At 42.1% G+C, this 57,319-nt stretch carries 57 protein-coding genes, 11 tRNA genes, 3 rRNA genes, 2 pseudogenes and 1 CRISPR repeat array (2 of these 74 running past the window's edge); of the genes and pseudogenes, 70 read left to right on the plus strand and 3 right to left on the minus strand.

Annotated features, from left to right (window positions below):
• The 42 genes and pseudogenes from rplC to NSU19_RS01010 all read left to right on the plus strand — a co-directional run.
• Positions 1-532: the 3' portion of a 50S ribosomal protein L3 gene (gene rplC, locus NSU19_RS00805; RefSeq protein WP_063387158.1), read on the plus strand. Its footprint begins 98 nt before the window's first position; the window shows 532 of its 630 coding nt (coding positions 99-630); the start codon falls outside the window, past its left edge; the stop codon is at positions 530-532.
• A 28-nt stretch (positions 533-560) separates the two neighbouring features.
• The gene (gene rplD, locus NSU19_RS00810) at positions 561-1,184 is read left to right on the plus strand and encodes a 50S ribosomal protein L4 (RefSeq protein ID WP_144597965.1); all 624 of its coding nucleotides are present in this window, start codon (positions 561-563) and stop codon (positions 1,182-1,184) included.
• The gene (gene rplW / locus NSU19_RS00815; RefSeq protein WP_063387160.1) at positions 1,184-1,471 is read left to right on the plus strand and encodes a 50S ribosomal protein L23; all 288 of its coding nucleotides are present in this window, start codon (positions 1,184-1,186) and stop codon (positions 1,469-1,471) included. Before rplD ends, rplW begins: the two co-directional genes overlap by 1 nt.
• 27 nt (positions 1,472-1,498) lie before the next feature.
• Positions 1,499-2,329 (plus strand): 50S ribosomal protein L2, encoded by an 831-nt coding sequence (gene rplB / locus NSU19_RS00820; protein ID WP_063387161.1) that lies wholly within the window; start codon positions 1,499-1,501, stop codon positions 2,327-2,329.
• A 57-nt stretch (positions 2,330-2,386) separates the two neighbouring features.
• Complete coding sequence (gene rpsS, locus NSU19_RS00825) at positions 2,387-2,665, plus strand: 30S ribosomal protein S19 (RefSeq protein ID WP_063387162.1); 279 nt, start codon at positions 2,387-2,389, stop codon at positions 2,663-2,665.
• Between the two features lie 20 nt (positions 2,666-2,685).
• Entirely contained in the window at positions 2,686-3,027 is a 342-nt protein-coding gene (gene rplV, locus NSU19_RS00830) for a 50S ribosomal protein L22 (protein ID WP_063387163.1), read from the plus strand.
• A gap of 3 nt (positions 3,028-3,030) precedes the next feature.
• Entirely contained in the window at positions 3,031-3,687 is a 657-nt protein-coding gene (rpsC, locus tag NSU19_RS00835) for a 30S ribosomal protein S3 (protein ID WP_063387164.1), read from the plus strand.
• Positions 3,688-3,689: 2 nt separating this feature from the next.
• Positions 3,690-4,124, plus strand: coding sequence for a 50S ribosomal protein L16 (gene rplP / locus NSU19_RS00840; protein WP_063387165.1), 435 nt, complete (start codon positions 3,690-3,692; stop codon positions 4,122-4,124).
• Entirely contained in the window at positions 4,114-4,314 is a 201-nt protein-coding gene (rpmC, locus tag NSU19_RS00845) for a 50S ribosomal protein L29 (RefSeq protein WP_063387166.1), read from the plus strand. The genes rplP and rpmC overlap by 11 nt, the downstream gene beginning before the upstream one ends.
• Positions 4,315-4,335: 21 nt before the next feature.
• Entirely contained in the window at positions 4,336-4,599 is a 264-nt protein-coding gene (rpsQ, locus tag NSU19_RS00850; protein ID WP_063387167.1) for a 30S ribosomal protein S17, read from the plus strand.
• Positions 4,600-4,640: 41 nt separating this feature from the next.
• Positions 4,641-5,009, plus strand: a complete 369-nt coding sequence (gene rplN, locus NSU19_RS00855) for a 50S ribosomal protein L14 (RefSeq protein WP_063387168.1) — start codon at positions 4,641-4,643, stop codon at positions 5,007-5,009.
• A gap of 35 nt (positions 5,010-5,044) precedes the next feature.
• Positions 5,045-5,356: a 50S ribosomal protein L24 gene (rplX, locus tag NSU19_RS00860; protein WP_339193834.1), complete on the plus strand. Its 312-nt coding sequence runs from the start codon at positions 5,045-5,047 to the stop codon at positions 5,354-5,356.
• 20 nt (positions 5,357-5,376) lie between these two features.
• Positions 5,377-5,922 (plus strand): 50S ribosomal protein L5, encoded by a 546-nt coding sequence (gene rplE, locus NSU19_RS00865; protein ID WP_063387170.1) that lies wholly within the window; start codon positions 5,377-5,379, stop codon positions 5,920-5,922.
• 20 nt (positions 5,923-5,942) lie between these two features.
• A complete protein-coding gene (locus NSU19_RS00870) occupies positions 5,943-6,128 on the plus strand; it encodes a type Z 30S ribosomal protein S14 (protein ID WP_063387171.1) in 186 nt (61 codons plus the stop codon).
• A 30-nt stretch (positions 6,129-6,158) separates the two neighbouring features.
• Positions 6,159-6,557, plus strand: a complete 399-nt coding sequence (gene rpsH / locus NSU19_RS00875; protein ID WP_063387172.1) for a 30S ribosomal protein S8 — start codon at positions 6,159-6,161, stop codon at positions 6,555-6,557.
• A gap of 29 nt (positions 6,558-6,586) precedes the next feature.
• Entirely contained in the window at positions 6,587-7,123 is a 537-nt protein-coding gene (rplF, locus tag NSU19_RS00880) for a 50S ribosomal protein L6 (RefSeq protein ID WP_063387173.1), read from the plus strand.
• A 31-nt stretch (positions 7,124-7,154) separates the two neighbouring features.
• Positions 7,155-7,517, plus strand: a complete 363-nt coding sequence (gene rplR, locus NSU19_RS00885; RefSeq protein ID WP_063387174.1) for a 50S ribosomal protein L18 — start codon at positions 7,155-7,157, stop codon at positions 7,515-7,517.
• 21 nt (positions 7,518-7,538) lie between these two features.
• Positions 7,539-8,039: a 30S ribosomal protein S5 gene (gene rpsE, locus NSU19_RS00890; protein WP_063387175.1), complete on the plus strand. Its 501-nt coding sequence runs from the start codon at positions 7,539-7,541 to the stop codon at positions 8,037-8,039.
• A gap of 13 nt (positions 8,040-8,052) precedes the next feature.
• Positions 8,053-8,235, plus strand: coding sequence for a 50S ribosomal protein L30 (rpmD, locus tag NSU19_RS00895; protein ID WP_063387176.1), 183 nt, complete (start codon positions 8,053-8,055; stop codon positions 8,233-8,235).
• A gap of 23 nt (positions 8,236-8,258) precedes the next feature.
• A complete protein-coding gene (rplO, locus tag NSU19_RS00900) occupies positions 8,259-8,699 on the plus strand; it encodes a 50S ribosomal protein L15 (RefSeq protein WP_063387177.1) in 441 nt (146 codons plus the stop codon).
• Positions 8,699-9,991, plus strand: coding sequence for a preprotein translocase subunit SecY (gene secY, locus NSU19_RS00905; RefSeq protein WP_063387178.1), 1,293 nt, complete (start codon positions 8,699-8,701; stop codon positions 9,989-9,991). The genes rplO and secY overlap by 1 nt, the downstream gene beginning before the upstream one ends.
• Before the next feature lie 58 nt (positions 9,992-10,049).
• Positions 10,050-10,703 (plus strand): adenylate kinase, encoded by a 654-nt coding sequence (locus NSU19_RS00910; RefSeq protein WP_063387179.1) that lies wholly within the window; start codon positions 10,050-10,052, stop codon positions 10,701-10,703.
• Entirely contained in the window at positions 10,700-11,446 is a 747-nt protein-coding gene (map, locus tag NSU19_RS00915; RefSeq protein ID WP_117017136.1) for a type I methionyl aminopeptidase, read from the plus strand. The genes NSU19_RS00910 and map overlap by 4 nt, the downstream gene beginning before the upstream one ends.
• A 15-nt stretch (positions 11,447-11,461) precedes the next feature.
• Positions 11,462-11,796, plus strand: a pseudogene (locus tag NSU19_RS00920) (KOW domain-containing RNA-binding protein).
• The gene (gene infA / locus NSU19_RS00925) at positions 11,774-11,992 is read left to right on the plus strand and encodes a translation initiation factor IF-1 (protein ID WP_003178377.1); all 219 of its coding nucleotides are present in this window, start codon (positions 11,774-11,776) and stop codon (positions 11,990-11,992) included. The pseudogene NSU19_RS00920 and the gene infA overlap by 23 nt, the downstream one beginning before the upstream one ends.
• Before the next feature lie 35 nt (positions 11,993-12,027).
• Entirely contained in the window at positions 12,028-12,141 is a 114-nt protein-coding gene (gene rpmJ, locus NSU19_RS00930) for a 50S ribosomal protein L36 (protein WP_003156543.1), read from the plus strand.
• Between the two features lie 23 nt (positions 12,142-12,164).
• On the plus strand, positions 12,165-12,530 hold the full coding sequence (rpsM, locus tag NSU19_RS00935; RefSeq protein ID WP_063387182.1) for a 30S ribosomal protein S13: 366 nt from the start codon (positions 12,165-12,167) through the stop codon (positions 12,528-12,530).
• A 20-nt stretch (positions 12,531-12,550) separates the two neighbouring features.
• Positions 12,551-12,940, plus strand: a complete 390-nt coding sequence (rpsK, locus tag NSU19_RS00940) for a 30S ribosomal protein S11 (RefSeq protein ID WP_063387183.1) — start codon at positions 12,551-12,553, stop codon at positions 12,938-12,940.
• A 183-nt stretch (positions 12,941-13,123) separates the two neighbouring features.
• Positions 13,124-14,068, plus strand: a complete 945-nt coding sequence (locus NSU19_RS00945; RefSeq protein ID WP_063387184.1) for a DNA-directed RNA polymerase subunit alpha — start codon at positions 13,124-13,126, stop codon at positions 14,066-14,068.
• Positions 14,069-14,121: 53 nt separating this feature from the next.
• Complete coding sequence (rplQ, locus tag NSU19_RS00950) at positions 14,122-14,517, plus strand: 50S ribosomal protein L17 (protein ID WP_063387185.1); 396 nt, start codon at positions 14,122-14,124, stop codon at positions 14,515-14,517.
• A gap of 183 nt (positions 14,518-14,700) precedes the next feature.
• Positions 14,701-15,543: an energy-coupling factor ABC transporter ATP-binding protein gene (locus tag NSU19_RS00955; RefSeq protein ID WP_094244885.1), complete on the plus strand. Its 843-nt coding sequence runs from the start codon at positions 14,701-14,703 to the stop codon at positions 15,541-15,543.
• Positions 15,519-16,394: an energy-coupling factor ABC transporter ATP-binding protein gene (locus tag NSU19_RS00960; RefSeq protein ID WP_117017135.1), complete on the plus strand. Its 876-nt coding sequence runs from the start codon at positions 15,519-15,521 to the stop codon at positions 16,392-16,394. The genes NSU19_RS00955 and NSU19_RS00960 overlap by 25 nt, the downstream gene beginning before the upstream one ends.
• Positions 16,384-17,181, plus strand: a complete 798-nt coding sequence (locus NSU19_RS00965; RefSeq protein WP_063387188.1) for an energy-coupling factor transporter transmembrane protein EcfT — start codon at positions 16,384-16,386, stop codon at positions 17,179-17,181. The genes NSU19_RS00960 and NSU19_RS00965 overlap by 11 nt, the downstream gene beginning before the upstream one ends.
• A gap of 11 nt (positions 17,182-17,192) precedes the next feature.
• Positions 17,193-17,933, plus strand: coding sequence for a tRNA pseudouridine(38-40) synthase TruA (gene truA, locus NSU19_RS00970; protein ID WP_327857013.1), 741 nt, complete (start codon positions 17,193-17,195; stop codon positions 17,931-17,933).
• 145 nt (positions 17,934-18,078) lie between these two features.
• Positions 18,079-18,516 (plus strand): 50S ribosomal protein L13, encoded by a 438-nt coding sequence (rplM, locus tag NSU19_RS00975; protein WP_063387190.1) that lies wholly within the window; start codon positions 18,079-18,081, stop codon positions 18,514-18,516.
• Positions 18,517-18,537: 21 nt separating this feature from the next.
• The gene (gene rpsI / locus NSU19_RS00980; RefSeq protein WP_339198311.1) at positions 18,538-18,930 is read left to right on the plus strand and encodes a 30S ribosomal protein S9; all 393 of its coding nucleotides are present in this window, start codon (positions 18,538-18,540) and stop codon (positions 18,928-18,930) included.
• 114 nt (positions 18,931-19,044) lie between these two features.
• Positions 19,045-19,482: a DUF2521 family protein gene (locus tag NSU19_RS00985; RefSeq protein ID WP_063387192.1), complete on the plus strand. Its 438-nt coding sequence runs from the start codon at positions 19,045-19,047 to the stop codon at positions 19,480-19,482.
• A 618-nt stretch (positions 19,483-20,100) separates the two neighbouring features.
• A complete protein-coding gene (locus NSU19_RS00990; RefSeq protein WP_339198314.1) occupies positions 20,101-22,191 on the plus strand; it encodes an Ig-like domain-containing protein in 2,091 nt (696 codons plus the stop codon).
• A 123-nt stretch (positions 22,192-22,314) separates the two neighbouring features.
• Positions 22,315-23,982 (plus strand): IS1634 family transposase, encoded by a 1,668-nt coding sequence (locus NSU19_RS00995; RefSeq protein WP_044899596.1) that lies wholly within the window; start codon positions 22,315-22,317, stop codon positions 23,980-23,982.
• Positions 23,983-24,085: 103 nt separating this feature from the next.
• Positions 24,086-25,105: an Ig-like domain-containing protein gene (locus NSU19_RS01000; RefSeq protein WP_339198317.1), complete on the plus strand. Its 1,020-nt coding sequence runs from the start codon at positions 24,086-24,088 to the stop codon at positions 25,103-25,105.
• 463 nt (positions 25,106-25,568) lie between these two features.
• The gene (cwlD, locus tag NSU19_RS01005) at positions 25,569-26,282 is read left to right on the plus strand and encodes an N-acetylmuramoyl-L-alanine amidase CwlD (protein ID WP_063387195.1); all 714 of its coding nucleotides are present in this window, start codon (positions 25,569-25,571) and stop codon (positions 26,280-26,282) included.
• A 99-nt stretch (positions 26,283-26,381) separates the two neighbouring features.
• Complete coding sequence (locus NSU19_RS01010) at positions 26,382-27,425, plus strand: Mrp/NBP35 family ATP-binding protein (protein WP_063387196.1); 1,044 nt, start codon at positions 26,382-26,384, stop codon at positions 27,423-27,425.
• A gap of 17 nt (positions 27,426-27,442) precedes the next feature.
• On the opposite strand, the gene gerD is transcribed toward NSU19_RS01010, so the two are convergent.
• Positions 27,443-28,045 carry a spore germination lipoprotein GerD gene (gene gerD / locus NSU19_RS01015; protein ID WP_327857015.1) on the minus strand — a complete coding sequence of 201 codons (603 nt, stop codon included), beginning with the start codon at positions 28,043-28,045 and terminating at the stop codon, positions 27,443-27,445.
• Between the two features lie 148 nt (positions 28,046-28,193).
• Between gerD and NSU19_RS01020 the strand changes: the two genes are divergently transcribed.
• A complete protein-coding gene (locus NSU19_RS01020; protein WP_063387198.1) occupies positions 28,194-28,811 on the plus strand; it encodes a KinB-signaling pathway activation protein in 618 nt (205 codons plus the stop codon).
• Positions 28,812-28,898: 87 nt separating this feature from the next.
• On the opposite strand, the gene pdaB is transcribed toward NSU19_RS01020, so the two are convergent.
• Complete coding sequence (pdaB, locus tag NSU19_RS01025) at positions 28,899-29,669, minus strand: polysaccharide deacetylase family sporulation protein PdaB (RefSeq protein WP_063387199.1); 771 nt, start codon at positions 29,667-29,669, stop codon at positions 28,899-28,901.
• Between the two features lie 346 nt (positions 29,670-30,015).
• Between pdaB and NSU19_RS01030 the strand changes: the two genes are divergently transcribed.
• The 15 genes from NSU19_RS01030 (at position 30,016) to NSU19_RS01100 (ending at position 37,388) form a co-directional block, all read left to right on the plus strand.
• A 16S ribosomal RNA gene (locus NSU19_RS01030) occupies positions 30,016-31,569 on the plus strand.
• 136 nt (positions 31,570-31,705) lie between these two features.
• Positions 31,706-31,782 (plus strand) — tRNA-Ile (locus tag NSU19_RS01035).
• A 16-nt stretch (positions 31,783-31,798) separates the two neighbouring features.
• Positions 31,799-31,874: transfer RNA gene (locus tag NSU19_RS01040), tRNA-Ala, on the plus strand.
• A gap of 175 nt (positions 31,875-32,049) precedes the next feature.
• Positions 32,050-34,983, plus strand: a 23S ribosomal RNA gene (locus NSU19_RS01045).
• A gap of 95 nt (positions 34,984-35,078) precedes the next feature.
• A 5S ribosomal RNA gene (rrf, locus tag NSU19_RS01050) occupies positions 35,079-35,194 on the plus strand.
• Together the 16S, 23S and 5S rRNA genes with 11 tRNA genes alongside form the textbook arrangement of a ribosomal RNA operon.
• Before the next feature lie 125 nt (positions 35,195-35,319).
• Positions 35,320-35,394: transfer RNA gene (locus NSU19_RS01055), tRNA-Asn, on the plus strand.
• Between the two features lies 1 nt (position 35,395).
• Positions 35,396-35,468 (plus strand) — tRNA-Thr (locus NSU19_RS01060).
• 88 nt (positions 35,469-35,556) lie between these two features.
• A tRNA-Glu gene (locus tag NSU19_RS01065) sits at positions 35,557-35,631 on the plus strand.
• A 1-nt stretch (position 35,632) separates the two neighbouring features.
• Positions 35,633-35,708 (plus strand) — tRNA-Val (locus NSU19_RS01070).
• A gap of 95 nt (positions 35,709-35,803) precedes the next feature.
• Positions 35,804-35,876: transfer RNA gene (locus NSU19_RS01075), tRNA-Thr, on the plus strand.
• A gap of 12 nt (positions 35,877-35,888) precedes the next feature.
• Positions 35,889-35,973: transfer RNA gene (locus NSU19_RS01080), tRNA-Tyr, on the plus strand.
• Positions 35,974-36,081: 108 nt separating this feature from the next.
• Positions 36,082-36,156 (plus strand) — tRNA-Gln (locus tag NSU19_RS01085).
• Positions 36,157-36,507: 351 nt separating this feature from the next.
• A tRNA-Lys gene (locus tag NSU19_RS01090) sits at positions 36,508-36,583 on the plus strand.
• A gap of 5 nt (positions 36,584-36,588) precedes the next feature.
• Positions 36,589-36,660, plus strand: a tRNA-Gly gene (locus NSU19_RS01095).
• 509 nt (positions 36,661-37,169) lie between these two features.
• Positions 37,170-37,388 (plus strand): 2-hydroxymuconate tautomerase family protein, encoded by a 219-nt coding sequence (locus NSU19_RS01100; protein WP_066251730.1) that lies wholly within the window; start codon positions 37,170-37,172, stop codon positions 37,386-37,388.
• Between the two features lie 77 nt (positions 37,389-37,465).
• On the opposite strand, the gene NSU19_RS01105 is transcribed toward NSU19_RS01100, so the two are convergent.
• Entirely contained in the window at positions 37,466-38,251 is a 786-nt protein-coding gene (locus NSU19_RS01105; protein ID WP_339198323.1) for a MerR family transcriptional regulator, read from the minus strand.
• 304 nt (positions 38,252-38,555) lie between these two features.
• On the opposite strand from NSU19_RS01105, the gene sigW reads away from it, so the two are divergent.
• The 12 genes and pseudogenes from sigW to NSU19_RS01165 all read left to right on the plus strand — a co-directional run.
• Entirely contained in the window at positions 38,556-39,119 is a 564-nt protein-coding gene (gene sigW / locus NSU19_RS01110; protein WP_063388712.1) for an RNA polymerase sigma factor SigW, read from the plus strand.
• A gap of 14 nt (positions 39,120-39,133) precedes the next feature.
• The gene (locus NSU19_RS01115) at positions 39,134-39,736 is read left to right on the plus strand and encodes an anti-sigma factor (protein WP_311066747.1); all 603 of its coding nucleotides are present in this window, start codon (positions 39,134-39,136) and stop codon (positions 39,734-39,736) included.
• A gap of 156 nt (positions 39,737-39,892) precedes the next feature.
• Entirely contained in the window at positions 39,893-40,711 is an 819-nt protein-coding gene (gene cdaA / locus NSU19_RS01120) for a diadenylate cyclase CdaA (RefSeq protein WP_063388714.1), read from the plus strand.
• Entirely contained in the window at positions 40,704-42,062 is a 1,359-nt protein-coding gene (locus NSU19_RS01125; protein WP_339198326.1) for a CdaR family protein, read from the plus strand. The genes cdaA and NSU19_RS01125 overlap by 8 nt, the downstream gene beginning before the upstream one ends.
• Positions 42,063-42,091: 29 nt before the next feature.
• Positions 42,092-43,438 (plus strand): phosphoglucosamine mutase, encoded by a 1,347-nt coding sequence (glmM, locus tag NSU19_RS01130; RefSeq protein ID WP_339198328.1) that lies wholly within the window; start codon positions 42,092-42,094, stop codon positions 43,436-43,438.
• A 629-nt stretch (positions 43,439-44,067) separates the two neighbouring features.
• Positions 44,068-45,327, plus strand: coding sequence for a group II intron reverse transcriptase/maturase (gene ltrA, locus NSU19_RS01135; RefSeq protein WP_094245397.1), 1,260 nt, complete (start codon positions 44,068-44,070; stop codon positions 45,325-45,327).
• 1,876 nt (positions 45,328-47,203) lie between these two features.
• Positions 47,204-49,006, plus strand: coding sequence for a glutamine--fructose-6-phosphate transaminase (isomerizing) (glmS, locus tag NSU19_RS01140; protein ID WP_130158663.1), 1,803 nt, complete (start codon positions 47,204-47,206; stop codon positions 49,004-49,006).
• A 204-nt stretch (positions 49,007-49,210) separates the two neighbouring features.
• Entirely contained in the window at positions 49,211-50,989 is a 1,779-nt protein-coding gene (locus tag NSU19_RS01145; RefSeq protein ID WP_339198330.1) for an IS1182 family transposase, read from the plus strand.
• Positions 50,990-51,521: 532 nt separating this feature from the next.
• On the plus strand, positions 51,522-52,781 hold the full coding sequence (gene ltrA / locus NSU19_RS01150; RefSeq protein ID WP_094245397.1) for a group II intron reverse transcriptase/maturase: 1,260 nt from the start codon (positions 51,522-51,524) through the stop codon (positions 52,779-52,781).
• A 1,179-nt stretch (positions 52,782-53,960) separates the two neighbouring features.
• A CRISPR array of direct repeats spans positions 53,961-54,508; the repeat unit is 30 nt; unit sequence GTTTCAATTCCTCATAGTTAAGATAAAAAC.
• A 452-nt stretch (positions 54,509-54,960) separates the two neighbouring features.
• Positions 54,961-56,580, plus strand: coding sequence for a hypothetical protein (locus NSU19_RS01155; RefSeq protein WP_339198333.1), 1,620 nt, complete (start codon positions 54,961-54,963; stop codon positions 56,578-56,580).
• Positions 56,581-56,589: 9 nt separating this feature from the next.
• Positions 56,590-57,078, plus strand: coding sequence for an SMI1/KNR4 family protein (locus NSU19_RS01160; protein WP_144598439.1), 489 nt, complete (start codon positions 56,590-56,592; stop codon positions 57,076-57,078).
• A 158-nt stretch (positions 57,079-57,236) separates the two neighbouring features.
• Positions 57,237-57,319 (plus strand): annotated as a pseudogene (locus NSU19_RS01165) (transposase) (its annotated part continues 373 nt past the right edge of the window); the annotation flags it as partial.

The raw sequence follows: 57,319 nt of genomic DNA on the forward strand, positions 1-57,319 counted from the left end.
CGTCGTTCTTCAAAAGAAGACTGTTGAAACAGACGGCTACGATGCGATTCAACTAGGTTTTGAAGACAAGCGTGAAAAGCTTGCAAACAAGCCGGAAAAAGGTCACGCTGCAAAAGCAAATACTGCTCCTAAGCGCTTCATTCGTGAAGTTAGAGGTGCTAATGTAGACGAGTATGAAATTGGTCAAGAGGTTAAAGTAGACATTTTTTCTGCTGGGGAACTTGTTGATGTGACAGGTATTTCTAAAGGGAAAGGATTTCAAGGTGCGATTAAACGTCACGGACAATCACGTGGCCCAATGTCTCACGGTTCACGGTACCACCGTCGTCCTGGTTCAATGGGAGCCATTGCACCAAACCGTGTTTTTAAATCAAAAGAACTTCCTGGAAGAATGGGCGGTGAACGCGTAACCGTTCAAAATCTTGAAGTTGTAAAAGTAGATGCTGAACGCAATCTTCTTTTAATCAAAGGGAATGTTCCGGGACCGAAAAAATCATTAGTTATTATTAAATCTGCAGTAAAAGCGAAGTAATTTCAACAGGAAAGGAGGAAACGGAAAAATGCCGAAAGTTACGTTATATAACCAAAACGGATCAGCAGTTGGCGAAATCGAATTAAATGATTCTGTTTTTGGTATTGAGCCGAATAAACACGTATTATTTGAAGCTGTCATTATGCAAAGAGCTTCTCAAAGACAAGGCACTCATAAAGTAAAAAACCGTTCTGAAGTTAGTGGCGGTGGCCGTAAGCCATGGCGTCAAAAAGGTACAGGACGCGCACGTCAGGGATCCATCCGTTCACCTCAATGGCGCGGAGGTGGGACAGTATTTGGACCAACACCTCGCACATATGCATACAAATTACCGAAAAAAGTCCGCCGCTTAGCAATCAAATCAGCTTTATCTTCTAAAGTTCAAGAGAACAATATTGTTGTATTAGAAGATTTAGTGTTGGAAGCTCCAAAAACGAAAGAAATGGCTGGAATTCTCAAAGGGCTTTCCGTTGACAGAAAAGCGCTGATTGTAACAGGAGACGAAAACGAAAATGTAATCCTGTCTGCACGCAATATTCCAGGTGTAACAGTTGTTACGGCTAATGGAATCAACGTGTTGGATGTGTTGAACCATGATAAACTTGTTATTACAAAAGCAGCGGTGGAAAAAGTAGAGGAGGTGCTTGGATAATGAAGGATCCTCGAGATATTATTAAGCGCCCCATCATCACTGAACGTTCAATGGATCTAGTAGCTGACAAAAAATATACATTTGAAGTAGATGTGAAAGCAAACAAAACAGAAGTGAAGGACGCTATTGAAAAAATTTTCGATGTCAAAGTTGAAAAAGTCAACATTATGAATTACAAAGGAAAACTTAAACGTGTTGGCCGGTTCAGCGGTTTGACAAATCGCCGTAAAAAAGCAATCGTGAAATTAACGGCAGACAGCAAAGAAATCGAATTGTTCGAAGCATAATTTTGAAAGTGAAGGAGGGAAACTGAGATGGCGATTAAAAAATATAAACCAACCTCTAACGGTCGCCGCGGCATGACAGTATCTGATTTTGCTGAAATCACTACTGACAAGCCGGAAAAGTCGTTGCTTGCTCCGCTTCATAAAAAAGCAGGACGCAACAACCAAGGTAAGCTAACTGTTCGTCATCAAGGCGGAGGCCATAAACGTCAATATCGTATTATTGATTTTAAGCGCGATAAAGATGGAATACCAGGACGCGTTGCTACTATTGAGTACGATCCAAACCGCTCCGCAAACATTGCATTAATTAACTATGTTGACGGAGAAAAACGCTATATTCTGGCTCCTAAAAACTTAAAAGTAGGAATGGAAGTAATGTCAGGACCTACAGCTGATATTAAAGTTGGAAACGCACTTCCTCTTCAAAATATCCCAGTAGGTACTGTCATTCATAACATCGAATTAAAACCAGGAAAAGGCGGACAATTGGTTCGTTCTGCAGGTACTTCAGCTCAAGTGCTTGGTAAAGAAGGAAAATATGTATTAGTTCGTTTAGCTTCTGGTGAGGTCCGCATGATTTTGGCAACTTGCCGTGCCACTGTCGGCCAAGTAGGGAATGAGCAGCATGAATTAATTAATATTGGTAAAGCAGGACGTTCCCGCTGGTTAGGCAAACGTCCAACAGTTCGCGGATCTGTTATGAACCCTAGCGATCACCCGCACGGTGGGGGAGAAGGAAAAGCACCTATTGGTCGTAAATCTCCTATGACGCCTTGGGGTAAACCGACTCTTGGGTTTAAAACTCGCAAAAAGAAAAACAAATCCGATAAATTTATCGTTCGCCGTCGTAAAAAATAACGGGGTTGTTCTACGGTTCATCAGAACCGTAGCGCAATCACGAAGGGAGGTAACATTATGGGTCGTAGCTTAAAAAAAGGACCATTCTGCGATGATCATTTAATGAAAAAAATCGAAAAATTAAATGAAACTGGAAGCAAACAAGTCATCAAAACTTGGTCTCGCCGTTCAACTATTTTCCCATCTTTCATCGGTCATACCATTGCGGTCTATGATGGAAGAAAACATGTTCCGGTATACATTACTGAAGACATGGTAGGACATAAGCTTGGAGAGTTTGCTCCAACTCGTACTTACAGAGGCCATGCCGGCGATGACAAGAAGACAAAACGCTAATATGAGAGGAGGATTTTAGGATGCAGGCTAAAGCTGTTGCGAGAACAGTACGAATTGCTCCTCGTAAAGCTCGTTTAGTTATTGACTTGATCCGAGGAAAGCAAGTTGGTGAGGCAATTGCCATTCTTCGCCATACACCTAAAGCTGCTTCACCAATTATTGAAAAAGTGTTAAAATCGGCTGTTGCAAATGCAGAGCATAACTATGACATGGACGGAAACAATTTATATATTGAAAAGGCTTATGTTGATGAAGGACCAACTTTGAAACGCTTTAGACCACGTGCACAAGGTAGAGCGAGCCAAATCAACAAACGCACAAGCCATATTACGATCATTGTTTCGGAAAAAAAGGAGGGATAATTAGTGGGTCAAAAGGTAAATCCAGTCGGTCTTCGAATTGGCATCATTCGTGATTGGGAATCGAAATGGTATGCAGAAAAAGATTATGCAGACCTGTTACATGAAGACCTCAAAATTCGTGAATACATTAATAAACGTTTAAGCGATGCATCCGTTTCCCGCATTGAAATTGAACGTGCGGCAAACCGTTTAAATATCACTATCCACACAGCTAAGCCAGGAATGGTTATCGGTAAAGGTGGTACAGAGGTCGAAGCTTTAAGAAAGGCTTTGAACCAACTAACTGGCAAACGTGTGCACATTAATATTTTAGAAATTAAAAAAGCTGATTTAGATGCAAAACTTGTTGCGGAAAATATTGCACGTCAGCTAGAAAACCGCGCTTCGTTCCGTCGTGTTCAAAAACAAGCGATCCAACGTGCAATGCGCGCAGGTGCATTAGGTATTAAAACAATGGTATCCGGCCGTCTTGGTGGTGCAGATATCGCACGTTCTGAACATTACAGTGAAGGAACGGTACCGCTTCATACTCTTCGTGCAGACATCGATTACGGAACTGCAGAAGCGGATACAACGTACGGAAAATTGGGCGTAAAAGTTTGGATTTATCGTGGAGAAGTTCTTCCAGCAAAAAAGAACAATGAGGAAGGAGGCAAATAATTATGTTAATGCCTAAACGCGTAAAATATCGTAGAGAACATCGCGGGAAAATGCGCGGACGTGCAAAAGGCGGCACTGAAGTTCATTTCGGTGAATATGGCATTCAAGCTCTTGAGCCTGCTTGGATCACCAACAGACAAATTGAAGCAGCACGTATCGCGATGACGCGTTATATGAGACGTGGCGGAAAAGTTTGGATTAAAATTTTCCCGTCTAAACCATACACGGCTAAACCTTTAGAAGTACGGATGGGTTCCGGTAAAGGGGCACCTGAAGGCTGGGTTGCCGTAGTGAAGCCGGGTAAAGTATTGTTCGAGGTTGCGGGTGTTTCTGAAGAAGTTGCACGTGAAGCACTGCGTCTTGCATCTCATAAATTACCGATCAAAACAAAATTTGTAAAACGTGAAGAAATTGGTGGTGAATCAAATGAAAGCTAAAGAAATTCGTGATCTAACCACTGCCGAAATTGAACAAAAAGTGAAATCTTTAAAAGAAGAATTGTTTAACTTGCGCTTCCAGCTTGCGACTGGTCAGCTTGAAAATACTGCCCGCATCCGTGAAGTACGCAAAACGATTGCTAGAATGAAAACTATTATTCGCGAAAGAGAAATTGCTGCAAACAAATAATCGTGAGAGGAGGTTTGCCAAATGAGTGAACGCAACAAGCGCAAAGTTTATACTGGACGCGTCGTGTCGGATAAAATGGATAAGACCATCACTGTTCTTGTTGAAACTTATAAAAAACACCCGCTTTACGGAAAACGCGTGAAATATTCTAAAAAGTTCAAAGCTCATGATGAGCAAAACAAAGCGAAAGTCGGCGATATCGTTCGCATTATGGAAACTCGCCCGCTATCTGCAACAAAACGTTTCCGTTTAGTTGAAATTGTAGAAGAAGCAGTTATTATTTAATTTGGTTCGGATGAAAAAAATTCCGAAGGGAGGTCACGAACATGATTCAACAAGAATCTCGTTTAAAAGTTGCTGATAACTCTGGTGCACGTGAATTGTTAACAATTAAAGTTCTTGGCGGATCTGGTCGTAAAACAGCAAATATCGGTGATATTATTGTCGGTACGGTTAAACAAGCAACACCAGGAGGCGTTGTTAAAAAAGGTGATGTAGTAAAAGCTGTTGTTGTGCGTACAAAACGTGGTGTGCGCCGTCCTGACGGTTCGTACATTCGTTTTGACGAAAACGCATGCGTCATCATCCGCGAAGACAAAAGCCCGAGAGGTACTCGTATTTTTGGACCGGTTGCGCGTGAACTTCGCGATAAAAACTTTATGAAAATCGTTTCTCTTGCTCCAGAAGTACTTTAATTATGAGTTTGGCTTACCAAGGAGGTGTGTAATCGATGCATGTTAAGAAGGGTGACAAAGTAATGGTGATCGCCGGAAAAGATAAAGGAAAACAAGGCGTGATCCTTGCAGCATATCCGAAAAAGAACCGCGTGCTTGTGGAAGGCGTGAACATCGTGAAAAAACATGCGAAGCCTTCTCAAGATAATACACAAGGCGGAATTATCAGTAAAGAAGCGCCTATTCATGTATCAAATGTAATGCCATTAGATCCAAAAACAGGTGAACCGACTCGTGTCGGTTATAAAATTGTGGACGGCAAAAAGGTGCGTGTAGCAAAAAAATCAGGTGAAATTTTAGATAAATAATTTGGAAGGGAGGTCTATTTATGAACCGCCTTAAAGAAAAATACGTAAAAGAAATCATACCTGCACTAATGAACAAGTTTAACTATAAATCTGTTATGCAAGTTCCTAAAATCGAAAAAATTGTCATCAATATGGGCGTCGGTGATGCAGTCCAAAATGCGAAAGCGCTGGACAGTGCTGTTGAAGAATTAACTCTCATTTCTGGTCAAAAACCTGTAGTGACTCGTGCGAAAAAATCCATTGCCGGCTTCCGGCTTCGTGAAGGAATGCCGATCGGCTGCAAAGTTACGCTTCGTGGAGAGCGTATGTACGATTTCTTTGACAAATTGATTTCCGTTTCTTTACCACGTGTGCGCGACTTCCGTGGTGTATCTAAAAAATCATTTGATGGCCGCGGCAATTATACGCTTGGTATTAGAGAACAACTTATTTTCCCAGAAATTGATTACGATAAAGTAAATAAAGTAAGAGGTATGGATATCGTAATCGTTACAACAGCAAAAACCGATGAAGAGGCTCGCGAGCTATTAACTCTGTTCGGCATGCCGTTCCAAAATAATCGCTAATTTAGATTGGAGGCGAAAATGTGGCTAAAAAGTCAATGATTGCGAAACAAAAACGCAAGCAAAAATTTAAAGTGCGTGAATACACACGCTGTGAACGCTGCGGCCGTCCGCATGCAGTCATCCGCAAATTTAAGCTTTGCCGTATTTGTTTCCGTGAACTTGCTTACAAAGGTCAGATCCCTGGCGTGAAAAAAGCTAGTTGGTAGTATCGATAAATGGGAAGGAGGTTATTTATAATGGTGATGACAGATCCTATTGCAGATATGCTTACTCGCATTCGCAATGCGAACATGGTTCGTCATGAAAAACTGGAAGTTCCTGCTTCCAAAATTAAACGGGAAATTGCTGAAATTTTAAAGCGTGAAGGGTTTATTCGCGATTATGAATATATTGAAGATAATAAACAAGGTATTTTGCGCATTTTCTTAAAGTACGGGCCTAACAACGAACGTGTTATAACTGGCCTTAAACGAATCAGCAAACCAGGCTTGCGCGTTTATGCAAAAGCTAATGAAGTGCCACGTGTGTTGAATGGATTAGGAATAGCAATCGTTTCGACTTCTCAAGGCGTTTTAACTGATAAAGAAGCGCGCGCGAAGCAAACAGGCGGAGAAGTGCTCGCATACGTTTGGTAATTTTTTAACACGAAATGGAGGTGTCATTCATGTCACGTGTAGGGAAAAAACCGCTTGAAATTCCTTCAGGTGTCACTGTTACGATTAATGGAAATACAGTAACAGTAAAAGGACCAAAAGGAGAATTAACCCGTACATTTCATCCAGATATGGATATAAAAGTTGAAGATCAAGTATTAACTGTTACTCGTCCATCTGACAATAAAGAGCACCGTGCTCTTCACGGGACGACTCGCAGCCTTCTTGCCAATATGGTTGAAGGTGTTTCCAAAGGCTTTGAAAAAAGTTTAGAACTGATCGGGGTCGGATACCGTGCATCAAAATCAGGAAAGAAACTAGTATTGAATGTCGGATACTCTCATCCAGTCGAATATGAACCTGAACAAGGCATTGAAATCGACGTTCCTTCTCAAACAAAAATCGTCGTTAAAGGTACAGATAAAGAGCGTGTTGGCGCAGTCGCTGCAAATATTCGTGCGGTTCGTCCGCCTGAACCATATAAAGGAAAAGGCATCCGCTATGAAGGAGAATATGTGCGCCGCAAAGAAGGTAAGACTGCTAAGTAATGCCGCATAAAGAAAGAAAGGAGTGACGTAGATGATTACAAAACCTAGTAAAAATGCGGTTCGCAAAACTAGACATGCACGCGTGCGTTCAAAGGTTTCCGGTACAGCCGCTCGCCCGCGTTTAAATGTATACCGCTCCAACAAGCACATTTATGCTCAAGTGATTGATGATACAAATCACCAAACGCTTGTGAGTGCTTCTACTTTGGATAAAGAGCTTAACTTGGAATCAACTGGGAATGTAGAAGCTGCTCAAAAGGTCGGCGAACTTGTTGCAAAACGTGCGCTTGAAAAAGGTATTAAATCTGTTGTGTTTGACCGTGGTGGATATTTATATCATGGACGTGTGAAGGCTTTAGCTGATGCAGCTCGCGAAGTTGGCCTTGAATTTTAATCGACAAAGGAGGGAAAAGTGATGCGTCGTATTGATCCAAGCAAACTTGAACTTGAAGAACGTGTTGTTACCGTAAACCGTGTTGCAAAAGTAGTAAAAGGTGGCCGTCGTTTCCGTTTTGCTGCTCTTGTTGTTGTCGGAGACAAAAACGGTCATGTAGGTTTCGGAACTGGTAAAGCGCAAGAAGTTCCTGATGCTATCCGCAAAGCAATTGAAGATGCAAAGAAAAACTTAATTGAAGTACCAATTGTAGGTACGTCCATTCCACACGAAGTAATCGGTAAATTCGGTGCAGGAAAGATTCTCTTGAAACCTGCTGTTGAAGGTACGGGGGTTATCGCTGGAGGACCTGTCCGTGCAGTACTTGAATTAGCAGGTGTTCACGATATCTTATCTAAATCTTTAGGCTCCAATACACCGATTAATATGGTTCGGGCAACAGTTGACGGGTTAAAGCAGCTGAAGCGTGTAGAAGATGTTGCTAAACTTCGTGGAAAAACGGTTGAAGAACTGTTAGGATAAGGAGGGAAAGACAATGGCAAAAAAATTGGCGATTACCCTCAAAAAGAGTGTAATTGGTCGTCCTGAAGACCAAAGAATAACCGTTAAAACATTAGGCTTGCGGAAATTGCATCAAACAGTTGTTCATAATGACAATCCGGCAATTCGCGGAATGATCAATAAAGTGTCACATCTCGTGAAAGTGGAAGAACAATAATCAAATAAGGAGGTGCCAAGGTTATGAAGCTTCATGAATTAAAACCGGCAGAAGGTTCTCGTAAAGAGCGGAATCGTGTTGGTCGCGGTATTGGTTCAGGTAATGGAAAAACTGCTGGACGTGGTCAAAAAGGACAAAATGCCCGATCTGGCGGTGGAGTTCGGCCTGGATTTGAAGGCGGTCAAACTCCTCTATTCCGTCGTTTGCCAAAACGTGGGTTTACAAACATTAACCGCAAAGAATATCAAGTTGTGAACTTGGACAAATTGAATCGTTTTGAAGACGGTACGGAAATTACTCCAGAGCTTCTTTTGGAAACAGGTGTTGTAAGCAAACTGAAAGCAGGTATTAAAGTGCTTGGAGACGGTAAATTAGAGAAAAAATTAACGGTTAAAGCACACAAATTTTCTGCTTCAGCAAAAGAGGCAATTGAAGCCGCCGGCGGTTCTGCTGAGGTGATTTAATGTTCAAGGCAATCTCCAATTTTATGCGCGTGGGTGACATTCGCAATCGAATCTTGTTCACCCTTCTTATGCTGGTAATTTTCCGGATCGGCACTTTTATCCCTGTCCCGGGTGTGAACGCAGACGTACTAAAAGCACAAGACCAATTGAACGTATTTGGCGTTTTGAACATTTTTGGAGGCGGGGCATTGCAAAACTTCTCCATTTTAGCAATGGGGATTATGCCTTACATTACTGCTTCAATCATTGTTCAGCTTCTGCAAATGGACGTTGTACCGAAATTTACAGAGTGGTCGAAGCAGGGTGAAGTAGGCCGCAGAAAGCTTGCCCAATTCACGCGTTATTTAACAATTATTTTAGGATTTATTCAAGCGCTGGCAATGTCATATGGCTTTAATAATATGGCCGGCGGTCTGTTAATCATAAACCCTGGCATTGGAAACTATTTGTTGATCGCACTTGTTTTAACTGCGGGAACAGCCTTTTTAATGTGGCTTGGTGAGCAAATTACCGCAAAAGGCGTTGGGAACGGTATTTCTATTATTATCTTTGCTGGGATTGCTGCCGGCATTCCAACGGCAGTAAACCAAATTTATGCTCAACAATTTGCGGATGTTGGCGATCAGCTATTTTTAAGAATTGTAACTGTCGTTTTGCTTGTTCTTGCCGTTTTATTAGTAGTTGTAGCTGTTATTTTCGTTCAACAAGCATTCCGAAAAATTCCGATTCAGTATGCAAAGCGGCTTGCAGGTAGAAGTCCGGTTGGGGGACATTCAACGCATCTCCCATTGAAGGTTAACTCTGCTGGAGTCATTCCAGTCATTTTTGCAGTATCGTTTATTGTTACCCCCACTACGATTGCATCGTTCTTTGGACCAAATGATGTAACAAGATGGATTCAAAAAACATTTGATTACACACAACCTATCGGGATGATCATCTACGTTGCATTAATTATCGCTTTCGCTTATTTCTATACATTTGTTCAAGTGAACCCGGAGCAAATGGCTGAAAATTTGCAGAAGCAAGGCGGCTATATACCGGGTATAAGACCAGGAAAAAGTACACAAGAGTACGTAACGAAAATTTTATACCGTTTAACATTTGTCGGTTCTATTTTTCTAGCAGTTGTCTCAATACTTCCTGTCTTTTTTATAAAATTTGCTGACTTGCCTTCTTCAGCACAAATAGGTGGAACAAGTCTCTTGATCGTTGTCGGTGTCGCTTTGGAAACTATGAAGCAGCTTGAGAGCCAGCTTGTCAAACGTCATTACAAAGGTTTTATGAAATAAGAGGTTGTGGGGCGATGAATGTCCCATTCCCTCGAAAAGCGTTTGAGGGGGAGAGTCCATGAATTTAGTATTAATGGGGCTGCCTGGGGCAGGAAAAGGAACACAGGCTGAAAAAATTGTTGAAAAATACAACATCCCGCATATCTCAACAGGAGATATGTTCAGAGCAGCTATAAAAGATGGAACCGAGTTAGGGTTACAAGCGAAGTCTTATATGGATAAAGGCGAATTAGTGCCGGATGAAGTTACGATTGGTATTGTTCGGGAAAGATTAGGCAAGAATGATACTGATAAAGGCTTTTTATTGGATGGTTTTCCGCGCACCGTTGCTCAAGCGGAGGCTTTGGAGCAAATTTTAAAAGAGCTTAATAAAGAAATTGATTATGTTATCAACATTCATGTTGACCAAGAAATTTTAATGGAACGGCTAACAGGACGAAGAATTTGCAAAAATTGCGGTGCAACGTACCATCTTGTATTCAATCCGCCAAAAGAAGAAGGAATTTGTGATAAGTGCGGAGGAAATTTATATCAACGAGCTGATGATAACGCTGAAACCGTTGGAAACCGTTTGGAAGTGAATTTGAAGCAGACGAAACCGCTGCTTGATTTCTATAAATCTAAAGGCTATTTGAAAAATATTGACGGTCAGCAAGAGATTAACAAAGTATTTGAAGATATTTGCAACTTGCTTGGAGGCTTGGGTGAATGATTATTTGCAAAACAAAGCGCGAAATTGAAATTATGCGCGAGGCTGGACGGATTGTTGCTTTAACTCACCAAGAGCTCCAGAAATATATTCAGCCTGGTATTACAACAAAAGAACTGGACAGTATTGCTGAAAAGTTTATACGTGAACATGATGCAATCCCCTCATTTAAAGGGTATAATGGTTTTCGCGGCAGTATTTGCACTTCCGTGAATGAAGAGCTTGTTCACGGAATACCTGGAGACCGTGTATTGCGTGATGGAGATATTATTAGTATTGACATTGGTGCGAAATACAACGGCTATCACGGGGACTCTGCATGGACTTATCCTGTCGGTACAATTTCCGAAGAAACACAGAAATTGCTTGATGTTACAAAAGAATCTTTATATAAAGGATTAGAAGAAGCAAAACCAGGGGGAAGACTTTCGAACATTTCTCATGCCATTCAAGTTTACGTCGAATCTCACGGTTTTTCCATTGTTCGTGAATACGTAGGTCATGGCGTAGGGCAAGACTTGCATGAGGATCCTCAAATTCCGCATTATGGTCCACCGAACAAAGGGCCAAGGCTGAAGCCCGGTATGGTTTTAGCGATTGAGCCTATGGTCAATGCGGGAAGCCGTTATGTCAGAACGTTAGCTGATAATTGGACTGTCGTGACTGTAGATGGCAAAATGTGTGCTCATTTTGAACATACAATTGCCATTACTGATACAGGTTATGAAATTTTAACAACACCCTAAGTGAAGGTGATGTGCGTGAGTGATCCTGAGTCGAGTCCGCAAATAGGTCAGTTTGTCTTGATTACGAAAGGGAGAGAAGCTGGCAAATATGCGATTGTCGTGAAAATTCTCGATGATCGATTCGTATTGATTGCCGATGGAGAAAAGCGAAAGTTTCATTCTCCAAAGAAAAAAAACATCCATCATCTTGAATTTTTTGATTGCGTATCTCCGGAAGTTCAGAACAGTATATTGGAAACTGGCCGTGTGACAAATGGCAAACTTCGATATGCAATAAGCCGATTTGTCAATGAACAAGTTACTGATTTGAGGAAGGGAGACAATTGAATGGCGAAAGACGATGTCATTGAAGTAGAGGGTACCGTTGTTGAGACGTTGCCTAACGCGATGTTTAAAGTAGAGTTGGAAAATGGTCATACCGTGCTGGCTCATGTTTCTGGAAAAATTAGAATGCATTTTATTCGTATTTTGCCGGGTGATAAAGTAACGGTTGAATTATCACCATATGATTTAACCCGCGGAAGAATTACGTATCGATATAAATAATTTGCACTCCGGATTATTAAGGAGGTTGGATAAACATGAAAGTAAGACCATCAGTGAAACCTATATGCGAAAAATGTAAAGTCATTCGCAGAAAAGGAAAAGTTATGGTTATTTGCGAAAATCCAAAACATAAACAAAAGCAAGGTTAATTTTTGAAGGAGGTGCTCATATTATGGCGCGTATTGCTGGTGTAGATATTCCACGCGATAAACGCATTGTCATTTCTTTAACTTATATTTACGGAATCGGTCGTTCAACAGCTCAAAAAATATTAGCTGAAGCTGGAGTTTCCGAAGATACTCGTGTTCGTGATTTAACAGAAGAAGAATTAGGAAGAATCCGTGACATTGTCGACACTTATAAAGTGGAAGGAGATCTTCGACGGGAAGTTTCTCTAAACATTAAGCGTCTCATTGAAATTGGCTGCTACCGTGGTATCCGCCATCGCCGTGGTTTGCCTGTTCGAGGCCAAAATACGAAAAACAACGCACGTACTCGTAAAGGACCGCGCCGTACGGTTGCTAACAAGAAAAAATAAGTAAAGGAGGTTAACTGTAAATGGCTCGTAAAACAAATACTCGCAAACGCCGCGTAAAAAAGAATATTGAGACAGGCATCGCACATATTCGATCAACCTTTAACAACACGATTGTCACTATTACTGATGTGCACGGCAATGCAATTGCTTGGTCAAGTGCCGGTGCATTAGGATTTAAAGGTTCTCGTAAGTCAACTCCGTTTGCTGCACAGATGGCAGCTGAAGCAGCTGCTAAAGCTTCTATGGAGCACGGAATGAAATCATTAGAGGTTTCTGTAAAAGGACCTGGCGCAGGCCGCGAAGCTGCGATTCGTGCTCTTCAAGCAGCAGGTCTTGAAGTGACATCTATTAAAGACGTCACACCTGTTCCACATAATGGATGCCGTCCGCCAAAACGTCGTCGTGTGTAATTTATCTGTATATATTTTGTAACCCTGTCAATAATGGGTTATGATACAGTTATAGATTCTAGCATTTATAAGATGTTGTTTGTGCACATTCGGGACTTTATGATTGGGGAATTTCGGTTAGACGCGTTTTCTCTTCTTTGTCTAGCCGGGGTTTCGACGTTTTGAAGGAGGGTTTTATTTAGAATGATTGAAATTGAAAAACCAAAAATCGAAACGGTTGAAATCAGTGATGACGCGAAATATGGGAAATTCGTTGTCGAGCCACTTGAGCGTGGATATGGTACAACTTTGGGTAACTCCTTACGTCGTATCCTATTATCCTCACTCCCTGGTGCCGCTGTAACATCTGTTCAAATTGACGGCGTCCTCCATGAATTTTCTACAATTGATGGTGTCGTCGAAGATGTTACAACGATTATTTTAAATTTAAAAAAGCTTGCTCTGAAAATTTATTCAGAAGAAGAGAAGACGCTAGAAATTGACGTACAAGGTGAAGGGCCCATTACGGCAGCAGATATAACTCACGATAGCGATGTTGAAATATTAAATCCTGATCTTCATATTGCAACTCTTGCGAAAGATGCTCATTTGCGGCTGAGAATGACGGCGAAGCGCGGGAGAGGATACAGCCCGGCTGAAGAAAATAAACGGGAAGATCAACCAATAGGTGTCATCCCAATCGATTCGATTTACACACCCGTTTCTAGAGTTTCTTATCAAGTGGAAAATACACGGGTTGGTCAAGTGACAGATTATGATAAGCTGACAATTGATGTCTGGACAGATGGAAGCATCGGTCCAAAGGAAGCTATCGCACTTGGCTCTAAAATTTTGATGGAGCACTTAAACATTTTCGTTAGCTTAACAGATGAAGCGCAAAATGTTGAAATCATGGTTGAAAAAGAAGAGGACCAAAAAGAAAAAGTGCTTGAAATGACGATTGAGGAACTTGACCTCTCTGTTCGTTCTTATAACTGTTTGAAACGTGCAGGTATTAACACAGTTCAAGAACTTGCAAACAAAACAGAAGAGGACATGATGAAGGTGCGTAATTTAGGACGCAAATCGCTAGAAGAAGTAAAACAAAAATTAGAAGACCTTGGTTTGAGTTTACGAAAAGACGATTAACTGATTTTTCAAAGTCTATATAGATCAACTTCCAACAAAGGAGGGAACATCACATGTCTTATAGAAAATTAGGACGTACTAGTGCGCAGCGTAAAGCAATGCTCCGTGACTTAGCAACGGACTTAATTATTAACGAACGAATTGAAACGACTGAAGCCCGTGCAAAGGAGCTTCGTGCTGTTGTAGAGAAGCTGGTTACTTTAGGTAAACGTGGTGATTTGCATGCTCGTCGCCAAGCAGCACAGTTTATTCGCAATGAGGTTGCGAAAACTGTGACAGTTTCAGGCCAAGACGGAAAGGAAAAAGAAAAACCTTTCTATGCATTGCAAAAATTATTTGATGAAGTGGCACCACGTTACCAAGATCGTCAAGGCGGCTACACACGAATTTTGAAAATGGGTCCTCGCCGTGGTGACGGAGCACCAATGGTTATCATTGAATTCGTGTAATTTAGATATAAATGAACTTCAAGGGCGGGACAGTTGTAATGACTGCATCTATGCCCTTTTTTATTTATCTTCAAGTACTTTACAAAGCGGATTGATTTTCTTTTGGCAGCCTCTGCATCTCATATTTATAGACATGATATTCGCGTTTACTTCATCTGTACTTGAGGCAGGAGGAGGGCATCTGTGGAACGGTCGATCATTCAAGTTCAACATGTAACATACCGCTATAATAAAGAAAGTGAAAAGCCTGCACTAACGGATGTTTCCTTTGATGTGTATGAAGGGGAATGGCTGGCCATCGTCGGACACAATGGATCAGGGAAATCAACATTGGCCCGGATGCTAAACGGTCTGCTGCTGCCTGACGAAGGAACCGTTACTGTATCAGGAATCACATTATCAGAAAAAACCATTTGGGATATTCGAAAACGGATTGGAATGGTGTTTCAAAATCCAGATAATCAATTTGTCGGCGCCACTGTACGGGACGATGTCGCTTTTGGTATGGAAAACATAGGTATACCGAGAGAAGAGATGGTAAAACGAATCGAATGGGCGACGAAAATTGTAAAAATGAATGAATTTTTAGAACGGGAACCTCATCATCTTTCCGGCGGACAAAAGCAGCGGGTCGCGATTGCAGGCGTTTTGGCTGTTCAACCAAGCATTATTGTTTTAGATGAAGCGACTTCAATGCTTGATCCAATTGGACGCCGGGAAGTAATTGAAACCATTTGGTCATTGAAAGAAAAAGGGCTTGTGACGGTCATTTCCATCACCCATGATTTGGAAGAGGCGGCCAAAGCAGATCGGATGATTGTAATGAATGGAGGCAAAAAATTTGTGGAGGGAACTCCGAAAGAAGTGTTTCGCTTGGAAGAGGAGCTGGTAAGCATCGGTTTAGATCTTCCGTTTTCTTACAAGCTGAGCAAACGGCTTCTTGAAAAAGGAGTGCCTTTAGCGACGCGACACCTTAATGTAGAAAGCCTGGTGGACGAATTATGGACATTAAAATCCGACAATTAGAACATCGTTACCAAATGAACACTCCTTTTGAACGGCTCGCTTTGTGTGATATCAATATGGATATCCATGAAGGAACATATTTGGCCGTGATTGGGCATACCGGGTCGGGAAAATCAACGATTTTGCAGCATTTAAACGGCCTGCTTTTGCCAACGAAAGGCTCTATTCAACTTGGAGACCGGCTGATTAAGGCAGGAGAAAAACAGAAAAACTTGAAATCTATCCGAAAAAAGGTCGGAATTGTCTTTCAATTCCCAGAGCATCAATTATTCGAAGAAACCGTCGAAAAAGATATAGCATTCGGTCCAATGAATTTTGGCGCATCGTTTGAAGAAGCGAAAAAAAAGGTAAAAGAAGTGCTGCCGCTTGTCGGTCTAGGAGAAGAAATCCTTCATCAATCCCCGTTTGAGCTAAGCGGGGGGCAAATGCGAAGAGTGGCGATTGCAGGTGTTTTAGCGATGGAGCCGGAGGTGCTCGTTTTAGATGAACCGACTGCAGGATTGGATCCAAAAGGCCGAAATGAGATCATGGAGCTTTTTTATCGTCTCCATAAAGAAAAAAAATTAACAACAATATTAGTAACGCATAGCATGGAAGACGCAGCAAAGTACGCTGATGAAATTGCCGTTTTGCACCAAGGGGAATTAAAGATGAAAGGGTCGCCAAAGGAAATATTCCGGTTGACTGGGGAACTGGAGCAGCTTGGGCTCGATTTGCCGGAATCAATTAAATTTGTCATGAAGCTTGAAGAAAAATTTTCTTTAACGGTTGAAGACAAGCCATTGACTTTAGAGGAAACGGCCGATTTCATTGAAGCCCTTTTAAAAGAAGGTGTCGTATATGATCGATAATATCATCATCGGAAAATATGTTCCTGGTAGCACAGTCATTCATCGAATGGATCCCCGTGCAAAACTGCTAACGATTTTTTTATATGTTTTTATCGTCTTTTTTGCCAATAACGGAATCACTTACTTTTTATTAGGATTATTTACGTTCATCATTATTTTGCTGACGAAGCTTCCGTTCTCTTTCTTATGGAACGGTTTAAAACCTGTTATATGGATCGTTGGGTTTACATTTTTGCTGCACATTTTAGTAACAAAAGAAGGGGACATGCTGTTCCGCTTCGGCTTTTTTTCCATTTATGAAGAAGGCTTGCGGCAAGGGTTTTTTATCTCTCTTCGGTTCATTTTCTTAATTTTTATGACAACGACATTGACCTTAACAACAACGCCTATCGAAATAACGGATGGAATGGAAAGTCTGTTAAAGCCTTTTAAAAAATTTAAACTTCCTGTCCATGAACTAGCATTAATGATGTCTATTTCTCTTCGCTTTATACCGACTCTGCTGGAGGAAACAGAAAAAATTTTAAAGGCGCAAATGGCAAGAGGGGTAGATTTTACATCAGGGCCTGTAAAAGAGCGAATAAAAGCAATCGTTCCTTTGCTTGTACCACTTTTCATAAGCGCTTTTAAGCGGGCGGAAGAGCTTGCTACCGCTATGGAAGCCAGGGGGTATCGCGGAAGTGAAGGACGTACGAAAATCAGGCAGCTGAAATGGGGAGCGATTGATTCCATTATGATGGCCTCTATCCTGCTGTTATCAATTATTTTATTACTATTGCGTGCCTAGGAGTTTTAAAAATGAGGATTAAATGCACAGTTTCGTATGATGGATCAGGATTTAGCGGTTATCAGCGCCAGCCCGGCCACCGGACAGTACAAGGAGAGATTGAGGAAGCATTAATGAAAATCCACAAAGGGGAGCGGATAAAAATTACTGCTTCCGGCAGAACAGACGTCGGCGTGCATGCTGTTGGCCAAGTATTTCATTTTGATACAAGCCTCAAAATTCCGATGGAAAAATGGCCGATTGCTTTGAATACGCTGCTTCCTCAAGATATTTCCATTCAAAATGCAGAGCTTGCCGATCAAGATTTTCATGCTAGATTTTCTGCAAAGAAGAAAGAATACCGCTACCGTTTGTATCGCAGTTTTCAACGAGATGTGTTCCGGCGTCATTATGCATACCATTTTCCAAATCCGTTAAATATTGAAACGATTCGAACTGCCTCCCGTTTCATTATTGGAACACATGATTTTACAAGCTTTTGCTCTTCTAAAACAGAAACGGAAAATAAAGTGAGAACTATTTATGAAGCGGATATATGGGAAGAAGGAGATGAAATTACGTTCCGTTTTGTCGGAAGCGGCTTCCTTTACAATATGGTTCGCATTTTAGTCGGAACATTGATTGAAGTAGGAGAAGGGAAGCGCAAGCCGGAAGAAATAAAACAAATTATCGCAGCCAAAGATAGATCAAGAGCCGGGAAAACAGTTTCTGGATGCGGTCTATATCTTTGGAAAGTTTATTATGACAACTAATCCAGGTGTAACATTTTCTTGACATTCATATCTTAAAAAGATAAGATAACATATGGTATGTATTTCAAGCCCCACGATTAGCCCCGGAAAATAATCGTGTTTTTGAAATAGACTTTTCGACATGAACGATTAAGGAGGGAAAACAATGCGTACAACGTTTATGGCAAAGCCGCATGAAGTTGAGCGCAAATGGTATGTTGTTGATGCAGCTGGCAAAACTTTAGGACGTCTAGCAAGCGAAGTTGCATCTATCTTACGCGGAAAACACAAACCAACGTTTACACCGCATGTAGATACAGGTGACCACGTAATTATTATTAATGCTGAAAAAATCGAATTAACTGGAAAAAAATTAACAGACAAAATTTATTATCGCCACAGCCAGCATCCTGGTGGTTTAAAATCAAGAACTGCATTAGAAATGCGAAACAACTATCCTGAAAAAATGCTGGAACTTGCTATTCGCGGAATGCTTCCAAAAGGTTCCCTTGGACGCCAAATGTTTAAAAAATTGCATGTTTACAGAGGAAGCGAACATCCTCATCAAGCACAGAAACCAGAAGTTTATGAACTTCGCGGATAATTTAATAAGGAGGTTATCATTTTGGCACAGGTTCAATACTACGGTACCGGTCGTCGCAAAAGCTCTGTTGCCCGTGTTCGGTTAGTTCCTGGTGAAGGCCGTATCGTAATTAATAAACGGAACATTGAAGATTACATTCCAACAAAAGCTTTGATTGAAGATATTAAACAACCGCTTGTTTTAACAGAGACAGTTGGCAATTATGATGTACTAGTAAATGTTAGAGGCGGCGGTTTCACTGGTCAAGCAGGCGCTATTCGCCACGGAATTGCTCGTGCACTTTTACAAGCTGATCCAGAATATCGCAGAACGTTAAAGCGTGCAGGCTTATTAACTCGAGATGCTCGCGTAAAAGAGCGTAAGAAATACGGTCTTAAAGGAGCACGCCGTGCACCGCAATTTTCAAAACGTTAATGATTCGAACCTTAAACCACAACAAATCGTTGTGGTTTTTTATTTGCAATTGGAAAGGAGTGGTTGAATGGAACAGCGTGAACTGAAAAAAATAAAAACAAGGAGGAGATTTTGATGAATGTAATTACAGACTTTAATGAAAGACGGCAGGAAAAAAAGCTTCTCACTGAGCGAAAAATGTTAAAAGATCTCCCAATTCGCAAATTGAAAAATATGATTGATGAATGGTTTAATCCTTTTTTTCAAAAACGCTTCCATAAAACTGCAATGGAAGAAGAGTGTGTCCACTCGGCCATTGAATCTTTTTTGCTGGGAGCGGCCTACAGCCGGTTCGGATATTACGGGGAATCGATGGAGCAGGCCAATACACGTTGTATACAGGAAGAACAAGAGCTTATTAACAATTTATTTGACAATATTCTTTATTTGGCAAGGGAATCAAATGATGATTTTGTTATGGAATCCATCTATTTGACATGCCAGCACTTTATTCATTATTGGTGGGAAGAAGGGTTTTTAGCTGGAAAAAAGAGATACAAACTAAAGCTTTAAAAGCAGTTCATGCATGGCTCATTTCAACTTCGTTGGAACGGGCTTTTTTTATGCCTAAAAACGGCTTGTGAAAAAATGATTTGACGGGGGCCATTGCTGAATTCGCCTTTTGATTGGCTTTTTTATTTCAAAAAGGAAAAGTTCAGGAGTTATTGACAGTGCTGCTTATTTTTTGCAAGGAAGAATGAAGCAAAATGGTTTTTTATTTCCTATGTGAAATATTACTCGTAAGGACAATTTGGGCGACATCCATGCACTGTGGCTATGTTATAAAAACTTTTAAAAACAAAAATTGCGGTTTTCAAAATGTTCATCTCGATATGAACGTCTTTTCAACGATTCCAGATTTTCGCAGAGAGAAAAAGCTTTTATCATTTGCCGAGCAACCCCCCTATTGTGTAACGCAGGTGAGGAAATCGGCTTTTATTTTTTATTTGTCTTTTTTTTGCTGAGCTTTGACACGTTTCTTTTCTCTTTACCACAAAGATTTTATTAGCACTTTTCATTTAGGCGAATAGGCTTAAAACTTTTGTGACTGTTCAAAAAATTTTAGTGCCTTATACAAAATCATCCATTATAATATTTCTATCAATTTTTTATAAATAAAGAGGTGGAGAAATGGGTTGGTTGAAAAAGTCGTTATGCCTTGTTCTTATTTTTTTATTATTGGTGCCAGCTAGCGGTTTTGCACAGGAAAGAAGTGATAGCAGAAAGGAAATAATTTCGACATTCCAGCAAAGTTCAGGACCAAAGAAACAACACAAAGAGGAAAAAACACAATCTACAAATCCGGCGGATTATCCATTAATTCAGGAGGGAGAAATTGTTGGCTGGCTGTTGGACTCGAAAAATGTCTATCATGAAATTACATTTGAACGTATTTACGATATGAACGACTCGATGGACATTGAAATTCTGTATAATTCAGATAAAAATATAGAAAAAGACAGTTATATTGGAATAGAATTTTATAAAGATATTGGAGGAACATTGAAATTCCTTGGGTATGTCGAGTACGATACATATGGAGTATATGAGGCCTACCTCATTGCACAGCTTTTAAAGTCCATTTATAGCGATCAACCTTATATTTATTTAAGAATAGGTGTTTTTCCTGACAAAGAAAGTGAATATTATTCCGATGTAACAACATTTAAGGTGCGGAATCCTTTTTATTCAGAAACAGCACCCGAGGGAAATAAATACGTATTAATCAGCAACGAGTCCGTAGACGTGAATAATACTCAAGACACTGGAGCGTTCAAGATTAATAATGATCAATATACGATAAACAAAAAAATAGGATTGAATGCTTATAAACTGGATGTAATTAGACCGTTTGATACGGAGAAACATGAAGACAAGAAACTTCAACAAAAATCTCTCTCCAAAAAGTTTCTCAATAAAGTTGGCGATACTAAGACATTTTGGGTGCATGATTTTACGACCAATGAAGATAAACAAATTAGCGCCAAGCTGCTGTATTCAGGTACAAAAACGAACGTATGGGTTTATGATAATCAAATTACAGAAGCTGATGCGCAAAAATTAGGGCAAGAATTTGATCAAAAAATTTATCCGCTCATCACACAAAATTTTGCCAGCGAATCCGATGTGGACGGAAACGGGAAAATTCACATTCTTTGTTATGATATACAAGATGGTTTTGCAGGATTAGGGGGGTATATTGCTGGTTACTTTTATGGAGGAGATTTGCATGATATTCCATACTCCAACAAATCAGAGATTTTTTATATTGATACGTATCCTTTAATGGGAACAGGGACGGAAAAGGATGTAAGTGCTGCATACGAAACATTGGCACATGAATTTCAACATATGGTGAATTTTAACCAAAATGTATTTATAGAAAATGGCTCCCAAATGGATACATGGCTAGATGAAGCTTTGTCAATGGCAGCTGAACACATGTATACTGGAAAACCTTTAATGAATACCATTAATTACTACAATATTTCTACCTCCATTACAAATGGTCATTCATTATTGTATTGGGATGATAATGGCGACACTTTGTCTAACTATTCCTTGTCCTATCTTTTTGGACAATATGTCAGAATTCAAGCGAATCAAGGAAACAAGATTTTCAAAGAGATTTTAACAGATACTCATAATGATTATAAAGCAGTAGAGAATGTAGCGAAAAAATATATCGACCCTACCCTTACATTTGGAAAATTGATGACGAACTTCCGCGCCGCCCTTTTACTGAAGAAAGATACGGGAATATATGGTTTTAATGGTGAAGAGGGCTTTGATTCATTAATTCCAAAAATATTTTCGGGAGAATCCGCCAGCTTGCGGGGCGGCGGAGCCATAGTAAAACGGGCTGTTGGTAATGAAACTGTTCCTGCATCTAAAGGAGATGACATCACTTATACTTTTTTTGATGTAGAGGAAAATAAGCCTTCCACTCCTCCAAGCAAACCGATAGTAAACCCGGTAAGTGATCGGGATACATTTATAAATGGGCTGTCTGATCCAGGAACTACTGTTTATGTCCAGCTTGGTTCAAAGATATTGAACTCTGCAGCAGCTGACAATAATGGATCTTTTCGCATTTCCATCAGTAAACAAAAAGCTGGGACTGTATTAAGCGTATATGCCAGGGATCAGGCGGGAAATAAAAGCGAGTCGGTTCAACCCGAGTTCGACAGTTTTGAGGTCATTTTAGGCAAATGGAAATGACCAAAATGCTGTTATATCAAGGGTTTCGTAATGCGGATCCTAGGAAAAAACGCCGAATTTCATAGGCACACGATTTATTAATTTTTCCTTTTAAAAATAAATTTTATACGTTATAATATAGGCATGTACATACGACGAGTCACACGCAAAAACAAGGATGGAACAACCGTTGCTTATCTCCAGCTTGCTCACAATGAATGGGATCCAAAGGCCAAATATGCGAAAGCGAAGGTGATTTATTCATTCGGGCGCGAAGATGAAGTGGATCGCGCCGTCTTGGAACGTCTGGCCAAAAGCATTTCGCGATTCCTTTCTCCTGAGCAGGCTTGGGAAGTCGAAACGTTGACAGGAGAAGCTTCCGATGACTTTCAATTCCAGTCATGCAAACACCTCGGCGGCGTCTGGCTCTTGGATCAGCTCTGGAGACAACTGGGGTTGGGAGAGATTCTCCACTCCTTGTTTACCTCCCGACATCACCAGATTTCGCTGGAACGGCTGATTTTTGCCATGGTGGCGAATCGCGCCCTTCATCCGTCAAGCAAGTTGGCGATGGAGGAGTGGGTGGAGAAAGACGTGTATATCCCTCACCTTTCTCAAGCCGCCAGCCACCAGTTGTACCGGGCGATGGATGAACTGTTGGCCGTGCAGCCGGAATTGGAACGTCAAGTGTTCCATGCTGTGGCCGATTTATTGAATTTGGAAGTCGACTTGATTTACTTCGATACGACTTCGTCGTACTTCGAAGTGGATCCCTCTGAAACACCGGAAGGAGAATCGCTTCGAAAACAAGGATTCTCGAAAGACAAACGCCCAGACTTGGTTCAAATCGTCATTGGGCTGGCTGTCACCCGGGAAGGAATCCCGATTCGCGCTTGGGTATGGCCTGGCAATACGATGGACATGACGGTCATCAAACAGGTGAAACAAGACTTGATTGGCTGGAAGCTTGGACGTGTGATCAGCGTCATGGACCGCGGCTTTTCCTCTGAAGAGAATTTGCGAATCTTGCAACAGGCCGGCGGACACTACATTGTCGGCGAAAAAATGCGATCCGGCAAAGCCGCCGTCGAAGAGGCCTTAAGTCGTCGCGGACGTTATCATGAAGTGGACGAGAATTTGCACATCAAAGAAATCATCGTCGGCGACGGAGAAGCGCGTCAGCGCTATGTTCTCGTGTACAATCCCAGCGAAGCCGAACGCCAACGCAAGGAGCGAGAAAAGCTGCTTGAATCGCTGAAAGAGGAGTTAGAAGGGCTTCGCCAACTCCCAAACGAAGCCCATCATAAGGCGACCTGCCGGTTGCGTTCCCATTCGTCCTACGGAAAATACTTGCGCCAGTTGAAGGACGGAACCCTTCGCATCGACAAGCAAGCGGTTCGTGACGCGGAAAAGTACGACGGCAAATATCTCATCCGGACATCCGATGACACCTTGTCTGCCGAAGATGTCGCCATCGGGTATAAGCAGCTGGTGGATATTGAGCAGGCCTTCCGAACATTGAAGTCTACATTGGAATTGCGGCCTATGTATCATCGCTTGGAAGACCGCATTCGGGCGCATGTGCTGCTCAGTTGGCTTGCTCTCTTGTTAGTTCGGATCGTGGAGATTCGAACCTATGAATCGTGGCCGAACGTAAGGGACGAATGCGAACGTCTCATGCTTGGACATTTTTCTTCAAAAAACGGTGACCTTTATCAACGAACCGAACTGACGGCCAAACAGGCTCAATTCTTTGCGGCTCTAGGGCTGGAGCCTCCTCCGAAGATTCTAGGCATTCATCCTCGCACCTAGATACACGCCCAACGTATGCCCAAATGCCTCTCGTCCCTTTGGTATCAAGGGATGAGAGGCATTTTGTTTGCCTAGTGACTGTCGAACTCGGGTTCAAATAACGGTGGTTGATAAAACGCCGCCGACAGCACCTGCTGTCAATGAAGTGAAAGATTCAGATAAAGCAGTGACAGGAACGTCGGAGGCGGGTGCAACGATAACGGTAAAATTAGGAACAATAGAATTAGGAAAAGGAACGTCTAGATCAGACGGCAAGTTTTCTGTCCCATTACGGGCACCGCAAAAAGCTGGTACGATTTTGTCTGTAACAGCGACGGATAAAGCGGGGAATGTGAGTCCGGCTCGAAAAGTGACGGTATTGGATAAAACGCCTCCTAGCATTCCAAGCGTAAACCTGGTCAGCGATAAAGATAAAACGGTCAGAGGGACAGCGGAGGCAGGATCAAAAATAACAATAAAGGCCGGCAGCAAAGTATTGAGCACCGGCACGACAGATAAAAATGGGAAATTCACGATTTCGTTAAAAACAGCTCAAAAAGCTGGAACAGTTCTTTACGTAACAGCGACGGATAAAGCGGGGAATGTGAGCCCGGCGCGAAAAGTGACGGTAATTGATAAAACACCGCCGCGTACTCCGAGTGTAAATTCGGTCAGCAATAAAGATAAAACGGTCAGAGGGACAGCGGAGGCAGGATCAAAAATAACAATAAAGGCCGGCAGCAAAGTATTGAGCACCGGCACGACAGATAAAAATGGGAAATTCGCAATTTCGTTAAAAACGGCTCAAAAAGCTGGAACAGTTCTTTACGTAACAGCGACGGATAAAGCGGGGAATGTGAGTCCGGCTCGAAAAGTGACGGTACTCGATAAAATACCGCCGGGTGCTCCTAAAGTGAACAAAGTGACAAGAAAATCTTCCTCGGTGACAGGAAAAGCAGAGGCGTATTCAACGGTGTATGTCAAAGCAGGAAAGAAAGTTATCGGTTCGGGCAAAGCGAATAAAAACGGAAATTTCTCTGTTTCAATCAAAAAACAAAAAGCCGGAACAGTTCTCCTAGTGTATGCAAAAGATAAGGCTGGAAATGTAGGAAAAAGCACGAAAGTTACCGTCAAATATAAATAATAAAATTGACCGTGCCAGCCTGATCGGTCTCGTTATAACTGAAACGCAACATTCATCTTAGCTCCCATATTTGCGGGAGCTTTTTTTTATACTCTTAAAATGTTTCTTTTTGAAAAAAAGCGCTGTAAAAAAACTGAATCAGACATACAATTTTATTTTCAAGTGAAGCATTCCATTATCCCTAATTGCCCCCAATTTAAACTTCATATCTAGGACCGAACAGTGATAAGGCGATTTATCATTAAAGCACAAACAGCTGTATGGCAGAAAGTTGACGGCTTCTACAGCTATATTATCTGTTGGGGAGAATGACGAGTTTGAGCAGATTAGTTAAATTTTGAATGCGCCAATTTTCTGGTGGGAATCGGCTGGAAAAAAGAGATGTAAATTAAAATTGTATTAATCATAAATCATCGTGCTTTTCCATATATTGAATTGAAGGGACGAGCAGGAGGGATTCGGAATGAAAAAAAAGCTGAAATGGGCACTGTTTATTGCTGGGTTTCTAATTCTCGTATTTATCATTCAATATCAATTCTCCCTTTTCAATTCATGGAAATCATGGAATCTTCCGTTATCAGGAAAAATCATTTACTTAGACCCCGGTCACGGAGGTCCCGATGGAGGAGCAGTAGGAAAAAAACTACTGGAAAAAGATATAACTTTAAAAATTGCCAATATTGCTCGAGATTATTTACAAGAGCAGGGAGCGTTAGTGTTATTGACAAGAGAAAAAGATGAAGATTTGGCTTCGGACGATACACACGGATATAGCCGGAGAAAATCAGAAGATATTCGAAAGCGCGTTCGCCTAATTGATGAATCAGACGCCGATTTGTTTTTGAGCATCCATTTAAATGCTATTCCATCTCCAAAATGGAGGGGAGCGCAAACATTTTATGACGGAAAATATCAGGAGAATGAAGCTATTGCGAAATTTATCCAAGATGAATTAAGGAAAAATTTAAGAAATACAGATCGAAAAGCAAAGCCAATAAGCGGTGTCTATTTACTAAAGCATGCAAAAAAACCGGGTGCGCTTGTGGAGGTAGGATTTTTATCCAATCCTTCTGAGGAAGAGCTTCTTGCTTCTGAAGAATATCAGAAAAAAGTGGCAGCCGCCATTTACAACGGGGTTTTGCGTTATTTTTCCAATGAACAGCAAATACCGGAATAAATGGATTCTTCTCAGGCATCTATTTTCAATGGACTGTTGGAAATGTGTTATACTATATACTATTAAAAGTCTTATGGAAAAAAGGTGGTTGTGGATACGATGCGGGAAGAAGATGTAAGGTCCATTGTCGAACAGTTGGAAGATCCATTTTTACATAAATCTTTAAAAGAATTGAATGCGATTGAAGAAATAAAAATCAAGCCCGAAAAAAAACATATTAGTTTAAAAATAGCAATTGCCAAAACGGGAACAAGCGAGCAGTTAACACTCCAGCAGCAAATTGTTGCAAAGCTTAAACAAGCGGGTGCCGAGACTGTTGGGCTGCGTTTTTCGGAGCTTCCAAAGGAAATTGTCCAAAAGTATTATTCTGATAGTACAAGCCCTTCCATTTTATCGAATGAAAAAACAACCTTTATTGCAATAGCAAGCGGAAAAGGCGGGGTCGGCAAATCAACCGTATCTGTCAACTTGGCTGTGTCCCTTGCTCGTCTAGGAAAAAAAGTTGGTCTTATTGATGCAGATATTTACGGCTTTAGCGTTCCTGATATGATGGGGATCATGAACCGGCCGATCGTTCGCGGGGATAAAATTATTCCAGTTGAGCGGTTTGGTGTGCAAGTCATATCAATGGCTTTTTTTGTTGAAGATAATGCGCCTGTTGTTTGGAGAGGTCCGATGCTCGGAAAAATGCTGAATAACTTTTTCCAAGAAGTTGAATGGGGATCGTTGGACTACTTACTCCTTGATTTGCCTCCTGGTACAGGTGATGTTGCATTAGATGTGCATACATTGCTTCCAACTAGTAAAGAAATCATTGTAACTACGCCTCATCCAACAGCTGCATTTGTTGCTGCAAGGGCTGGTGCAATGGCCATTAAAACGGAGCACGAAATTTTAGGAGTTATTGAAAATATGTCCTATTTTGAAAGTAAATTAACAGGCCAAAAAGAGTATGTATTTGGGAAAGGCGGAGGTCAGAAGCTTGCAGAGGATTTGCAGGTCCCTCTATTAGGGCAAATTCCGCTTGAGCAGCCGGACTGGGATGAAGAGGACTTTGCTCCGTCTGTTTATAATGAAAACCATCCAATAGGGAAAATTTATTTAGATATAGCAAGAAAAGTGATTGAGATAACAGAAAAGTAAAGGAAGGGAGAGGAGGTCTATTGGCCTCCGCCCCCGCCTTCGTTTCCGGAGCTGCCCCCGCCTTGTTGTTTACTTTGAGCTTGCTGAGCAGCCTTCAATAGCGCTTCCTCAATTTTCGGTTGAAAGAGCGGACTTGATAGAACATCTGTAATTTGCTGCTGTAAATATTGGCGGTATTCTTTGCTTTTTAAAACCTTCAATAGTTCTTCTTCCATTTGAGGATTTTTCAGCACATCCATAAGCATTCCTTGATATTCCGGATCTTTCATTAAACGTTTGATCACTTTTTCATGTTCTGTTTGCAATGTTTTCGCAAATCCTTCCGCAAATTTTGTATCTTCAAATGTATTTTTCCAAAATTCCTTCCCTTTTTCTGATGTTAACGTTTTTTCAATCGTATTATTGACGGTTTTTTGATCTAAAATGAAGTTTCGTTGAACTTCTTCATCTTTCATAATTTCTTGAACGGCTTTTTTTCCTTCGTCAGATTTTAATATGTCTACAACCATTTTTTTTGTTTCATCATAATTCATTGGTTCACTTTGCTGCCGATCCGCACATCCTGCAACGATCATCCATATAAGCATCATGATGAGGAGCGAACAATTTCTACCTCTCATATTTCATTTAGCTCCTTTCAATAATAACTTCTACCATTATGTTGAGAAACCAACTGGTTTTTATGCGAAAAAAGTTTTGCCATATGGTAATATACAAGTTGGATTGATAAAATCATATGATATTTTACGAAATATGGAGGGGTTGGCAGTGAAAAGCCGAAATTGGGTACGATTTTTCCTTTCTACTCTCATTGTAGGTGGAGTTGCGACAAGTATTGTTGGTTTTATCTTAAGATGGAGCGAGTATGAAAAATTGTTTTTGTCTTTTAATATTGTTGAAATTGTTGCAGTATTGTTTTGGTTGATCGGAGTAGGTTTTATTTTCAGCATCATCAGCCAAATGGGCTTTTTCGCTTATTTGACTGTGCACAGGTTTGGCCTAGGCATTTTTCGCTCAGTTTCGTTATGGAACTCTGTTCAAATCTTGTTAATCATTTTTGTGTTGTTTGATTTAGTTTATTTTCGATATCAATTTTTTGCGCAAACTGGAGATTCCATTGTCCCGTATATTTTAGTAGCTGTTGTCATTTTGTTGTTTTCTGCTGTAATTGCTTATTTTAAGCAAAAACAGACGAATAAAGATGCGTTTGTCCCTGCATTGTTTTTTATGGTTGTTGTTTCAGTGATTGAGTGGATGCCGGCCCTTCGTGTCAATGATAGAGATTGGCTGTATTTAATGCTGTTTCCAATTTTAATTTGCAATGCTTACCAATTGTTGATTTTGCCGAAAATGACAAATGACTCGCCAAAAGCAAAAAAGAGCTGAAGGAGTTTTCCTTATAGCTCTTTAAAATGCTTATTGATTTCCAAAATATTGAAAACGATTGGTTTGAATTTACTTCCAAAGTTCTTTTCATTTGAATGATAGTTCTTTCGTTCTTGCATTGCTGTTTTCAATTAATTCTTGTACGGTTACATTTTTAAGGCCGTTTTGTTTCAAATGTTGAATAATCGCCGGCAACGCTTGGTTAGTTTGTTTAACTGAATCTGATGCGTGAAGCAGGATAATATCACCTGGTTTTAAGTGTTTCGTAACATTTTGGATAATCTTGTTGACTCCCGGGTTTTGCCAGTCATTTGAATTTACGCTGTAATGGACGACAGTTAATCCATATTGTTCAGCAATATTTAAAACGTTTTGATCGAATTGGCAGGTTGGGGGCCGCAGCAATTTTATATCCTTGATACCAAGCTTTTGAAATGTATGCTGGGCTAAAGATAAATCACGCTTAATTTCGTTAGTGTCCAACTCAGTATAGTTTTTATAAGCATATCCTTTGCTGCCGAGCTGATGACCGTCATCGATAATTCTTTTGACTACTTCAGGATGGCGTTCGGCCCATGAGGCGGATACAAAAAATGTTGCATTGGTTAGTCCATATTTTTTCAAAGTATTTAAAATTGGAATTGCTTTTTCATCTCCCCAGCTAATATCAAATGTCAAGGCAACTTTCTTACCGCTTCCGTCTCCTTTATAAATAGCTTTCGGCCCGTTCTTTGTAGTGAAAACCGGGATATTTGGTATTGTTTGAAAGTACATAAAGACAGCAGTAAAAAAAGCGATTATGATTAAAAAAAGTAATTGTTTGATTTTTTTAATATGGATGATGTAAAAACGGTTCATTGATGCTCCTCCTTGTCCTTATCTTGTAAAATTGTATGAATTGAACTTTTAATTATGAATAAGGATGGAGAATTAAAAATAATTTTAAAAAGGTGTTGACGAAATAGTTTAAAGTTGATATATTATTAATCGTCGCTGTTTGTTAAGTGTTTTAAAAAATGTATTGACAAACGTTTTGACGCCATGATATATTATGAAAGTCATTGTGAAAAAAATAAAAAACATTGACTGGACACAATTGTTTTGTTATAATGTTATTTCGTCGAAGTAGTTATATGATCCTTGAAAACTGAACAAAACGAAAAGCGTGCCTGTTGATTCTAAAAGAGCATTTGGTGACAAACTTTTTTTGGAGAGTTTGATCCTGGCTCAGGACGAACGCTGGCGGCGTGCCTAATACATGCAAGTCGAGCGGACCGAAGGGAGCTTGCTCCTTTAGGTTAGCGGCGGACGGGTGAGTAACACGTGGGCAACCTGCCCTGCAGACTGGGATAACTTCGGGAAACCGGAGCTAATACCGGATAACACCGAAAACCGCATGGTTTTCGGTTGAAAGGCGGCTTTTAGCTGTCACTGCAGGATGGGCCCGCGGCGCATTAGCTAGTTGGTGAGGTAACGGCTCACCAAGGCGACGATGCGTAGCCGACCTGAGAGGGTGACCGGCCACACTGGGACTGAGACACGGCCCAGACTCCTACGGGAGGCAGCAGTAGGGAATCTTCCGCAATGGACGAAAGTCTGACGGAGCAACGCCGCGTGAGCGAAGAAGGTCTTCGGATCGTAAAGCTCTGTTGTCAGGGAAGAACAAGTGCCGTTCGAACAGGGCGGTACCTTGACGGTACCTGACGAGGAAGCCACGGCTAACTACGTGCCAGCAGCCGCGGTAATACGTAGGTGGCAAGCGTTGTCCGGAATTATTGGGCGTAAAGCGCGCGCAGGCGGTTCCTTAAGTCTGATGTGAAATCTCGCGGCTCAACCGCGAGCGGCCATTGGAAACTGGGGAACTTGAGTGCAGGAGAGGGGAGCGGAATTCCACGTGTAGCGGTGAAATGCGTAGAGATGTGGAGGAACACCAGTGGCGAAGGCGGCTCTCTGGCCTGTAACTGACGCTGAGGCGCGAAAGCGTGGGGAGCGAACAGGATTAGATACCCTGGTAGTCCACGCCGTAAACGATGAGTGCTAAGTGTTAGAGGGTATCCACCCTTTAGTGCTGCAGCAAACGCATTAAGCACTCCGCCTGGGGAGTACGGCCGCAAGGCTGAAACTCAAAGGAATTGACGGGGACCCGCACAAGCGGTGGAGCATGTGGTTTAATTCGAAGCAACGCGAAGAACCTTACCAGGTCTTGACATCCCCTGACAACCCTAGAGATAGGGCGTTCCCCTTTCGGGGACAGGGTGACAGGTGGTGCATGGTTGTCGTCAGCTCGTGTCGTGAGATGTTGGGTTAAGTCCCGCAACGAGCGCAACCCTTGACCTTAGTTGCCAGCATTCAGTTGGGCACTCTAAGGTGACTGCCGGCTAAAAGTCGGAGGAAGGTGGGGATGACGTCAAATCATCATGCCCCTTATGACCTGGGCTACACACGTGCTACAATGGGTGGTACAAAGGGCAGCGAAACCGCGAGGTGGAGCGAATCCCAAAAAACCACTCTCAGTTCGGATTGCAGGCTGCAACTCGCCTGCATGAAGCCGGAATCGCTAGTAATCGCGGATCAGCATGCCGCGGTGAATACGTTCCCGGGTCTTGTACACACCGCCCGTCACACCACGAGAGTTTGTAACACCCGAAGTCGGTGGGGTAACCCTTACGGGAGCCAGCCGCCGAAGGTGGGACAAATGATTGGGGTGAAGTCGTAACAAGGTAGCCGTATCGGAAGGTGCGGCTGGATCACCTCCTTTCTAAGGATATATACATTGAAAAAGGTACGCTTTTCCGTTTTGTTTAGTTTTGAAGGATCACATCCTTCCCCGTTTGCTGGTGAATTCGCAAAGTCGATTTCCCAGCGAATAGAAGCTGAATAAAAAAATACAGGATGGGCCTGTAGCTCAGCCGGTTAGAGCGCACGCCTGATAAGCGTGAGGTCGGTGGTTCAAGTCCACTCAGGCCCACCATAAATAAGACCATCCTGGGGCCTTAGCTCAGCTGGGAGAGCGCCTGCTTTGCACGCAGGAGGTCAGCGGTTCGATCCCGCTAGGCTCCACCATAAGTTTGATGAATATTGGAAGCATTGCTCCTATGCGAGAGCCCATTCGAAGGATCGGATGTTCGGCTAAAAGCAATTCAAGCAGCAAGGGAGCTCATTGAGAAAAAGCATTGTTCTTTGAAAACTGGATAACGGAAAGACATTCACGAATAGATCGCTCATGTTAGGAAGAAACGGTTAAGTTAGAAAGGGCGCACGGTGGATGCCTTGGCACTAGGAGCCGATGAAGGACGGGACAAACACCGAAATGCTTCGGGGAGCTGTAAGTAAGCGTCGATCCGGAGATGTCCGAATGGGGGAACCCACTGTCCGTAATGGGGCAGTATCCATACCTGAATCCATAGGGTATGGAGGGCAACCCGGGGAACTGAAACATCTAAGTACCCGGAGGAAGAGAAAGCAACAGCGATTCCCTGAGTAGCGGCGAGCGAAACGGGAACAGCCCAAACCAAGAGGCGTGCCTCTTGGGGTTGTAGGACACTCGATTAAGGAGTGACAAAGGAACGGGGTAGACGAAGAGGTCTGGAAAGGCCCGTCAGAGAAGGTAACAACCCTGTAGTCGAAACTCCGTTCCCTCCCGAGTGGATCCTGAGTACGGCGGGACACGTGAAATCCCGTCGGAAGCAGGGAGGACCATCTCCCAAGGCTAAATACTCCCTAGTGACCGATAGTGAACCAGTACCGTGAGGGAAAGGTGAAAAGCACCCCGGGAGGGGAGTGAAAGAGAACCTGAAACCGTGTGCCTACAAGTAGTCAGAGCCCATTAACGGGTGATGGCGTGCCTTTTGTAGAATGAACCGGCGAGTTGCGATTTCGTGCAAGGTTAAGCCGAAAGGCGGAGCCGCAGCGAAAGCGAGTCTGAAGAGGGCGAAATAGTACGAGGTCGCAGACCCGAAACCAGGTGATCTACCCATGTCCAGGGTGAAGGCAAGGTAACACTTGCTGGAGGCCCGAACCCACGCACGTTGAAAAGTGCGGGGATGAGGTGTGGGTAGGGGTGAAATGCCAATCGAACTTGGAGATAGCTGGTTCTCTCCGAAATAGCTTTAGGGCTAGCCTCAAGGGAAGAGTCTTGGAGGTAGAGCACTGATTGGACGAGGGGCCCCCATCGGGTTACCGAATTCAGTCAAACTCCGAATGCCAATGACTTATCCTTGGGAGTCAGACTGCGAGTGATAAGATCCGTGGTCAAAAGGGAAACAGCCCAGACCGCCAGCTAAGGTCCCAAAGTATACGTTAAGTGGAAAAGGATGTGGAGCTGCTTAGACAACCAGGATGTTGGCTTAGAAGCAGCCACCATTTAAAGAGTGCGTAATAGCTCACTGGTCGAGTGGCTCTGCGCCGAAAATGTACCGGGGCTAAACGTATCACCGAAGCTGCGGGTTGACACCGTTGGTGTCAGCGGTAGGAGAGCGTTCTAAGGGCATCGAAGCCGGACCGGAAGGACCGGTGGAGCGCTTAGAAGTGAGAATGCCGGTATGAGTAGCGAAAGAGGGGTGAGAATCCCCTCCGCCGAAAGCCTAAGGTTTCCTGAGGAAGGCTCGTCCGCTCAGGGTTAGTCGGGACCTAAGCCGAGGCCGAAAGGCGTAGGTGATGGACAACAGGTTGATATTCCTGTACCACCTCCTCACCGTTTGAGCAATGGGGGGACGCAGGAGGATAGGGTAAGCGCGCGGCTGGATGTGCGCGTCCAAGCAGTTAGGGCTGGCAAGCAGGCAAATCCGCTTGCCGTGTGCTTGAGCTGTGATGGCGAGGGAAAGGAAGTACCGAAGTTCCCGATTCCACACTGCCAAGAAAAGCCTCTAGCGAGGTGAGAGGTGCCCGTACCGCAAACCGACACAGGTAGGCGAGGAGAGAATCCTAAGGTGAGCGAGAGAACTCTCGTTAAGGAACTCGGCAAAATGACCCCGTAACTTCGGGAGAAGGGGTGCTCATCAAGGTGATAAGCCATGATGAGCCGCAGTGAAAAGGCCCAGGCGACTGTTTAGCAAAAACACAGGTCTCTGCGAAACCGTAAGGTGAAGTATAGGGGCTGACGCCTGCCCGGTGCTGGAAGGTTAAGGGGAGCGCTTAAGCTGTAGCTGAAGGTGCGAACCGAAGCCCCAGTAAACGGCGGCCGTAACTATAACGGTCCTAAGGTAGCGAAATTCCTTGTCGGGTAAGTTCCGACCCGCACGAAAGGCGTAACGATCTGGGCACTGTCTCAACGAGAGACTCGGTGAAATTATAGTACCTGTGAAGATGCAGGTTACCCGCGACAGGACGGAAAGACCCCGTGGAGCTTTACTGCAGCCTGATATTGAATGTGGGTACAGCTTGTACAGGATAGGTAGGAGCCAGAGACGCGTGAGCGCCAGCTTGCGCTGAGGCGACGGTGGGATACTACCCTGGCTGTACTGACATTCTAACCCGCGCCCCTGATCGGGGCGGGAGACAGTGTCAGGTGGGCAGTTTGACTGGGGCGGTCGCCTCCTAAAAGGTAACGGAGGCGCCCAAAGGTTCCCTCAGAATGGTTGGAAATCATTCGGAGAGTGCAAAGGCAGAAGGGAGCTTGACTGCGAGACCTACAAGTCGAGCAGGGACGAAAGTCGGGCTTAGTGATCCGGTGGTTCCGCATGGAAGGGCCATCGCTCAACGGATAAAAGCTACCCCGGGGATAACAGGCTGATCTCCCCCAAGAGTCCACATCGACGGGGAGGTTTGGCACCTCGATGTCGGCTCATCGCATCCTGGGGCTGTAGTCGGTCCCAAGGGTTGGGCTGTTCGCCCATTAAAGCGGTACGCGAGCTGGGTTCAGAACGTCGTGAGACAGTTCGGTCCCTATCCGTCGCGGGCGCAGGAAATTTGAGAGGAGCTGTCCTTAGTACGAGAGGACCGGGATGGACGCACCGCTGGTGTACCAGTTGTCCCGCCAGGGGCACCGCTGGGTAGCTATGTGCGGAAGGGATAAGCGCTGAAAGCATCTAAGCGTGAAGCCCCCCTCAAGATGAGATTTCCCATCGCTAAACGCGAGTAAGATCCCTTGAAGATGACGAGGTAGATAGGTCCGAGGTGGAAGCGTGGTGACACGTGGAGCTGACGGATACTAATCGATCGAGGACTTAACCAAGTAAGAGCATCTATTCGTGAAAGAAACGTTATCTAGTTTTGAAAGAATGACATTCCGATGTCATTTGACAACAGGAAGGAAAACAGAAAAGGCTGCTTGGTGGCAATGGCGAAGAGGTCACACCCGTTCCCATCCCGAACACGGAAGTTAAGCTCTTCAGCGCCGATGGTAGTGAGGGTTTGTCCCTTGTGAGAGTAGGACGCTGCCAGGCTGCCTTTAAATTCTTTTTGAAAGCTGGGCTTATTGTAGAGAACCATACAAGAGTACATTCTTTTGAAATCATTTTGATATACTGATTGAGCTGTATGTGAACCAAAATATGGTTTATTAAAATATTCCGCAGTAGCTCAGTGGTAGAGCATTCGGCTGTTAACCGAACGGTCGCAGGTTCGAATCCTGCCTGCGGAGCCATGCTTCCATAGCTCAGTTGGTAGAGCACTTCCATGGTAAGGAAGAGGTCACCGGTTCGAGCCCGGTTGGAAGCTTTTCAAAAGCAAATCTTTTCTTGATTTCTATCTATGCCATGTGCTAAAATGTCGAATGTCGGTTGTCATTAAGTTATGAAAATGAAATGGCCCGTTGGTCAAGTGGTTAAGACACCGCCCTTTCACGGCGGTAACACGGGTTCGAATCCCGTACGGGTCACCATGGAGGATTAGCTCAGCTGGGAGAGCACTTGCCTTACAAGCAAGGGGTCGGCGGTTCGATCCCGTCATCCTCCACCATGTACTAAACAAGCTTTTCTTAAGCAAGTTTAATGAGGCTGGCATAACAATTTAAACAAAGGTAAAAACTGAGTGTGATTTAAAGTATTTATTGCGCCGGTGTAGCTCAATTGGTAGAGCAACTGACTTGTAATCAGTAGGTTGGGGGTTCGATTCCTCTCGCCGGCATTTTTAATAATCGGAGGGGTAGCGAAGTGGCTAAACGCGGCGGACTGTAAATCCGCTCCCTTAGGGTTCGGCGGTTCGAATCCGTCCCCCTCCACCATGCCGAAGAATGTTATGAAACATTGAAATCACATTAAACAACAAATTGTTGTATAAAGTGATTTTTTTATTGGTACAATATAATTAGTCAAGAGATGAATGGTGATATTGGGCTATAGCCAAGCGGTAAGGCAACGGACTTTGACTCCGTGATGCGCTGGTTCGAATCCAGCTAGCCCAGCCATTTATTATAAAAAGACAGTTCATGTCTGTTCTTTTTTTTGTAAAAATATTAGATAGAAAGTAAGATTTAACTAGATTTTACAAAGGGCGAAGCCTCGTCGAATAGGCGACGAGTTGTCCCGACGCATCTAACATCCTCGAAAAATCAGGAAGAGGAAGGGACATCTGACAAATGAAAAATGGATTAGAAGAAAAAAATTTTATGAGCCATTAGCTCAGTCGGTAGAGCAACGAGCAAGGCTTCATCGAATAGGCGACGAGTTGTCCCGACGTATCTAACATCCTCGAAAAGACCGGAAAAGGAAGGGACATCTGACAAATTTTAAAATGGATTAGAAGAAAAAAATTTTATGAGCCATTAGCTCAGTCGGTAGAGCATCTGACTTTTAATCAGAGGGTCGGAGGTTCGAATCCTCCATGGCTCACCATTTGTGCGGAAGTAGTTCAGTGGTAGAACACCACCTTGCCAAGGTGGGGGTCGCGGGTTCGAGTCCCGTCTTCCGCTTTTAAATTCAATAGGGAAAATTTTATAAAATGAGATGAACTTAATTCCTGACAAGAAATTGTCAGGATTTTTTTATTTGAAATGTTACTAATTCTTCGATTATATCTAATCCTCGCTTTTGAATCTCAAAATAATGATATGTAGGAGCATTCTCCTTTTTAGTCCCATAACAGCCTTTTAAATTTGGATATACCATTGAAGGCGAATTGTATTTTTCCTTTTAGTATTGGTAATGCGGTTGTTCCGAAATGGAACCATGACCTAAATGATTTTTTGGTTGATTTTAAAAATTAGTCTCTTTTCCAGAAGATTGTTGCTGTAGAGGATGATTTGTGTAAAACATTTTGCATACAATGACTGCCCAGCAAAGGTTTTTACGGGTGTTGTGACGAAGTATATCGACAAACTTCTGTCTTGTTTCATTTTTTGAAATAGCACAGATCCGGATGAGGACGAATAAATTTCGACACCATTTATAAATTCAAACGGCTTAAAGGAGTTGTGATTCGATGCCTTTTATCAACGTAAAGCTGGCTAAAGGAAGAACCGCAGAACAGAAACAGCAGTTTACTGAGGCAATAACAAAAGCAGCAGCGCAAATACTAAACGTGAAAGAAGAATGGGTTACAGTAGTTTTCGATGAATATGAAAGAGATAATTGGGCTTCCGGTGGAACACTTCACTCGATAAAATTTGGGGAAGGTTTCGGGAAAATGGGAGCTGAATGAATATCCATCATCCTGTAATTCAAAGATAAAAAATGACCTCCCCAATTGGAAAAGGGGAGGTGAAGTTTTTTTATTTGCTAAAGTCGGTCAATATTTTCATCTTGGAGAAGCCCAGCTTTCATCGCATAATGTTCCATCACTTGTTGAAGCCACTCCTCTTCCTCCTGTGTAAATGGAGATGGCAATTTATTTTCAATAGTTTTAATTTCAGCTTCATCTAAATTCCCGATAGCACTAATTAATTCTTTTCCGATAAATTCTAATATTGTTTTCATATATTTTTCGACTAACGCTTCTACCTCAGGATCATCGACAGGTCTTCCTGCCAATCTTTTTGTTTCTTGGGATAATTGGATGTATTCTTTGTCAAGGGAGATCATTACCTCTTCAGGCTGATCAAAAAGCTTTTCAGCTACTTCTTTTGACGTATAATGTTCTAACCATTTGCGCTGTTCTTTTTCTGTTTGTATGCTCTGAATAAGACTCATTAAAACATTGCTATCCACTTCTTTTTCTTCTTCTAAAATCGTGAGAATTCGTTTAATGGCTTTGAGCACTTCTTCAATATGTTCCTTTCGTTCTTCAAGCGCTTCTTTTTGGAACTGTAAAGTTTCCTTTAAGTTTAAATCGAAGTTGGTTTCATTCATTAACTCTTTGATTTGTTCTAAACTGTATCCTAAAAATTTAAGACTGACTATTTTTTGAAGTGTCAATACATCATGAGCAGAGTATAATCGGTGTCCAGAACGAGGATTTTTTTTCGGTTTGAGCAGTCCAATTTGATCATAATAATGCAATGTTCGGATTGTTGTTCCCGTCTTTTTAGAAAATTCGCCAATCGTAAAGTAAGACTCTTCCTTCACTTTAACATCGCCCCCAAAACACTTATCTTTATAAACCTATTGTGATCATAATACCTAACGCGGCGTGAGGTGCAACCCCTCTGAAAAAATTTGTAATGTCATTTTTCATTATGACAAGTTGGACGTTTCTTTATAAAAAGCCCAGAAATGGGAATAAGAAAGGTTTTTGCTACAAAAGGAAAAAATTTTTCTTGCAGATGAAAACATAAATTCCTAAAATTTGCTAGAATAGATTTATAAAAAAATGAAACCTTTGGGGAACGAATTCGTATCATGATGTACCCGCAACTGCGGAGGTAGAAAAATGGAAGAATTTATAAATAAAAAGATCAAACAAATTAAAAAAGGCGACCAAAATGCATTTGCAGAAGTTGTTGAATTATATAAAGATAAAATTTTTCAACTTTGTTATCGAATGCTGGGAAACGTCCATGAAGCTGAGGACATAGCACAGGAAGCATTTATAAGAGTGTATATGAACATCCATTCATTTGATATGAACAAAAAATTTTCTACATGGATTTATCGGATTGCAACCAATTTATCGATTGATCGTATTCGGAAAAAGAAGCCGGACTATTATTTAGATGCAGAAGTTGCGGGGACTGATGGCTTAACAATGTACTCCCAAGTATCATCTGATATTGCAATGCCTGAAAAAGAAGTTGAAGCAATTGAACTGCAAGAAACGATTCAAAAAGAAATTTTAAAACTGCCGGATAAATATCGATCAGTCATCGTATTGAGATATATTGAGGAGCTATCCTTGCAAGAAATCGCAGAGATATTGGAACTTCCAGTCGGAACAGTTAAAACAAGAATACACCGGGGACGGGAGGCTTTACGCAAACAATTAAGGCATTTGTGATTGGGGTGAGTAAGATGAAATGTCCTAAGCATGTAGAGGAGATGATCCATAAGTATTTGGACGGGGATTTGCATGAGGATGAAGGCCGTGAGTTAAAAAAACACTTGCAATCTTGTGAGGATTGCAAGGCACATTATCAAGAATTGGAAAAAGCTGTAGCGTTTGTCAAGAGTATCTCACATGTTGAAGCACCGACAGATTTTACGCAAAAGGTGTTAGAAAAACTGCCGAAAGAAAAGCGTACGGTCTCAACTAGACGCTGGTTCCGAAATCATCCTTTCTTTTCAGCCGCTGCACTATTTGTTATTCTAATGACTGGAAGTTTATTTGCTTCTTATGAAGAAAGCCAATTCAGCGTAACAAAGTATGATAATTTGGTTGTTGACAACCGTACTGTTATTGTGCCTGAAGGAGAAACGGTGAAAGGTGATATTACTGTTAAAAACGGTGATATTAAAATAGAAGGAAAAGTTGAAGGAAATGTAACGGTGATTAACGGAGACCAATATTTGGCTTCTGCCGGTCAAGTTACCGGAGAGGTTGAGGAAATAAACGAATTGTTTGAGTGGCTGTGGTATGAAGTAAAATCGACTCTGTCAGAGGTTTTTAAACAATAGGCCATCTTTAGTAGGATGGTCTATTTTTATGTTTAAGTGCATTTAGGAAAAGTTATGATATAATAAAGTGGAATTTTGATTAGAGAGATTTTCAAACCTAGAAGTTTGATTAGAATAGATCAATCGCGATTTGATGAACTATTGGAGGAAAACAATATGACCTTAGGGGATTTTTCTCTTTTGCATTACCTCATAGATGTCATTGATATTCTCCTCGTTTGGTTCGTTATCTATAAATTGATTATGGTGATTCGTGGAACGAAAGCTGTTCAGCTTTTAAAAGGAATTATCGTAATCATTATCGTTAGAGTGTTAAGCCAATATTTAGGCTTGAATACTTTGCAATGGTTAATGGACCAAGTGTTGATTTGGGGTTTTTTGGCTATCATCATTATTTTCCAGCCGGAGTTTCGCAGAGCCCTTGAGCAATTAGGAAGGGGACGTCTATTTGCAAGGGCAGCTAGCCAGGAAGATGATGGGCAAACAAACATGACCGAAGCAATAGCAAAAGCTGTTGAGTATATGGCGAAAAGGAGAATCGGTGCTCTCATTTCGATTGAACGAAAAATAGGAATGGAGGATTATGTTGAGACCGGTATACCACTAAATGCCCATATTTCTGCTGAACTATTAATTAATATTTTTATCCCCAATACCCCTTTACATGATGGTGCAGTTATTATACAAAAAGATCAAGTGTCCGCTGCTGCCTGTTATTTGCCGCTTTCCGAAAGCCCGTTTATATCGAAGGAGCTGGGCACACGCCATCGCGCTGCAGTGGGAATTAGTGAAGTAACCGATAGTATAACTATCATTGTTTCTGAAGAAACAGGCGGTATATCGATTGCCAAGGATGGTGAGCTGCATAGACATTTAACTCCAGAAACGTTAAAGGAGATGCTCTTGGCTGAGTTTAACCGTACGAAAGCTGCTTCCTCTAGCCGCTGGCAATGGAGGGTGAAAAAGAATGGATAAATTAATGAATAGCAACTGGTTTATGCGCATCATTGCATTGTTGCTAGCGCTCATGCTATATGCTTCAGTGAATATAGAATCGCCTGCTTCGAATAATGAAGAAAAATACAATATATTTCGGTCGCCATCCACAACCGAAACAGCTACAATTACAGATGTGCCCGTAAACGTATACTATGACGACCGTGCATTTGTTGTCACCGGTATTCCCCAAACCGTCACCGTTACGATTGAAGGGCCCAAAAGTATTGTCACTACGACAAAACAAGTCAAGGACTTTGAAATTTTTGCAGATTTAACGGATTTATCCGTTGGCACGCACAGTGTCCGTTTGAAACATAAAAACTTGTCTGACCAATTGGAGGTTGACATTGATCCGGCTGTCATTACAGTAGGTATTCATGAAAAGGTATCTGAAAATTTTCCGGTTGAAGTGGATGTTATTAATAAAAACAAAATGAAGGAAGGCTACATTGCGGAGCGTCCGATTGTTAAACCGGACAGTGTAAAAATTACAGGCGCAAAAGAGCATATTGATGCTGTAGCTGTTGTGAAAGCAACAGTAAGTTTGGAAGGTGCTGATGGAACAGTTGTACAGAAGTCAAAAGTGACAGTATACGATGCAAATGGGAACATCCTGCCTGTTACAATCGAACCGTTAGCGGTTACCGTAACAGTGCCGGTAGAAAGCCCAACGAAATCGAAATCTGTACCCTTAAAAATCAAAACAACAGGAAAGCTTTCTGATGGACTGAGCATATCATCGATTCAATCGATCCCTAGCCAAGTGACAATTTATGGTCCAAAGGATGTGCTAGAGCAAATAGAGTCTATTGATGATGTATCTGTCGACTTAAGCAAAATCAAAGAAAATGCGACAGTTGAAGCTGATGTTCCTGCTCCGGATGGAGTGACAAACGTTGTCCCGAATAAAGTTCAAATTAAAATAGATATTGAAAAACGAGAAGAAAAGACGTTTAAACAGGTGCCGATCAAAGTCATCGGTTTAGGAAACGATCAGGAAATTGAATTTATTGATCCGGACACAGGAAAGCTGGATGTTGTTGTGCGAGGAAAAGACAGTGTTTTGAAAAACGTAAAAGAATCTGATATCGAATTGTATGTGAATGTTGCGGGGTTAGATGAAGGAGAACATGAAGTAAATGTGGAGGCCAAAAACCGTTACAACCTCTCGACAGTTTTATCGAGTGAAAAAGTGAAGATTCGCTTATCCAATAAAGAAAACTCGTTGGAAGAAGCAGATAATGAAAGAAGAAATCAAATAGAAGAAAATAACGATTCAGTTGAACCATCTGAACAGAAAAAGTCTGCTGAAGAAGCTTCAAATTAAGTGATATTTTTTAAAAGGAGCGATGATTCATGGGAAAATATTTCGGTACAGACGGAGTAAGAGGAGTTGCCAACAGTGAACTCACTCCTGAATTAGCGTTTAAAATAGGACGCTTTGGCGGGTACGTGTTAACAAAAGATAAAAATAGACCAAAAGTGTTGATTGGCCGGGATACCCGCATTTCAGGTCATATGCTTGAGGGTGCTTTAGTTGCCGGGCTTCTTTCCATTGGCGCCGAGGTAATGAGGCTTGGAGTCATTAGCACACCAGGTGTTGCTTATTTGACAAAGGCATTAGGAGCCGAAGCAGGCATCATGATCTCCGCTTCGCATAATCCTGTTCAAGATAACGGAATAAAATTTTTTGGCCCTGATGGTTTTAAGCTTTCCGATGAACAAGAAGAAGAAATTGAAGCGCTGCTCGATCAAGAAGAAGATAACCTTCCTAGACCGACCGGCTCTGATCTGGGGCAAGTGAGTGATTATTTTGAAGGCGTACAAAAATACTTGCAATATTTAAAACAGACGGTTGACGAAGAGTTCACTGGTTTACATATCGCTTTGGACTGTGCGCACGGAGCCACATCATCACTAGCTACACATCTTTTTGCCGACTTGGATGCAGATGTTTCGACAATCGGTGCATCTCCAAATGGTCTGAATATTAACGATGGGGTTGGGTCTACTCATCCAGAAACGTTAGCGGAATTTGTGAAAGAAAAAGAAGCAGATATAGGTTTAGCGTTTGACGGTGATGGGGACCGTTTGATTGCCATTGATGAGAACGGAAAAATTGTTGATGGGGATCAAATTATGTTTATTTGCGCCAAATATTTAAAAGAGCAGGGAAAGCTGAACGGGGACACTGTTGTATCGACAGTTATGAGCAACCTAGGCTTTTATAAAGCTTTGGAGGCAAATGGACTAAAAAGCGTTCAAACCGCTGTCGGCGATCGCTATGTTGTCGAAGCGATGAAGAAAAACAACTACAATTTAGGTGGAGAGCAATCCGGACATATTATTTTTCTTGACTACAATACGACGGGCGACGGTCTTTTAACAGCGATTCAGCTTGTCAACATAATGAAGACAAAAGGCAAAAAGCTCTCTGAACTTGCGAGTGAAATGAAAAAATTCCCGCAGCTTTTGATCAATGTAAAGGTGCAGGACAAGCAGGCTGTCATGGAAAATGAAAAAGTAAAAGCTGTTATAGAAGAAGTAGAAAAAGAAATGAACGGAAATGGAAGAATTCTCGTACGTCCTTCCGGAACAGAACCGCTCGTTCGTGTAATGGCCGAAGCGCCGACGGAAGATGAATGCCAGAGGTACGTGAAAAAAATTGTGGAAGTTATCAAAGCGGAAATGGGCGTTGAATGATGAAGAGACGGGGCTGTCCGGTAAGTCTCTAAAATAAATAAGTGGAGAAAAACAATGCGTTTTTCTCCACTTGCTTGTGCGCCCGGCATGGGTGTAATCTATAGGGTGAAAGTCCCGAGCTGCGAAGGCAGAAGTAGCAGTTAGCTTAACGCAAGGGTGTCCGTGGTGACGCGGAATCTGAAGGAAGCGAGCGGCAAACTTCCGGTCTGAGGAACACGAACTTCATATGAGGCTAGGTATCACTGGGTGAGTTTGCAAGACAAAACAAAGCCCTTTCTGCCGAAGGTGATACAGAGTAAATGAAGCAGATGGATGGAAGGAAAGATTACACTCTTACCCGGGGAGGTCTGGCTGGCACGCCAAGTAACCTTGGTAACCTATCTAGTGATAGATAACTGAACAGTCAGAAGTCAGCAGAAGTCATAGTACTCTTTTCGAGCTCGAGACGAAAGAGGAAGGACTGAACAATTAAGGAGAACGAATCGCTAGGCGTTCATCTTCTGTGTGGAAGCAGACAATCCGATAGGACTTACTTGAAGGAGGAAGTGGTGAATCCCACGGGGGACTTCAAGAGGGTGGAGCAGAAGATGGCACAAATAGAAGAATTCGTTCACGTGGAGAGGATATCAATGTTGATGGAAATGATTTTGTCACGGGAAAATCTCCTGGCGGCACTGAAACGAGTCGAACAGAATAAAGGAGGTCACGGAGTAGATGGCATGTCCGTAAAAGACCTACGAAGACACCTCTACGAAAATTGGGACTCCATTCGACAGTCGTTGAGAGAAGGAACCTACAAGCCCTTACCCGTCCGTCGAGTCGAAATCCCGAAACCGAACGGTGGAGTAAGACTTCTAGGGATCCCTACCGTGACGGATCGTTTCATCCAACAAGCGATTGCCCAAGTGTTGACGAAAATCTTTGATCCGACCTTCTCGAACCATAGCTATGGTTTCCGACCAGGTAGAAGGGGACATGATGCGGTTAGGGAAGCAAAGGGTTATATCAAAGAAGGATATCGTTGGGTAGTCGATATAGACCTAGAGAAATTCTTTGACAAGGTGAATCACGACAAACTGATGGGGATCTTGGCGAAAACGATCAAAGATCGAATTCTACTGAAGGTAATTCGCCGGTATCTTCAATCAGGCGTGATGATCAATGGAGTGGTAATGGAAACGGACATGGGAACGCCTCAAGGCGGCCCGCTTAGTCCACTTTTATCAAACATCATGCTTCATGAATTGGATAAAGAGCTTGAGAAACGTGGACATAAGTTTGTTCGGTATGCGGATGACTGTAACATCTATGTGAAAACAAAGAAAGCAGGAATTCGTGTCATGAACTCCATTACGAACTTTATAGAGAAGGAGTTAAAGCTCAAGGTAAATAAAGAGAAATCGGCGGTAGACCGTCCTTGGAAACGGAAGTTTCTCGGTTTCAGCTTCACACTCAATAAGACTCCAAAGGTACGGATTGCGAACGAAAGTGTGAAACGTTTGAAGAACAAGATCCGTGAAATTACATCAAGGTCGAAACCGTATCCAATGGAGAAAAGGATTGAGAAACTGAATAAGTATTTAATGGGATGGTGCGGATATTTTGCCTTGGCAGAAACACCAAGTAAGTTCAAAGAATTTGATGAATGGATTAGACGAAGGCTTCGGATGTGTTTGTGGAAAGAATGGAAAACCCCGAAAACAAGAATTCGGAAACTCAGAGGATTAGAAGTTCCAAGCCATAAAGCATTCGAATGGGGCAATACACGCAAGAAATATTGGCGGATTGCCTGCAGTCCCATCCTACACAAAACCCTCGACAACTCCTATTGGAAGCGTCGAGGGTTAAGAAGTCTATTCGAAAGATATCAAGCACTACGTCATACTTAATTGAACCGCCGTATACCGAACGGTACGTACGGTGGTGTGAGAGGTCGGGGGTTAGTCACCCCCTCCTACTCGATGTGCGCCCGGCATGGGTGTAATCTATAGGGTGAAAGTCCCGAGCTGCGAAGGCAGAAGTAGCAGTTAGCTTAACGCAAGGGTGTCCGTGGTGACGCGGAATCTGAAGGAAGCGAGCGGCAAACTTTGGGTCTCTCGGAACACGAACTTCATATGAGGCTAGGTATCACTGGGTGAGTTTGCAAGACAAAACAAAGCCCTTTCTGCCGAAGGTGATACAGAGTAAATGAAGCAGATGGATGGAAGGAAAGATTACACTCTTACCCGGGGAGGTCTGGCTGGCACGCCAAGTAACCTTGGTAACCTATCTAGTGATAGATAGCTGAACAGTCAGAAGTCAGCAGAGGTCATAGTATTAGTTGGTCTAGAACAACTAAGAAGGACCGAACAATTAAGAGAGAATAGCCCTTGGCATTCAGTGAGTCATGATGAACACAGAAAACGTAGTACCTCACTTGAGGGAGGAAGCGGTGAATCCCGTGGGAGATCTCTTGGAGGGTGGAGTGACCACTGGCATAAAGAGAACAGCTATTCACGGAAGTTATAAAGACTTGCGTCAATTATCTTAATTGAACCGCCGTATACGGAACCGTACGTACGGTGGTGTGAGAGGACGGGAGTTAATCGCTCCCTCCTACTCGATGTGCGCCCGGCATGGGTGTAATCTATAGGGTGAAAGTCCCGAGCTGCGAAGGCAGAAGTAGCAGTTAGCTTAACGCAAGGGTGTCCGTGGTGACGCGGAATCTGAAGGAAGCGAGCGGCAAACTTTGGGTCTCTCGGAACACGAACTTCATATGAGGCTAGGTATCACTGGGTGAGTTTGCAAGACAAAACAAAGCCCTTTCTGCCGAAGGTGATACAGAGTAAATGAAGCAGATGGATGGAAGGAAAGATTACACTCTTACCCGGGGAGGTCTGGCTGGCACGCCAAGTAACCTTGGTAACCTATCTAGTGATAGATAGCTGAACAGTCAGAAGTCAGCAGAGGTCATAGTATTAGTTGGTCTAGAACAACTAAGAAGGACCGAACAATTAAGAGAGAATAGCCCTTGGCATTCAGTGAGTCATGATGAACACAGAAAACGTAGTACCTCACTTGAGGGAGGAAGCGGTGAATCCCGTGGGAGATCTCTTGGAGGGTGGAGTGACCACTGGCATAAAGAGAACAGCTATTCACGGAAGTTATAAAGACTTGCGTCAATTATCTTAATTGAACCGCCGTATACGGAACCGTACGTACGGTGGTGTGAGAGGACGGGAGTTAATCGCTCCCTCCTACTCGATTTATTTTTCGATTTTTATCTGAAAGTAGCTGGCGGATGCCGGCTACTTTCAGGAGGTTGTGGGGAGGCAAGCTCCCTTTCTTTATTGAATATTCATTGTATCGAGAAAACGCTTGAAATCATATAATACAATATGGAAAGACAGAAATGAATTGACGAACTGCTTTTCCATATTGTAATATATAAATTGTTTTAGCACATTCTAGAATAGAAAGGTGGGCAGTTAGAAAATTTTTTATTGTAAAGCGCCTGGACTAAGCAGGAGCGGACATCTGCTTAGTTGACGAGGAGGAGGTTTATCGAAGTTTCGGCGGATGCCTCCCGGTTGCCTTCCCGTACAGCCGTAAAGTCACGTCTTAAAACAAAGAGGCGACTCTTTGCACAAAAAGACTGTGACATAACGGGATACATTTTACAAAACATGTGTGAGGGGACAGAGAAGCTTTGATGGCTGGAAAGAGATCTGTCCCCAGTTGTTCAGGCTTCTTTTGTCCCCTTTAAATGGGGAGGAAACTAAGACTATGTGCGGAATTGTAGGATATATCGGACAACAAGACTGCAAGGAAATTTTATTGCGCGGTTTGGAAAAATTAGAATACAGAGGCTACGACTCTGCAGGTATTGCAGTATTAAACGGAGAAGGAACATATGTATTTAAAGAAAAAGGACGCATTGCGGAGCTTCGTGAAGGTGTGGACGCAAATGTTTCAGCTTCCATCGGAATTGGCCACACACGGTGGGCTACTCATGGAGCGCCTAGCAAAGAAAATGCGCATCCTCACCAAAGTGCATCCAAACGCTTTACACTTGTGCATAACGGTGTCATTGAAAACTATTTGCAAGTAAAGCGTGAGTATTTACAAAATGTTGAATTAAAAAGTGAAACGGATACGGAAGTTATTGTTCAAACAATTGAACAATTTGTCAACAAAGGTTTAAGTGTCGAAGAAGCATTTCGCCAAACATTATCCTTGTTGAAGGGATCTTATGCGATCGCTCTATTAGATGAAAATAACCGAGACGTGATCTATGTTGCGAAAAACAAAAGCCCTCTTCTTGTGGGACTTGGCGGAGACTTTAATGTTGTTGCTTCAGACGCCATGGCAATGCTGCAAGTAACAAATCAATTTGTCGAATTAATGGATAAAGAAATCGTTATTGTCACTCGTGATCAAGTGACAATCAAAAATTTAAACGGGGACGTAATAGAACGCGCTCCATATACTGCTGAACTTGATGCAAGCGACATTGAAAAAGGAACATACCCTCACTACATGTTGAAAGAAATTGATGAACAACCGCTTGTTATACGTAAAATTATTCAAAAATATCAAGACGAACACGATCAATTAAAAATTGATCAAGAAATTGTTCAAGCTGTTCATGAAGCGGACCGCATTTATATTATAGCGTGCGGAACGAGCTATCACGCAGGGCTTGTAGGAAAGCAATTAATCGAAAAATGGGCAAAAGTACCGACAGAAGTGCACGTTGCCAGTGAATTTTCATACAATATGCCGCTTTTATCAAATAATCCGCTGTTTATTTTCATTTCACAAAGCGGAGAAACGGCAGACAGCCGTGCGGTGCTTGTTCAAGTGAAGGAGCTTGGACATAAAGCATTAACTATAACGAATGTTCCGGGTTCAACTCTTTCCCGTGAGGCGGACTATACGCTGCTACTTCATGCCGGACCTGAAATTGCGGTTGCGTCTACAAAAGCATATACAGCACAAATTGCGGTTCTTGCCATTTTAGCAGCTGTTGCAGCTGAAACAAAAGGAATCAAGCTTGATTTTAACCTATTGCAAGAACTTGCCATTATTTCGAATGCAATGGAAACACTATGCGGCCAAAAGGATGAAATGGAACAAATTGCCCGAGACTATCTTTTGACAGCTCGAAACTGCTTCTTTATCGGCCGTGCCGTTGACTATTACGTCTGCTTAGAAGGCGCGCTCAAATTAAAAGAAATTTCCTACATTCAAGCGGAAGGATTTGCCGGCGGCGAGTTAAAGCATGGAACCATTGCGTTAATTGAGAACGGAACACCGGTCATTGCTTTATCAACCCAAGAGCATGTAAACTTAAGCATTCGCGGAAATGTAAAAGAAGTTGTTGCCCGCGGTGCATATCCATGCGTTATTTCCATGAAAGGACTTGAAGAAGATGATGACCGTTTCATCTTGCCAAAAGTTCATGAAGATCTAACTCCGCTTGTTGCCGTCATTCCAATGCAGCTCATTGCATACTACGCTGCCCTTCACCGCGGCTGCGACGTCGACAAACCACGCAACCTAGCCAAAAGCGTAACAGTCGAATAAAGCAATTGGGCAGTGGATATGTGGCTTTGAATAAAGTCATACCGTTTATAAAAAATTGCACAGTTTTAGGGGCTGTCCAAAAAGTCAGGGTAACTGACTTTTTGGAGCCCCTCATTTTTCACTTTTTAAAAAAAATGCACAAAAAAATCGTCCTTTCTAGTAAAATGAAGTTACCACACAACATTACAGAAAGGACGATTTTTTATGAGCAATCATATGATTACTCGTGAAAATTATAACACACAAATGACACTTCCTCTAGATGGAAAAGAAGAAAAAACTCCTGCCAAAAGAAATTTAGCCCCTACTTTCAAACCATATAACAACCGTCAAGTTCAAATGATTTATGATATTGAATCTCTCATACCCGAACATCACGTGGCACGTGTCGTGGACGAAATGGTGGAGGCGATACCAGATAAACAATTGTTTTCTCATTATAAAGGCGGCGGCAGAAGTTCCTATCATCCCAAAATGATGCTGAAAATCATTCTGTATGCTTATTCTCAAAAGGTTTATTCCTGCCGAGGAATCGAAAAACTCGTTAAAGAAAATATTCCTGCCATGTGGCTTTCAGCGATGCAACAACCAGATTTTCGCACCATTAATGAGTTCCGAGGGGAACGGATGAAAGCTTTCATGGATGAGCTCTTTGAAGTCATGATTCTCAAATTGATAAAAGAACATTACATCACGATGGAAAACTACTTTTTGGATGGCACTAAGATCGAAGCCAATGCCAATAAGTATTCTTTTGTGTGGAAAAAATCCACTTTGAAATTCGAAGAGAAATTAAAAGAAAAAATCCAAGAAACACTAAAGCACATTCATGAATTAACCCAATTAGAAGCCGGAACAGGGCAAAAGGAAAGCGATCAACATACAGAGATCACCGAACAAAACCTGGAGGAAACCGCAAAAGAAATAGAAGAAAAAGTTGAAACGCTAACGGAAGAAATCGAAAAGGAGACCGATACATCCATTCGGAAAGAGAAGCGAAAAAAACGCAGTCAATTAAAGAAATCGGTGAAACAAATTCGGGAAGATTTCCTGCCCCGAATGGCAAGATACAAAGAACAAAAGGAAATGTTCGGTGACCGTAACAGCTACTCGAAAACAGACAAAGACGCAACCTTCATGCGCATGAAAGAAGACCATATGAAAAACGGTCAGCTCAAGCCCGGATACAACGTGCAAATGGGGACAGAGAATCAGTTTATCTTGTTTTATACTATTCATCAACGACCGACCGATACACGTTGCTTTATCCCACATATGGAGAAGCTAGCCTCCACTTCATTACCGATGCCCCAAACAGTTATTGCGGATGCAGGCTATGGTAGTGAAGAAAACTATGTATATGCAGTTGGTGATGAGAAAGAGCCCCGGTTTGAGTTTCTAATTCCTTATGGGAGCTATGTAAAAGAACAAACACGTACATACAAAAAAGACATTAAAAATGCCAAAAACTGGACCTATTGTGAAGAGGATGATTGTTTTATTTGCCCGAATGGAAGGAGAGTAACGTTTAAAAAATACCAAAACAAAAAGAATCCATCTGGCTATGAACAAAGCTTCAAAATATACGAATGTGAAGATTGTACCGATTGCCCATTGAAAGCGAAATGCACAAAAGCGAAAGGCAACCGACAAGTTCACTGGAATCCCATCTTCGAAGAAATGAAAGCAAAGGCCAAAACAGCCCTTGAATGTGAAGAGAAAGCCGCTATCTACGCTCGACGCAAAGTCGAGGCAGAAAGTGTGTTCGGTCACATCAAGGGCAATCGGTCGTTCCGCAGATTTTCTTTGCGGGGCCTCGACAAGGTACATGTCGAGTTTGGGATTGTGGCATTAGCCCACAACTTCCTGAAAGTAGCCGGCATCCGCCAGCTACTTTCAGATAAAAATCGAAAAAATATAAAAGCAAGTGGAGAGAAACGAATTGTTTTTCTCCACTTGCTTGTGCGCCCGGCATGGGTGTAATCTATAGGGTGAAAGTCCCGAGCTGCGAAGGCAGAAGTAGCAGTTAGCTTAACGCAAGGGTGTCCGTGGTGACGCGGAATCTGAAGGAAGCGAGCGGCAAACTTCCGGTCTGAGGAACACGAACTTCATATGAGGCTAGGTATCACTGGGTGAGTTTGCAAGACAAAACAAAGCCCTTTCTGCCGAAGGTGATACAGAGTAAATGAAGCAGATGGATGGAAGGAAAGATTACACTCTTACCCGGGGAGGTCTGGCTGGCACGCCAAGTAACCTTGGTAACCTATCTAGTGATAGATAACTGAACAGTCAGAAGTCAGCAGAAGTCATAGTACTCTTTTCGAGCTCGAGACGAAAGAGGAAGGACTGAACAATTAAGGAGAACGAATCGCTAGGCGTTCATCTTCTGTGTGGAAGCAGACAATCCGATAGGACTTACTTGAAGGAGGAAGTGGTGAATCCCACGGGGGACTTCAAGAGGGTGGAGCAGAAGATGGCACAAATAGAAGAATTCGTTCACGTGGAGAGGATATCAATGTTGATGGAAATGATTTTGTCACGGGAAAATCTCCTGGCGGCACTGAAACGAGTCGAACAGAATAAAGGAGGTCACGGAGTAGATGGCATGTCCGTAAAAGACCTACGAAGACACCTCTACGAAAATTGGGACTCCATTCGACAGTCGTTGAGAGAAGGAACCTACAAGCCCTTACCCGTCCGTCGAGTCGAAATCCCGAAACCGAACGGTGGAGTAAGACTTCTAGGGATCCCTACCGTGACGGATCGTTTCATCCAACAAGCGATTGCCCAAGTGTTGACGAAAATCTTTGATCCGACCTTCTCGAACCATAGCTATGGTTTCCGACCAGGTAGAAGGGGACATGATGCGGTTAGGGAAGCAAAGGGTTATATCAAAGAAGGATATCGTTGGGTAGTCGATATAGACCTAGAGAAATTCTTTGACAAGGTGAATCACGACAAACTGATGGGGATCTTGGCGAAAACGATCAAAGATCGAATTCTACTGAAGGTAATTCGCCGGTATCTTCAATCAGGCGTGATGATCAATGGAGTGGTAATGGAAACGGACATGGGAACGCCTCAAGGCGGCCCGCTTAGTCCACTTTTATCAAACATCATGCTTCATGAATTGGATAAAGAGCTTGAGAAACGTGGACATAAGTTTGTTCGGTATGCGGATGACTGTAACATCTATGTGAAAACAAAGAAAGCAGGAATTCGTGTCATGAACTCCATTACGAACTTTATAGAGAAGGAGTTAAAGCTCAAGGTAAATAAAGAGAAATCGGCGGTAGACCGTCCTTGGAAACGGAAGTTTCTCGGTTTCAGCTTCACACTCAATAAGACTCCAAAGGTACGGATTGCGAACGAAAGTGTGAAACGTTTGAAGAACAAGATCCGTGAAATTACATCAAGGTCGAAACCGTATCCAATGGAGAAAAGGATTGAGAAACTGAATAAGTATTTAATGGGATGGTGCGGATATTTTGCCTTGGCAGAAACACCAAGTAAGTTCAAAGAATTTGATGAATGGATTAGACGAAGGCTTCGGATGTGTTTGTGGAAAGAATGGAAAACCCCGAAAACAAGAATTCGGAAACTCAGAGGATTAGAAGTTCCAAGCCATAAAGCATTCGAATGGGGCAATACACGCAAGAAATATTGGCGGATTGCCTGCAGTCCCATCCTACACAAAACCCTCGACAACTCCTATTGGAAGCGTCGAGGGTTAAGAAGTCTATTCGAAAGATATCAAGCACTACGTCATACTTAATTGAACCGCCGTATACCGAACGGTACGTACGGTGGTGTGAGAGGTCGGGGGTTAGTCACCCCCTCCTACTCGATCATTTTAGGGACTTATCGGACAGCCCCGTGTTTTTATGTCCAAAAGAAGAACATTTAAAGCTGATTAAAGTAGATCGTGGCTCAGGTATAGGTTTTGATATTGGCACTGGTTAAACATTCAAGACGACCTTTACTAGATCGCTCTGCTCGTTTAAAGGGAACTAAAACGAATAACAGCACAGATTTAGAACGAAACCACTTTGATTTAACTGAATATTCTGATTTTCATCATTGATATTGGAGAACAGTTTCCTTTATTGCCGTTGGAAGAAACAATTGTCATTTCCAATTGTAGTGCCCGGATTAAGCGATAAACCGTTTCCCATCCAGTAATTCCGTCTTCAGTCACTTCATTAAAACCAGCTCTACCTCCATAGGTTTTATTCAGTCATCTTTGAACCTCTAAAACTCTTTCATCCATTCTCCTTTTCTCCTTTCTTTTCTATGAACTTACAATTCAATCTTATTTTGTTTAGAAAAGAGAAAAATATAGTAAAAATCTTTAAAAAGTCAGGAAAAAGTAAACAATTCATTTAATCTTTTTTACGGTGATTTATAAAATTTTTGTAAAGTTATTACTAGCTCAAAAAGTTTAGTTTGTTTTCTGTAAGAAAAAAATACAGAGTGTTGCAGTATATCTTTATCAAAATTTTGAATAAATATACATATATGTATGTGATCTATCCACAAGGGCTTGACATGGATTCTCTAACGAGAAGCGTGCTTAAATGAAATGTCAGAGAAACAACGTGAAATGTTGATTTATAGGGTGATAACTTCAAAGAAGGATTTTGAATAGTGGAACATATAAAAGATTGATCAAAGATGCAAATATCGAGTATAAGTAAGCAATCCGAAGATTTTTCCGAGGCTTTTCCGTCAGACTTTCTTTTTCTTCTGCCTAAAATCTCTATAATCCCTTTATCGATGAGATCTCAGACTTTGTTGGTCTTTTTCCTGTGGTGTTTCTCACGGTATAGAATCGACATTTGAAAATAAGTATTGCAAAAGAATGTTGAGACTTAAGGATCTAGATGTAACTAATGTTGAAAGCCCTCATTTCAAAAGTGGAACGAATACTTCTTCTATTAATTATTCATGTAAGGTTTCAATTCCTCATAGTTAAGATAAAAACATACGCAAATATTATTTACGGCAAAGACACTGACGAGTTTCAATTCCTCATAGTTAAGATAAAAACGGCTGCGCTTTTGATTTTCGCGCTTTTGATTTTCCGGTTTCAATTCCTCATAGTTAAGATAAAAACAGATATTAAAGTCCGACGCTGATCGAGAAGTAGTATTGTTTCAATTCCTCATAGTTAAGATAAAAACCTAGCTGTCCATATGTACAGTCAGCTATTAAACTCTAGTTTCAATTCCTCATAGTTAAGATAAAAACCAAGAATTTGATGTCAGCTGTGACAAAAACGTCATGTTTCAATTCCTCATAGTTAAGATAAAAACATATAGCGTTTTATGGCACGGAATATGATTATGAGCGGTTTCAATTCCTCATAGTTAAGATAAAAACTACATTGAGCTGGCAAAAGCGAAAGTCATCAAACCGGTTTCAATTCCTCATAGTTAAGATAAAAACCCAAAAAAACGTTGTTAAATAAGCATTTCAATTTTTAATGCTTGACTGGTTATTTTTATTTTAACGAAAAGGGGAATTTTTATCAAATCTTTGATTTGCTTGGGCTCAATAAAGATTTGAAAGAGTCGTCGATCCCCGGGGATTTTTGCACGATTGGGGGTCGACGACTCTTTTTTATTTCCGTTTAAAACAGATTTCAAAGTTTGCCTGCCGACAATGAAATCCATGTTGTATCAACCATTTTACCTGACCCATCTGTTTTAATAAAGTAAACATCCGGCTCATTCCCTTCTCATTCAATTTTGGAAAAATTGGTTTAGGTCTATTCGATCGGTTCCTACGATCTAAAATAAGAACATGATCTGAAAAACGAATGGTATTTTTTACTTAAAATTCCCTTTTTTTCTTTCAATTTACCAAAACTTCCATTATTCTCTTATATAATGAAACGGACAGCTATTCCACATATTGGAATCCATTTCGTTTCAATCGGAGGCATAAAGGCAGTGGATGTCAAGTATATCCCTTCTGAATGGGAAAAGACGAAGAAAGGCATTGGCGATCTGGTCGGTCTCGGTATATGGGGCAAAGGCATGATTGATAAATTAAAAGATCTAAACGATCTTCTCGAAGACGTTCAAGCAGACATCGCCAAATATGACACAGATGGTGTCATCTCTTTCACCCACACAGACCGAAAAAAACAATATCAACAATTATATGAAGATTATCTCGTCTTGCACCGCTTTAGCAGCCGTGTCGGAGAGATTGTTGACCGCACCATCGATGATCCGTTTTATCAAGAGATCGATGCTTTTGTGGAAGCGATGCGCAACTTATCCATATCAAAGATCAAAACGAAAAATCACATTGGCGCCAAAAAAACGGTCGTCGCTCCCGGAGCATACGGCACGCAACAAACAATCGACGTGCCGAAAGCGGAAGTTGGACTAGAAGATCTGTTCATTGGCAGCAACTACTATGCTAAGTTGATAGAACGGGAATACGCTTCATGGAAAGAACTGAACCCTAAAGCAAATTTTTCGAAACAAGAATATATACAAACAGCATTGAATTCCCGGGCTTTTCAGTATGAATCGATCAAAGATGGGCAGATGAACAAAGAATTTTGGGGACAAATAACCGCACTGGCTGTCATAGTAGGCACTTCTTTCATTTGTCCGCCAGCAGGGATGGCATTGGGGGCAGCTTATGGTACACTGGAATTACGTTCAGCCGTTTCCGGAAAAGACTGGATTTCAGGGAGAGAGTTGAAAACAGACGAACGAGTATTTCGTGGTGTCCTTTCTCCATTGGATATCGTCCCTGGCGTAAAGGGGCTTTCCACATTCAGCAGCGCCGCCCGGTTCGCACCTCTTCTAGAAGCAATGGATCCCAAGCTATTTACAAGCTTGAAAGCTGGCTTGCACCAGAAATCACAACGTGCCTGCGACCTGGTTGTCCATGCGGAAAACAGCATATTGGCCCGCATCAGGAGTGCCAAGGCATGGACGAAAGAAATGCCGCAGCATTTAAAAACCGGTGCGAGAAAAGGTTCGTTGCAAGTCGGTCGGTTCGTAGACAACGCCGCAACAAACTTAAGACACCTCCTGCCAAGCCGGCAAATGGGATTGGCCATAGAAGGGGTTGGGAATGTTAAGGTTCCGGTGGAGAATAAGATTCAAGCTTGGTTAAGTAAGATGGATGGGATAAATGTAGGCGGAAGTAAAGCAGGCAACGATGGCGTTGAACTTGGCACTAAGGGTACGGGTAATGTTAGACCGTATGATGTCGTACCGTATCGTCCAAGCAATGCACCACTAGAAAATCACCATGGTATATTAGATGTCTGGGCTAAGCATAATGTACCAAACTATGTAAGTAGAGGTGCTGATACCCCTACAGTTGCTTTGACAAAAGCACAACATGATGTCACAAAAGCAGTATATAGACAATGGTTATACGAAAAAACCGGTAAAAACGTTGGAGGAAAAGTAGATTGGAAAACAGTTTCGCCGAGAGAAATGCAACAATTAACAGAGAGAATGTTCGATGCTGCTGGTGTTCCCCAGTCTGCTAGAAGAGGGTATTATCGTGCATTTCATCAATATATTTATCGGGAGTAGTGAAGAAAAATGAGGATTGAGAATTTAATTAATAAAATAAAAAGTTTAGGGGATTGTGTAGTTTATCCTCCAGCTGGTATTCCAAATGTGAGTACATCGCATATTTTACCTGATGATGTGTATAAGTTTTATGAGTTATGTGGGGGGGCGCTTTTATTTGAAAAGGCTGATTATTCCATTTTAATAGTCCCTCCTCAGGATTTTCAGTTAGCTAACCCTATTATTGTAGGGGAGTTATGTGAAGAAGATATTTCATCCGATTGGTATATCTGTGCAACGGATAGAAATGGAGAGTACATTACGATTGATTTGAATCCGGGTAGGCTCGGTAGGTGCTATGACAGCTTTTATGATAGGCATGGGGTGGTAGGAGAGTGTTCTATTATAGCGACTTCTTTTACCGATTTATTAGAACGATTGATAGAAAATAGAGGTAGACATTGGTACTGGCTACAAGAAGATTTTATACCGTTAGGTGATGCTTACGATGATTTTTAAAGCCATTTTTGAGAAAGGATGCTTCTCAGGATTCCTCCCCGGATTTAAAAAATTATATAAGGTATTTAACAATAAATTGAAAACCTTGACTGGCTATATGCCTTTCAAGGTTCTTTTTATTATTAATGGTTTCACTTAACAAGCAGGAAATGGCATTGGTCGAAGGAGAACTAAGAAAATTAATGAAATTACTCGATTACCAACTGGAGACAATGCCGGGGATTGATGTAGTGACAGCATC

The organism is Aeribacillus sp. FSL k6-2211, from assembly GCF_037966125.1.
Classification (GTDB): domain Bacteria; phylum Bacillota; class Bacilli; order Bacillales; family Aeribacillaceae; genus Aeribacillus; species Aeribacillus composti.

What these genes read in the sequence shown, in the direction of transcription:
- ltrA (WP_094245397.1), top strand. Translation starts at nt 44,068, where the DNA reads ATGTTGATGGAAATGATTTTGTCACGGGAAAATCTCCTGGCGGCACTG.
- rpsQ (WP_063387167.1), top strand. Translation starts at nt 4,336, where the DNA reads ATGAGTGAACGCAACAAGCGCAAAGTTTATACTGGACGCGTCGTGTCG.
- rplN (WP_063387168.1), top strand. Translation starts at nt 4,641, where the DNA reads ATGATTCAACAAGAATCTCGTTTAAAAGTTGCTGATAACTCTGGTGCA.
- rplW (WP_063387160.1), top strand. Translation starts at nt 1,184, where the DNA reads ATGAAGGATCCTCGAGATATTATTAAGCGCCCCATCATCACTGAACGT.
- gerD (WP_327857015.1), bottom strand. Translation starts at nt 28,045, where the DNA reads ATGAGAGGTAGAAATTGTTCGCTCCTCATCATGATGCTTATATGGATG.
- rplV (WP_063387163.1), top strand. Translation starts at nt 2,686, where the DNA reads ATGCAGGCTAAAGCTGTTGCGAGAACAGTACGAATTGCTCCTCGTAAA.
- rpmC (WP_063387166.1), top strand. Translation starts at nt 4,114, where the DNA reads ATGAAAGCTAAAGAAATTCGTGATCTAACCACTGCCGAAATTGAACAA.
- secY (WP_063387178.1), top strand. Translation starts at nt 8,699, where the DNA reads ATGTTCAAGGCAATCTCCAATTTTATGCGCGTGGGTGACATTCGCAAT.
- NSU19_RS00985 (WP_063387192.1), top strand. Translation starts at nt 19,045, where the DNA reads ATGAATGTAATTACAGACTTTAATGAAAGACGGCAGGAAAAAAAGCTT.
- NSU19_RS00990 (WP_339198314.1), top strand. Translation starts at nt 20,101, where the DNA reads ATGGGTTGGTTGAAAAAGTCGTTATGCCTTGTTCTTATTTTTTTATTA.
- glmM (WP_339198328.1), top strand. Translation starts at nt 42,092, where the DNA reads ATGGGAAAATATTTCGGTACAGACGGAGTAAGAGGAGTTGCCAACAGT.
- rplF (WP_063387173.1), top strand. Translation starts at nt 6,587, where the DNA reads ATGTCACGTGTAGGGAAAAAACCGCTTGAAATTCCTTCAGGTGTCACT.
- NSU19_RS00995 (WP_044899596.1), top strand. Translation starts at nt 22,315, where the DNA reads ATGTACATACGACGAGTCACACGCAAAAACAAGGATGGAACAACCGTT.
- rplB (WP_063387161.1), top strand. Translation starts at nt 1,499, where the DNA reads ATGGCGATTAAAAAATATAAACCAACCTCTAACGGTCGCCGCGGCATG.
- NSU19_RS01160 (WP_144598439.1), top strand. Translation starts at nt 56,590, where the DNA reads ATGAGGATTGAGAATTTAATTAATAAAATAAAAAGTTTAGGGGATTGT.
- NSU19_RS01125 (WP_339198326.1), top strand. Translation starts at nt 40,704, where the DNA reads ATGGATAAATTAATGAATAGCAACTGGTTTATGCGCATCATTGCATTG.
- rplX (WP_339193834.1), top strand. Translation starts at nt 5,045, where the DNA reads ATGCATGTTAAGAAGGGTGACAAAGTAATGGTGATCGCCGGAAAAGAT.
- rpsH (WP_063387172.1), top strand. Translation starts at nt 6,159, where the DNA reads ATGGTGATGACAGATCCTATTGCAGATATGCTTACTCGCATTCGCAAT.
- rplO (WP_063387177.1), top strand. Translation starts at nt 8,259, where the DNA reads ATGAAGCTTCATGAATTAAAACCGGCAGAAGGTTCTCGTAAAGAGCGG.
- infA (WP_003178377.1), top strand. Translation starts at nt 11,774, where the DNA reads ATGGCGAAAGACGATGTCATTGAAGTAGAGGGTACCGTTGTTGAGACG.
- NSU19_RS00965 (WP_063387188.1), top strand. Translation starts at nt 16,384, where the DNA reads ATGATCGATAATATCATCATCGGAAAATATGTTCCTGGTAGCACAGTC.
- cwlD (WP_063387195.1), top strand. Translation starts at nt 25,569, where the DNA reads ATGAAAAAAAAGCTGAAATGGGCACTGTTTATTGCTGGGTTTCTAATT.
- rplQ (WP_063387185.1), top strand. Translation starts at nt 14,122, where the DNA reads ATGTCTTATAGAAAATTAGGACGTACTAGTGCGCAGCGTAAAGCAATG.
- rpmD (WP_063387176.1), top strand. Translation starts at nt 8,053, where the DNA reads ATGGCAAAAAAATTGGCGATTACCCTCAAAAAGAGTGTAATTGGTCGT.
- truA (WP_327857013.1), top strand. Translation starts at nt 17,193, where the DNA reads ATGAGGATTAAATGCACAGTTTCGTATGATGGATCAGGATTTAGCGGT.
- rpsS (WP_063387162.1), top strand. Translation starts at nt 2,387, where the DNA reads ATGGGTCGTAGCTTAAAAAAAGGACCATTCTGCGATGATCATTTAATG.
- rplR (WP_063387174.1), top strand. Translation starts at nt 7,155, where the DNA reads ATGATTACAAAACCTAGTAAAAATGCGGTTCGCAAAACTAGACATGCA.
- cdaA (WP_063388714.1), top strand. Translation starts at nt 39,893, where the DNA reads ATGACCTTAGGGGATTTTTCTCTTTTGCATTACCTCATAGATGTCATT.
- NSU19_RS01100 (WP_066251730.1), top strand. Translation starts at nt 37,170, where the DNA reads ATGCCTTTTATCAACGTAAAGCTGGCTAAAGGAAGAACCGCAGAACAG.
- rpsE (WP_063387175.1), top strand. Translation starts at nt 7,539, where the DNA reads ATGCGTCGTATTGATCCAAGCAAACTTGAACTTGAAGAACGTGTTGTT.
- rpsM (WP_063387182.1), top strand. Translation starts at nt 12,165, where the DNA reads ATGGCGCGTATTGCTGGTGTAGATATTCCACGCGATAAACGCATTGTC.
- sigW (WP_063388712.1), top strand. Translation starts at nt 38,556, where the DNA reads ATGGAAGAATTTATAAATAAAAAGATCAAACAAATTAAAAAAGGCGAC.
- rplM (WP_063387190.1), top strand. Translation starts at nt 18,079, where the DNA reads ATGCGTACAACGTTTATGGCAAAGCCGCATGAAGTTGAGCGCAAATGG.
- NSU19_RS00910 (WP_063387179.1), top strand. Translation starts at nt 10,050, where the DNA reads ATGAATTTAGTATTAATGGGGCTGCCTGGGGCAGGAAAAGGAACACAG.
- map (WP_117017136.1), top strand. Translation starts at nt 10,700, where the DNA reads ATGATTATTTGCAAAACAAAGCGCGAAATTGAAATTATGCGCGAGGCT.
- rplE (WP_063387170.1), top strand. Translation starts at nt 5,377, where the DNA reads ATGAACCGCCTTAAAGAAAAATACGTAAAAGAAATCATACCTGCACTA.
- ltrA (WP_094245397.1), top strand. Translation starts at nt 51,522, where the DNA reads ATGTTGATGGAAATGATTTTGTCACGGGAAAATCTCCTGGCGGCACTG.
- NSU19_RS01010 (WP_063387196.1), top strand. Translation starts at nt 26,382, where the DNA reads ATGCGGGAAGAAGATGTAAGGTCCATTGTCGAACAGTTGGAAGATCCA.
- NSU19_RS01145 (WP_339198330.1), top strand. Translation starts at nt 49,211, where the DNA reads ATGAGCAATCATATGATTACTCGTGAAAATTATAACACACAAATGACA.
- pdaB (WP_063387199.1), bottom strand. Translation starts at nt 29,669, where the DNA reads ATGAACCGTTTTTACATCATCCATATTAAAAAAATCAAACAATTACTT.
- rplD (WP_144597965.1), top strand. Translation starts at nt 561, where the DNA reads ATGCCGAAAGTTACGTTATATAACCAAAACGGATCAGCAGTTGGCGAA.
- rpmJ (WP_003156543.1), top strand. Translation starts at nt 12,028, where the DNA reads ATGAAAGTAAGACCATCAGTGAAACCTATATGCGAAAAATGTAAAGTC.
- glmS (WP_130158663.1), top strand. Translation starts at nt 47,204, where the DNA reads ATGTGCGGAATTGTAGGATATATCGGACAACAAGACTGCAAGGAAATT.
- NSU19_RS00945 (WP_063387184.1), top strand. Translation starts at nt 13,124, where the DNA reads ATGATTGAAATTGAAAAACCAAAAATCGAAACGGTTGAAATCAGTGAT.
- rpsK (WP_063387183.1), top strand. Translation starts at nt 12,551, where the DNA reads ATGGCTCGTAAAACAAATACTCGCAAACGCCGCGTAAAAAAGAATATT.
- rplP (WP_063387165.1), top strand. Translation starts at nt 3,690, where the DNA reads ATGTTAATGCCTAAACGCGTAAAATATCGTAGAGAACATCGCGGGAAA.
- NSU19_RS00960 (WP_117017135.1), top strand. Translation starts at nt 15,519, where the DNA reads ATGGACATTAAAATCCGACAATTAGAACATCGTTACCAAATGAACACT.
- NSU19_RS01115 (WP_311066747.1), top strand. Translation starts at nt 39,134, where the DNA reads ATGAAATGTCCTAAGCATGTAGAGGAGATGATCCATAAGTATTTGGAC.